This is a genomic window from Agrobacterium pusense (assembly GCF_900102105.1).
Lineage (GTDB): Bacteria > Pseudomonadota > Alphaproteobacteria > Rhizobiales > Rhizobiaceae > Agrobacterium > Agrobacterium pusense.
This window is the reverse complement of sequence record NZ_FNBB01000003.1, coordinates 115,344-173,014: the sequence shown is the minus strand read 5'-3', so window position 1 is coordinate 173,014 and position 57,671 is coordinate 115,344. Positions and strand designations below refer to the sequence as shown.

The window sequence follows — 57,671 nt, the reverse complement described above, 5'->3', positions numbered from 1 at the left end:
TGCCGACATAGTCGTTACCGTCACCCACCAGATCGAAGGTGATGCCTCGAGCGAGGAACGCACCGAAGGACTGGCCCGCCGTGCCGCGCAGCGTCACATGGATCGTGTCATCCTTCAGACCCTTATGGCCCCAGCGCTTGGCGAGCGCGCCGGAGAGCATCGCACCGGCGGAGCGGTCAACGTTTCTGATCGGCACTTCGAAGACCACGGGTTCGCGGTTTTCCAGCGACGGCAGCGACTTTTCGATCAGCTTGCGGTCGAGAATGTCATCGATCGGATGCTTCTGGCGTTCGGTCCAGAACGTCGCTTCCTTGGGTGCCTCGACCTTATGGAAGATGCGGCTGAAATCCAGACCCTTCGCCTTCCAATGCGCCAGCATCTCATCCTTCTCGAGCAGTTCGGAAGCGCCGATGATCTCGTCCAGCCTGGTCACGCCAAGCGAGGCAAGGATTTCGCGCACTTCTTCGGCCACGAAGAAGAAGTAGTTGATGACGTGTTCCGGCGTACCCTTGAAGCGCTTGCGCAGAACCGGGTCCTGCGTGGCAACGCCGACAGGGCAGGTGTTGAGATGGCACTTGCGCATCATGATGCATCCCGCCGCGATCAGCGGCGCGGTGGCGAAGCCGAATTCATCCGCACCGAGCAGCGCGCCGATGATGACGTCGCGGCCGGTCTTCAGACCACCATCCACCTGCAGGGCAACGCGCGAGCGGAGACCGTTCAGCACAAGCGTCTGCTGGGTTTCGGCAAGGCCGATTTCCCAGGGCGAACCCGCGTGCTTGAGCGACGTCAGTGGTGACGCGCCCGTGCCGCCATCAAAACCGGCGACGGTGATATGGTCTGCGCGGGCCTTGGCGACACCGGCCGCAACCGTGCCGACGCCGACTTCCGACACCAGCTTCACCGACACATCGGCTTCCGGATTGACGTTTTTCAGGTCGTAGATCAGCTGCGCCAGATCTTCGATGGAATAGATATCATGATGTGGCGGCGGCGAAATGAGGCCGACGCCCGGGGTGGAGTGACGGGTCTTTGCAACCGTCGCATCCACCTTGTGGCCGGGCAGCTGGCCACCCTCGCCGGGCTTTGCGCCCTGCGCCACCTTGATCTGCAGCATGTCGGCATTGACAAGGTATTCCGTCGTCACACCGAAGCGACCGGATGCGATCTGCTTGATGGCGGAGCGTTCCGGGTTTGGCTGGCCGTTCAACAGCGGCATGTAGCGGTCGGATTCTTCCCCGCCCTCACCCGTGTTGGACTTGCCGCCGATGCGGTTCATGGCAATCGCGAGCGTCGTATGCGCCTCGCGGCTGATCGAGCCGAAGGACATGGCCCCGGTCGAGAACCGCTTGACGATATCGGCTGCCGGCTCGACCTCATCGATGGAGACCGGTTTGCGACCGAGTGCTTCCGCCGACTTGACCTTGAACAGGCCGCGAATGGTGTTCATGCGCAGCGCCGTTTCGTTCACCATGCCGGCGAATTCGCGGTAGCGATCCTGGCTGTTGCCACGCACGGCGTGTTGCAGCGAGGCGACGGCGTCCGGCGTCCAGGCATGGCTTTCGCCGCGCATGCGATAGGCGTATTCGCCGCCGATATCGAGCGTGTTGGCAAGGATCGGGTCCTTGCCAAAGGCCGCTGTGTGGCGCGCCACGGTTTCTTCAGCGATTTCAGTCAGGCCGACACCTTCGATGGAGGTGGCGGTGCCGAAGAAATATTTCTCGACGAATTCCGAAGACAGGCCGATGGCGTCGAAAATCTGCGCGCCGCAATAGGACTGGTAGGTGGAGATGCCCATCTTGGACATGACCTTGAGGATGCCCTTACCCACCGCCTTGATGTAGCGATAAACGACTTCATCATCAGACACTTCCTTCGGGAAAGCGCCGTGCTTGTGCATGTCGAGCAGGGTATCGAAAGCGAGGTACGGGTTGATCGCCTCCGCACCATAACCGGCCAGAAGGCAGAAATGGTGGATTTCGCGCGGCTCACCGGTTTCGACGACGAGACCGACCGAGGTACGCAGACCCTTGCGGATCAGGTGGTGGTGCACGGCGGCTGTCGCCAGAAGTGCGGGGATCGCGATGCGATCCGGGCCAAGCTGGCGGTCGGACAGAACGATGATGTTGTAACCGCCGCGGACGGCGGATTCGGCCCGCTCGCAGAGGCGGTCCAGCATTTCGGGCATGCCTTCGGCACCGCGCTCCACATCATAGGTGAAGTCGAGCGTCTTGGTGTCGAAACGGTCTTCCGTGTGACCGATGGAACGAATCTTCTCCAGATCACCATTGGTCAGGATCGGCTGGCGCACTTCCAGACGCTTGGCGCGGGCGGCACCTTCGTGGTCGAGAATATTCGGACGCGGACCGATGAACGACACGAGGCTCATGACGAGCTCTTCGCGGATCGGATCGATCGGCGGGTTCGTGACCTGCGCGAAATTCTGCTTGAAATAGGTGTAGAGCAGCTTCGACTTGTCGGACATGGCCGAAATCGGCGTATCCGTGCCCATGGAGCCGATGGCTTCCTGGCCCGTCGTCGCCATCGGCGACATCAGGAGCTTGGTGTCTTCGCTGGTGTAACCGAAGGCCTGCTGGCGGTCGAGCAGCGACACGTCGCGGCGCAGCGCGCGTGGTTCGACAGGCTTCAGCTCTTCGAGGATGAGCTGCGTGCGATCAAGCCAGCTGCGATAGGGATGCTTGGCGGCAAGCTCGTGCTTCACTTCCTCGTCGGAAATGATCGCGCCCTTTTCCATGTCGATCAGCAGCATCTTGCCAGGCTGCAGACGCCACTTCTTGACGATGCGCTCTTCCGGCACCGGCAGCGTGCCGGCCTCGGAAGCCATGATGATGCGGTCGTCATCAGTGACGAGGTAACGGGCCGGGCGCAGGCCGTTGCGGTCGAGCGTCGCGCCAATTTGCTTGCCGTCGGTGAAGGCAACGGCGGCGGGACCGTCCCACGGCTCCATCAGGGCTGCGTGATATTCGTAGAATGCCTTGCGTTCGGCAGACATGGACTGGTTACCGGCCCAGGCTTCCGGGATCAGCATCATCACCGCGTGGGCCATGGAATAGCCGCCGCGGACGAGGAACTCGAGCGCGTTGTCGAAGCAGGCCGTGTCCGACTGGCCTTCATAGGAAATCGGCCAGAGCTTGGAGATGTCGTCACCGAACAGCGCGGACGAAACCGATGCCTGACGCGCCGCCATCCAGTTGACGTTACCGCGCAGCGTGTTGATTTCGCCGTTATGGGCGACCATGCGATAGGGGTGCGCCAGCTTCCACGACGGGAAGGTGTTGGTGGAAAAACGCTGATGCACGAGCGCGACAGCCGATTCGAAACGCGGGTCCGAAAGGTCCTTGTAATATGCGCCCACCTGATAGGCGAGGAACATGCCCTTATAGACGATGGTCGAGGAAGAAAGGGAAACGGGATAGAAATCCTGTGTTTCCTTGCCGCCGCCTTCGTCATAGATGCGGTTGGAGAGAACCTTGCGGATGAGGAACAGCTTGCGCTCGAAATCGGCATTGCTCGCGGCATCGCGGCCGGCGCCGATGAAGACCTGCACATGGTGCGGCTCGGTCGCTGCGATATCCGGCGCCTTGGAAAGCGAGGAGTTGTCGACAGGGACATCACGGAAGCCAAGGAACTGCTGGCCCTCTTCGCCGATAACGTCGACGATGACCTTCTTGTAGTGCTCGATGCGGGAGGGATCGCGCGGCATGAAGATATGACCGACGGCGTATTCGCCAGCCTTCGGCAATGTCACGCCCTGCGCGGCCATTTCCTCGCGGAAGAAGCGGTCGGGAATCTGCACGAGAATGCCCGCACCATCGCCCATCAGCGGATCTGCGCCGACGGCGCCACGATGGGTCAGGTTTTCAAGGATGAACAGGCCGTCCTTGACGATCTGGTGCGACTTGACGCCTTTCATATGGGCGACAAAGCCGACGCCGCAGGCATCATGTTCATTGGCGGGATCGTAAAGACCCTGCCTTTCCGGCAAGCCGCCCGCGAAACGCGCTTTCGCAGAAACGGGTGCAGCCGCAGCCGCGGTGGGACAGTCAGTGGTCAGGGTTGCGGCGGCGATATCCGCCTGCGGCTTGTTTGTCATTTTTGTCCCTCCTGCAAATTACTTGCACGGTTTCATGCGAAGGTCCGGCGCGACGCAAATTTCGCTCTTTGGCAAAATCCGCATTCTCGCCGGCTGGATCAAATTTAGGACAGTAAGACTGTCTCAATTCCCGAGGATTTTGGCAGAAACCGGCGGAATTGGCAAGGGCGCGAATCCAATTAGTGAGACCGTCGTTTTATAGCGAAGTTTCGATACTGACCTATTGTGCGAAACTTTCTGTCGCAAATCCCGCCTCCCCATTGCTTTCATTGCCGGATTTGCCAATCGCGGAGTTAGGTCCTAGAACTTTGCTAGTCGTCGTTCCATGCATTTCCCAATCAGAACACCAGCTATCGGAAAGCCTTCAGAGATGTTTTTTGCTTCAGACAATTGGGCTGGCGCCCACCCGGCCGTCAATGAACGGCTTTCGCGGGAATCCACCCGGTTTGCCTCCGCTTATGGCACCAGCGAACTCGATCTCTCCATCGAAAAGCGCTTCAACGAGATATTCGAGCGCGAGGTTGCGGTGTTTTTCGTCGCCACCGGCACGGCGGCCAATTCGCTTTCGCTTGCCAGCATCGCGCGCGCCGGCGGCCTGACCTTCTGCCATTCGGAAGCCCATGTGATCGAGGACGAATGCGGCGCGCCGGATTTCTTTTCCGGCATGCGCATGGTCGCAGTCGAAGGGCCGAACGGCAAGATGCTGCCCGAAAACCTGATCGAGCGCATTGCCCGCTATCCGCAGGATGCCGTTCACCACGGCCGTGCCGCCGCCATCACCATGACGCAGGCGACCGAAGCCGGCACCGTCTACACACTCGACGAAATTGAAGCCATCTCCAAAATCGCCAAGGAAAACGGCCTGCCGCTGCATATGGACGGCGCGCGTTTTGCCAATGCGCTGGCCGCCCTTGACACCACGCCGGCTGAAATGACCTGGAAACGCGGCGTTGACGTGCTGTCTTTCGGCGGCACGAAAAATGGCTGCTGGTGCGCGGAAGCGATCGTTTTCTTCGATCCTTCGCTCGCTCGGGATTTCTCGTTCCTGCGCAAACGCACAGCGCAACTGTTTTCGAAGTCACGTTTCATCGCAGCGCAGTTTGAAGCCTATCTGCAGGATGATCTTTGGCTCGGTCTCGCCAGCCATGCCAATGCCATGGCTAACCGGCTGCGCGCGGGCTTCGGCTCGCTGAACAGCGCGCGCCTCGCCTGGCCGACCCAGGCCAACGAAGTTTTCGCCATTTTGCCAAAGGCAGCCGCGCAAGCGGCGACGGAAAAAGGCGCGAGGTTCTATGACTGGCTGGAGCCGCGCGACATGCCGGAAAAAGTCGGCAAGGACGAAGTACTGATCCGCATGGTCACCAGCTTTGCGACAACCGAGGCCGATGTAGATGAATTCCTGTCCATCTGCGCTGCCGTCTGAGATATCGGAGGGCGTCGCATTGCGGCGCCCTCAAACCTCCTGCAACCGGTAACCCACCCCGGTTTCTGTCAGGATGTAACGGGGCTGATCGGGGATTTTTTCGATCTTCTGGCGCAATTGGCGCACATAGACCCGCAAATATTGCACGTCGGTCATTTCATCCCATACGTGCTCCAGCAGGAAGCGGTGCGTCAGCACCTTGCCTGCGTGCTGAACCAGCACCCGCAGAATATCGTATTCCTTCGGGGAGAGCTTCACCTCGCGGTCCTCCACCCTGACGATACGCCGGACAAGATCGACCGAAAGATCGCCGGTCTGAAAGACAGGCCTTTCACCCTGGCTCTGGAGCCGGTGGCGCAGCGCGACACGGATGCGAGCGACGAGTTCGTTCATGCCGAAGGGCTTTGTAATGTAGTCGTCGGCTCCCAGTTCGAGTGCCTTGACGATACCTGCTTCATCGGTTCGGCTGGACAGGATGATGACCGGCAACGCCACCCCCTCGCTGCGCCATTTCGCCAGAAGATCGTGTCCCGACATATCCGGCAGGCCGAGATCGAGAATGACGAGATCGGGCTTGTCCTGCTCGACCAGCTCCATCGCCACCTTCGCATTCATCGCCTCGCTTACCGTATAATCCTGCGTCGACAACCCCACCCGCAAAAGCTTGCGGATCGGCGGTTCATCGTCAACGATCAGAATGTTAACGGCGGAATTGGTCATTCCAGGGTCTCCTTTGGCGGCGTAGTGGGAGCGGGGTCGCCATTTCGGCTCAGGCGGCGCCCTGTTCATGATCTAGCACAGGCGCGTTGGCGGGAACGGGCAAAGTTACCGTGAATTGCGCACCTCCCCGACCCTGCCTGTTCTCCGCACGAATCGAGCCACCCATGGCCTCGATGAAACCCTTGCAGATGGATAGCCCCAGTCCGGTTCCCGCCTGCACCTGATCGGTCTTGCGCACCCGGTAGAAGCTGTCGAACACCCGCTCCGCATCTTCGGGAGGAAAGCCCGGCCCCTCATCGGCCACGGACAGGAAGACATGCCTTCCCTGCTGCCAGCCCCGGAGTTCGATGACCGTGTGTCCGGGAGCATATTTGGCCGCGTTGTCTATGAGGTTGAACAGGACCTGTTCGAATAGCACGGGATCGACCCTAAGCATCGGCAGATCAGGCGGAATATCCAGGACAACCTCATGCCGCACAATGATTTTCGCGGCACGCGAAAGCGCTGTCCCGACCATGTCGCCGAGGAAATGCAGCCCGTAATTCGGCTCCATTGCACCCGATCCGATCCGCGTCATATCGAGAAGATTGGAGATGAAGCGGTTCAGCCGTTCGGATTCCTCAACGATTGTCGAAAGCAGATCGGCGCGCGCATCGGGCGGAATGTCCTCGGCAAAGTCCTTCAGCGTTCCGGCCGAACCTAGAATAGCCGCGAGCGGGGTTTTGAGGTCGTGGGAAATGGAGGTGAGGAGTGCTGTGCGCAGTCGGTCGGTTTCCGCGGCCAGCCTTGCCTTGTCGACATCCGAGGCAAGCTGGATACGTTCGATCGCGAGTGCAGCCTGGTCGGCCAGCGCATCAAACAGGCGCTGTTGTTCAGGTGTCAAAAGCGGCCCGCTTCGGTCATCATCCAACCCGACGACGCCGACGGCACCGCTGCCGGTGCGGAGCGGCAGATAAAGCCGCCGAGCGCCCGGCAACGTGTCTGCGCCGCGACCAGCCGCCTTGTCGTGTTCCCATGCCCATTGCGCGGCCGCGATATCGGCATCCACCAGCGTGTCATCGGGCGGATAACCGGCCTTGACGGCGATGGCGTTGTTCTCCGGCAGAAGCAGCACCACCCTCACCTTCAACATCGAAGCCATCTGGTAAGCGGTAGCCCACAACACATCATCCAGCGTGGCCGTTCCGGCAAGCTTTTTGGAAAACAGGTAGAGATCTTCCGTCGTGCGCGCCCTTACCCGCGCCGAGGCAGCCTGCCGTTGCACCGCAACCGTGAGGTTGGAGGCAACAAGCGCCACTCCGAGATAAAAAAGCAACGCCAGAACGCTGTCCGGTGCGCTGACCGTCAGCGTGTATCGTGGTTCCAGAAAGAAAAAATTGAATGCGACGGCGCCAAGCAGCGAGGCATATAACGCAGGTCCAAGTCCTCCGCGAACAGCGGCCGCCAGCACGGCCATGAGAAAAACGAGCGCCAGATTCTGAACGTCGAGCGTCCGGTCAAGCACGATGCCGACAACGATGGCGAGCGCTACGAACAGCGTGCTGTTGAGATAGGAGCCTATCGACCAACGCGAGCGGGACGGTGCGGCCTTCACCGATTGCGCCGGCTTCTCTTCATTCTTGTCGCCGGAAATGACGTGCACACTGATATCGCCGGCATGGTCGATCAGATCATGCGTCAGCGAGCGCTGAAAAATTCGCTGCCACCAGGATTTTCGCGGGCGACCGATGATGATGTGGGTGAAATTGTTTGTATTGGCGTAGGAGATGATCTCCCGCGTCAGGTCAAGCGCCGGCAGGGTTACCGTCTCGCCGCCAAGCTGCTGGGCAAGCCGCATGGTGCCGGCCAGCCGGTCCTTCTCCGCCTCCGACAATTGCTGCGACCGCGGCGTGTCGAGATGCAGTGCGGTCCACGGTGCGCGCAGCCGGTCCGCCTGCCTTCGGGCATAACGCACAAGACCGGGGCCGTTGCCGCCATGATCAAGACAGACCAGAACCCTGTCTCCGGCCGCCCAGGGGCCAGAGATGGCATGGGATTGCATGTGATTGAGCAATTGCTCATCCACCCGCTGCGCGGTGCGCCGGAGCGCCAGCTCGCGCAATGCCGTCAGGTTACCGCGCGAAAAATAATTCTCGATGGCGCGCCGTGCCGTACGGGGCAGGTAAACCTTGCCATCCTGCAGCCGCTTGATGAGGTCGTCAGGCGTAATATCGATGATTTCGACATCATCGGCCCGGTCGATGATGCTGTCGGGCACGGTTTCACGGACACGGATGCGGGTGATCTGCGCCACCACATCATTCAGGCTTTCGACATGCTGGATGTTCAGCGTTGTGTAGACGTCGATGCCCTGCGCGAGGATTTCCTGAACATCCATATAACGCTTGGGGTGGCGGCTGCCTGCAGCATTGGTGTGAGCAAGTTCATCGACCAGAACCAGGGCGGGGCGACGCGCGAGGATCGCGTCGATATCCATCTCCTCCAGCATCTGGCCGCGATAATCGATACGTTTGCGAGGGACGACCTCCAGCCCCTCGACCAATGCCTCGGTCTCCCTGCGGCCATGCGTTTCCACGACGCCGATAATGGTGTCGACGCCATCCGCAAGCTTCGCCCGGCCTGACATCAACATTTCATAGGTCTTGCCGACACCGGGTGCGGCGCCCAAAAAAATCTTCAACCGGCCCCGCGCCTCGCGCCTGGCGTTTTCCAGAAGCGCATCGGGCGACGGCCGGCCGGGCATGTTGCTGATATCGTCAGGCATTTAACCACCAGTGGTCGAGGCTATGGCTTGCGAACAAGCCATAGCCATTTCAATTCATGAGCCGGCCGCGTCAAGAGCCATGTTGAGCGCAAGAACGTTTACAACGGGCTCGCCCATGAAGCCGAGTTCCGGAGCTTCGACGTGACGCTCAACGATGGCACGCAATGCCGCTTCATCCATGCCCCTCGCTTTGGCGACACGCGGAACCTGGAAATAGGCGGCTTCCGGCGAAACATGCGGATCGAGGCCGCTGCCCGAGGCCGTCACCAGATCGGCCGGCACCGACGAGGCCGGATTTTCAGCTTTCGCGGCCTCGTAATCCTGTTTCACCCGGTCGATAAGCTTGGCGCTCGTCGGCCCGAGATTGGAGCCGGAGGACGAGGCCGCATTATAGCCATCGCCGGCGGCGGAAGGACGACCATGAAAATAAGTCTCGCCAGTGAAGGCCTGCCCGATCAATTGCGATCCGACCACCGTGCCATTTTTTTCGATCAGGCTGCCATTGGCCTGCGCGGGAAAAAGCGCCTGCGCCAGGCCCGTCATGCCGAGCGGATAGGCAAGGCCGGTGATGGCCGTGGTGGCGAGGATCAGCACCAGTGCGGGACGAAGCTGTCTAAACATTGTCTTTACTCCTCAGGCGAGACCGAGCGCCGTGATGGCGACGTCGATGGCCTTGATGCCGATAAATGGAACGATGATGCCGCCGAAGCCATAGATGACCAGATTGCGCGATAGCAGCGCACCTGCACCGATCGGGCGATATTTGACGCCCTTCAGCGAGAGCGGGATCAGCGCGATGATGATAAGCGCGTTGAATATGATGGCCGAGAGGATGGCGCTCTGCGGCGTCGAAAGTCCCATGACATTCAGGACGCCAAGCTGCGGATAGAGCGCCAGGAACATTGCCGGAATGATGGCAAAATATTTGGCGATGTCGTTGGCAATCGAGAAGGTGGTCAGTGCACCGCGCGTCATCAGCAACTGCTTGCCGATTTCGACGATCTCGATGAGCTTGGTCGGATCGCTGTCGAGATCGACCATGTTGCCCGCCTCGCGGGCGGCCACGGTACCGGTGTTCATGGCAACGCCGACATCGGCCTGCGCCAGCGCGGGAGCATCATTGGTGCCGTCACCGCACATGGCGACGAGCTTGCCCTTCGCCTGCTCCTCGCGGATAAGCTCCAGCTTGTTTTCCGGTGTCGCCTGGGCGAGGAAATCATCGACACCCGCTTCCGCAGCAATTGCGGCGGCGGTCATCGGATTGTCGCCGGTGATCATGACAGTGCGGATGCCCATGCGGCGAAGCTCCGCAAAACGCTCGCGAATGCCGCCCTTGACGATATCCTTCAGCTGCACGACGCCGAGAAGCTTGCCATCCCGAACAACGGCGAGCGGCGTGCCCCCGGTCTTGGCAATTTCTTCGGCAATTGTCCTTATGCCGCGCATGGCATCCGTTTCGGTTTTGACGGCAAGCGCCACATTGCCCTGTTGCGAAGCGCCGCCGTCAACATAGGAAAGAACGGCGTCGACCGCCCCCTTGCGAATGGAGGAGCCTTCGAAATCGACACCGCTCATGCGGGTCTGGGCGGTGAAGGGGACGAAATTGGCATGCAGCTTCTGCATGTCACGGGCACGGATGCCATATTTCTCCTTCGCCAGAACCACAATGGAGCGACCTTCAGGTGTTTCGTCAGCAAGGGACGCAAGCTGGGCCGCATCGGCCAGTTCCTGCTCGGAAACGCCGGCGACGGGGCGGAACTCGGTCGCCTGCCGGTTCCCGAGCGTGATCGTGCCGGTCTTGTCGAGCAACAGCGTGTCCACGTCGCCAGCAGCCTCGACGGCGCGGCCGGACATGGCGAGCACGTTGAAACGCACCAGCCTGTCCATGCCAGCGATGCCGATGGCCGACAGAAGCGCGCCGATGGTGGTGGGGATGAGCGTGACGAACAGCGCCACCAGCACGATGATCGGGATCGAACCGCCGGCATAGGCCGCGAAACTCGGTATGGTCGCGGTGGCCAGAACGAAAATCAGTGTCATGCCTGCGAGCAGAATGTTGAGCGCGATCTCGTTCGGCGTTTTCTGGCGTTCAGCACCTTCGACCAGGGAAATCATCCGGTCGAGGAAGGTGGAGCCGGCAGCAGCGGTGATGCGTACCCTTATCCAGTCCGACAGCACCTGCGTGCCGCCGGTCACGGCAGAGCGGTCGCCACCGGATTCGCGGATGACCGGGGCGGATTCGCCTGTTATCGCCGCCTCGTTTACCGAAGCAACACCTTCGATGACCTCACCATCGGAAGGGATGATATCGCCTGCCTCTACAAGAACGACATCGTTCACCTTCAGGCTGGTGCCCGCCACCATACTGTATTGGCTACGGTCATCGCCGGTGAGCAGTTTCGCCGGGGTTTCTGTGCGGGTCCGGCGCAGCGAATCCGCCTGCGCCTTGCCGCGCCCTTCGGCGACGGCTTCGGCGAAATTGGCGAACAGCACGGTGAACCAAAGCCAGAGATTGATCTGGAAGGAGAAGCCCAGATTGGCACCGCCCGTGATGAGATCGCGGATGAACAGCACCGTGGTCAGCACTGACACCGTCGCAACAACGAACATGACCGGATTGCGCGCAAGCGTGCGCGGGTTGAGCTTTTTGAATGCGGCGGCGATGGCCGGCACGAGAATGCGAGAATCGAGGATGCTCACTTGTTTGGACTGGCTCATGAAGAGGCTCCAGCGTTTGAACAGGGCGACCGATGAGGGTCGATCAGCCCGTGATAACTTCGAGAGCGACAACGGCGGCGAACAGAGCCGCCATCATCGCGAGAATGAGATTGGAGGCGCACCAGCCGCCGGGCGTGGCGCTGCCTCTGACGGGAGCGCCGTTGCGGGCGGGAACGATGCGGCGACGTGCGGATTTGCCTTCGTTCATAACATCACCTCAAAAAAGCTGACCTGCCGCCATGACGAGATGTTCGGCAACCGGGCCGAGCGCCAGCGCAGGCAGGAAGGTAAGGCCGCCGACGATCAGGATCGTGCCGACCAGCAGGCCAACGAAAAGCGGGCCATCCGTCGGGAAGGTGCCTGCAGAGGCCGGAACGGTCTTCTTGGTGACCAGCGAACCCGCAATGGCGAGTGCGGGAATGATGACCAGAAAGCGGCCCATCAACATGCCGAGACCAAGCGTGATGTTGTACCAGGTCGTGTTCCCGGTCAGGCCGCCGAAGGCCGAACCGTTATTGGCGGCCGCCGAGGTGTAGGCATAGAGGATTTCGGAAAAGCCGTGCGGGCCCGCCGTCCCAATCGATGCCACAGCCGAGGGCAGGATGGTGGCCGTGGCGGTGAAGACCAGCATGGCGAGCGGCAGGCAAAGAATGGCCAGAACCGCCATCTTCATTTCCTTGGCCTCGATCTTCTTGCCGAGATATTCCGGCGTGCGCCCGACCATCAGCCCTGCCACGAAGATGGCGATGACGATGAAGAGCAGAATGCCGTAAAAGCCCGCACCGACCCCGCCGACGATCACCTCGCCCAGCTGCATGTTGATGAGCGGGATGAGACCACCCAAGGCCGTGAAGCTGCCGTGCATGGCATTGACCGCGCCGCAGGACGCAGCCGTGGTGATGACCGCGAAGAGCGACGAGAGCGCCAATCCGAAACGGACTTCCTTGCCTTCCAAATTACCGCCTGCAAGCCCGAAACTGTGCATCAGCGGGTTTCCGGCTGCTTCCGCCCAGTAGGTGACGGCAACGCCGGCGATGAACAGCACGCCCATGGCCGCAAGGATAGCCCAGCCCTGGCGCTGGTTGCCGACCATGCGACCGAAGACATTGGTGAAAGCTGCGCCGATGGCGAAGATCGATACCATCTGGATCATGTTGGAAATGGCATCGGGGTTTTCGAAGGGATGCGCCGAATTGGCGTTGAAGAAGCCGCCGCCATTGGTGCCCAGCATCTTGATCGCGAGCTGCGATGCGACGGGGCCGACGGCAATCGTCTGCTGCGCGCCTTCCAGCGTCTGCGCGTTCACATAGGCGCCGAGCGTCTGCGGCACGCCGAGCCAGACGTAGACGAGCGTCAGCACGATGCAGAGGGGTAATAGCACGTAGAGCGTGGAGCGGACCATATCCACCCAGAAGTTGCCGATCGCCTTGCCGGAAGCGCGCGAGAATGCGCGGATCAGGCCGATGGCGATTGCCATGCCGGTTGCGGCGGAAACGAAGTTCTGCACGGTAAGACCGGCCATCTGGGTCAGATAGGAAAGCGTGCTTTCGCCGCCATAATTCTGCCAGTTGGTGTTGGTGACGAAGCTGACGGCCGTATTGAAGGACAATTCTGGTCCGACGGCCGCCATTCCCTGCGGATTATAGGGTAGCACGGCCTGAAAGCGCATCAGGGCATAGAGCAGGGCGAAACCCAGAAGATTGAAGAGAAGCATGGAGACCGCATAGGTCGTCCAGTGCTGCTCCTCACGCTCACTTGTCCCGGCAAGGGCGTAAAGTCCGCGCTCGACCGGCACAAGAACCGGCGACAGCAGCGTGCGCTCGCCATTGAAGACACGCGCCATATAGAAGCCAAGCGGCTTCACCAGCGCAAAAATGATCCCGCAGAAAAGCAGGATCTGGAACCATCCATTGAGGGTCATGGTATCAAACTTTCAACAGCCGCCGCTTCCCGATCAGAAACGTTCGGGGCGAATGAGAGCATAGGTGAGATAGGCAGCGATAAAGACTGTGACGGCGCCGCTCAGGATATAATCAAACGTCATCGCAGCCTCCGTCTAAAGCCGGTCACAGGCGCGCGTGTAGGCAAAGCAGAGGGCGAAGAACACCGTGGCTGCGCCGATCAGAACAATATCCATCATTGATGGGACTCCTTTTTAATCGAGGAGCCGGACAGGAAGAAAAGCGCCGTCATGTGGGACGTCGCTTTTCATTCTTTCTGGCTGGGAAGAAACACCATCCCTTCCCGCACAGAAGAATGCACCCGAACCGCATAAAGGTTCGAGACGGCCACAGGGGCAATAAAATAGGAATCCTATAGGAATTTCGATGCCCGCTGACCGGACATCGCTTCCGCCAATCAAGTCAGCTGTTGTCACCGAAAGCGGAAACGATGGTTTCAGCCGGACTTTTTTCCGCCAGCAGCGCGGCCAGCAAAATGCGCGCCTGGCCCGGACGAAGTGTGGCTGAATGCACGGCGCCCGCTGCGACGAGATCATGTCCACCGCCGCCGCCGCCGTAACTCGCCACGAGCCGCCCTTCCGGCACGCGGCTGGAGACGACGACCGGAACGCCGCGTTCGGCGCAGCGCTTCACGGCTTCGGCGATACGCGGATTGGCATTCCCGGAACCAAGTCCGGCAAGAACAATGCCTTTCGCGCCCGCCTGAAGGCTTGCATCGATATGGGTGGCATCACAGCCAGGATGAATGGCAACGATATCGACGCGCTGATCAGCCACCTGGGCGGCAAGCAACAGTGTTCGGGCGGTAGCCAGTGGCCGGGTCGAGCGGAATGCGTCTGCCTCGTCCGCGCTCAGCTTGTAGAGCCCCCAGGCCGAGAGACAGCGACCGCCGAAGGAGAGAAGCACACCCTTCGCAGCATTCGCCTGATCGAGCGCTGTTTCTATGGCTCGAGCCAGATTTGCCGGTCCGTCTGCGTCCTTATGGTCTGCCGTAAACTGTGCGCCGGTGAAGACCACCGGCTTCGTGATGGCGTGCTGCAAATGGACGAGTAGCGAGGATTCCTCCATTGCATCGGTTCCGTGCAGAACCACGATACCCGCCACTTCGGGATCGTCGAGTTCGATACGAACGGCATCGCTGATGGTCTGCATGTCGGCAAGCGTCAGGCTGGACGAATCTTTCGCCATGAGGTCCACCGGCTTCAGCCGGGCGCCGATTTCCGGTACCAGCGCAAGCAGATCTTCACCGGAAAGGCTGGGCGTGCTGGCACCATCGGCACCGCGCCGACTGGCGATGGTGCCACCGGTGGCGATGACCGCCACCAGAGGTATCGCGCCCTGCCCGCTCAATGCGATGCTCCCGCGCGTTCAGCCGCAAGGCGATAGATGCGGTCACGCAGCAGATACCAGCCGATGACGAGCGCCGGGATGATAATCAGCAGCGAAGCGATGGTCCAGGAGCCGACGGGATAGTCGAAGGCCATCAGCACCAGCACGCCGAACAGAAAAACGAGCGTGAGGATGCCGGTATAGGGCGCGCCGAACATGCTGAAATCCGGACGCACCAGTTCACCGCGCTGCGAAAGCTGCCAGAGTTTGAGCTGGCAGAGCACGATGACGGCCCAGGCGCAGATGATGCCAAGCGCTGACAGGTTGAGCGCGATTTCGAACGCGGCTGCGGGGACAACGGCGTTGAGTGCGACGCCGAACACGGTAACGACGGCAGTAACCGCGATGCCACCATAAGGCACGCCATTCTTGTTCATCTTCGCCAGCGCTGCCGGGGCCGAGCCGGAGACAGCCATGGAGTGAAGGATGCGGCCGGTGGAATAGAGCCCGGCATTGAGCGAGGACAGGACGGCGGTCAGAACAACAAGGTTCATAATGACATCGGCACCCTGCACGCCGATGGAGCCGAAGAAGGTAACGAAAGGGCTCTCACCGGCCTTGTAGGCCGTGTAGGGCAGGAGCAGCGTGAACAACAGCACCGAGCCGACGTAAAACACGACGAGACGCAGGACGACGGCGCGGATGGCGCGCGGCATAACCTTGCGCGGGTCCTCGGTTTCGCCTGCTGCCGTACCGATCAACTCGATCGAGGCATAGGCGAATACCACGCCCTGGATGATGACGAAGGCTGGAAGAATGCCATTCGGGAAGAAGCCGCCATTGTCAGTAATGAGGCTGAAGCCGGTAACGTGGCCTTCGATGGGCGTACCGAAAATGACGAAATAAACGCCGACGACGAGGAAGATCGCGAGCGCCAGCACCTTGATCAGGCTGAACCAGAACTCCAGTTCCCCGAACACCTTCACCGACAGCATGTTCATCGCCAGTACGACCACCAGCGCCGTCATCGCGAATACCCACTGATCGATGCCCGCAAGCCACGGTACGTATTGCTTGAAGAAATTCATATAAAGCGCAACGGCGGTGACATCGGCCACCGAGGTCATGGCCCAGTTGAGCCAATACATCCAGCCGGCCGCAAAGGCCATCTTCTCACCGTAGAACTCACGGGCATAGGACACGAAGGAACCGGAGCTGGGGCGATGCATGATCAACTCGCCGAGCGCACGCAGCACGAGAAACGCGAAGAAGCCGCAGAGTGCATAAACGAAAACCAGAGCCGGACCGGCCTGTGCGAGACGCCCGCCGGCACCCAGAAAGAGACCCGTGCCGATGGCGCCGCCGATGGCAATCATCTGAATCTGGCGCGGCTTAAGGGCTTTATGGTAACCGAGATCCTCTTCGGCGAAGACCTCACGTTCGGCGGGTGCCGTTTTTCCAGAATGCATGGATTTATCCTCCCGATAAAACGCTTGTAGTCGGCAATTAGCCGGAAATCAAAGTGGAACTGGCGTCGTCCCCAAGGCTGGAAATATCGCCAGCGAATGCGCTCATGCTGTAAAGCTGCATGACAGATTTTTGCCGTCATAAGTCGAGACAATGGCTTTCGTCAAGAGCTGTTCGCCAATATTGACCTTCCTCCCCCGCAGGCATATGGTCATTAAATCTGTAAGACAGCTTTACAGATTTTGCAACGCTTGAAGCCAGTGGAGGAAGAAGTGAGCGTGACGCGCAGTGAGCATGATTTGCTCGGGTCGAAGGAAATTCCGGCGAATGTTTATTGGGGCGTGCACACCGCGCGCGCGGTGGAAAACTTCAAGATCACCGGGGTGACTATTGGCCATAATCCCTACCTGTTAAGGGGTTTGGCCTATGTGAAAGAGGCGGCCGCACGTGCAAATCACGAACTTGGCCTGCTCGACAGGGATCGGATGGAGGCGATTGCGGAAGCCTGCCGCGAAATCCGCGCCGGCGCTCTTCATGAGCAATTCGTTGTGGATGAAATCCAGGGCGGAGCCGGCACATCCACCAACATGAACGCCAATGAGGTCATCGCCAACCGCGCGCTGGAACTGCTTGGGCACGAAAAGGGCGATTATGCCCGGCTTCACCCGAACGATCACGTCAATCTCAGCCAGTCGACCAACGATGCTTATCCGACCGCGGTGAACGTTGGCCTGATCGAGGCGATTGACGACCTAGCAGCCTCGATGGGCGTTCTGAAGGACGCCTTCGACCGCAAGGCGCAGGAATTCGCCGGCTTCATCAAGATCGGGCGCACTCAGTTGCAGGATGCGGTACCGATGACGCTCGGCCAGGAGTTCCGCACGTTCGTGGTGATGCTGGGTGAAGACCAGGCGCGTCTGATCGAATCCGCCGCTCTGCTGCATGAGATCAATCTGGGCGCCACCGCCATCGGCACCGGGCTCAACGCACCGCGCGGTTATGCCGAGCTTGCCTGCCGACATCTGGCGGAACTGACCGGCCGGCCGCTGGTGACGGCCGCGGACCTTATCGAAGCCACACAGGACCCCGGCGCCTTCGTGCACCTCTCCGGCGTGCTAAAACGCGTCGCCGTAAAGCTGTCGAAGACTTGCAACGACCTTCGCCTGCTGTCGTCAGGCCCGCGCGCCGGGATTGGCGAAATCACCCTTCCCTCCGTTCAGGCGGGCTCCAGCATCATGCCGGGCAAGATCAATCCGGTCATTCCCGAAGTGGTCAACCAGGTGGCCTATGCGGTGATCGGCAACGACATCACCATCACCATGGCCGCCGAAGCCGGGCAGCTGCAGTTGAACGCCTTCGAGCCGATCATCGTGCGTGCGCTGTCCCAGAGCATCAGTCAGCTAAGCGCCGCCTGCCGCACACTGGCAGAGCGATGCGTGGACGGCATCGTCGCCAATCCGGCCATCATGGCGCAGCGCGTGGAAGAATCAATCGGCCTCGCCACGGCGCTTAACCCGCTGATCGGTTATTATGCGGCGACGGAAGTCGCCAAGGAAGCGCTTGCCAGCGGGCGTACCGTGCCGCAGGTGGTTCTTGAACGTGGTTACATGACAGAGGCCGAACTGCAGCAAGCGCTCAGTCCACGGCACCTTGCCAATCTGCCAGCGGTCACGGCTGGCGAAGCCGATCTTCGCCAATGATCGTCGTCACTACCTGCTTCACCTGCCCGAGGTGAAGCTCCATCGCCTCACGCGCCTCAGGCGCTGAACCGCGCCGGATCGCCTCGACGATCCGGCGATGCTCGAAATTGGAAGCGACGCGGCGACCGGCCATAAGGTTAACCATCTCTGATTGCTGGGCGACGGCCTCGCGGGCGTCCGCCACCACCTTGGCAAAGAGGCGGTTGGCGGAGGCCTCCGCGATGGCGCAATGAAACTGGCCATCCAGCAATACCCAGGGATGCGGCCTTTCCTCGGTTTCCATGCGGCTACAGAGATCGAGCAAAACCTGCAGTTGGGCGTCCGTGCGACGCAAGGCGGCCCACCCTGCAGCCGGCACTTCGATGAAGGGGCGGGCCTCGATCAGGTCGCGTGCGGAATAGGCACCGTAATTCAGTTCCGATGGCGGCGTCGGGGTCATCACATACGTGCCGCTGCCTGTGCGCGTCTGTGTCAGGCCGAGCGTCTGGAGAGACCGCAGGGCCTCGCGAATAATCGGCCGGCTGACGCCGTAACGCGTTGCGAGATGTGCTTCCGAAGGGAGCCGGGTACCGACCGCAAGCTGGCCTGTCGTGATGGCGGAACGGATATCATCGAACACCGCTTCCGCGGCATTCTTGCGATTGATCGGCTGTCCATCCGCAAGCCAATCCGACAAACCGCCCATCTTTAAATCCTCCGCACTCTCAATATGTCCGCGATATCGACGCAACCGCCCAAACACAAAAGGACGGCTGCCGCTCTCGCGGCTAAGCCGACCTTCCTAACATCATCCTGCACGCGGGAACAACGACGGTGGATATTTTTATTGGAGTGAGGAGGCAGTGCAACCACCACCTCGCCCGGCATCCGATATCACGCCTGGATTTCTGCGCCCTCCGGCTTCTCATCCTCGCGCGGAATACGAAACCAGGCAACGTAGAGCGCCGGCAGAAAAAGCAGGGTAAGCGCCGTGCCGACCACAATGCCACCCATCATCGCATAGGCCATCGGCCCCCAGAAGATTTCCCGGGATATGGGGATGAGGGCAAGCGTTGCCGCCGCCGCCGTCAGCATGATCGGCCGCATGCGGTGTTCGGTCGCCTCAATGACGGCACGCCAGGCCGAGACACCCTCGCTTCGCAGATGCTCGATCTGCACGACGAGGATGACCGAGTTCCGGATCAGGATGCCGATCAGCGCCAGCACGCCGAGAATGGCGACGAAGCCCATTGGCGCATTGGAGAAGAGCAGCGCCACCACCACGCCGATCAAGGCCGTGGGCGCCACGGCGAAGACCAGGAACAACCGGCTGAAGCTTTGCAGCTGAACCATCAGGATCGTCGCCATTGCAAACAACATCAGCGGCACCACGGCGACGATCGGCGCTTGCGAATCCGCGCTGGATTCCACCGAACCGCCCGTCTCCACCTTGTAACCCACAGGGAGCGTTTTCTCGAAAGCCTCTATTTTCGGCTTCAGCTGCGTCACGATCGTTGCGGGCTGCGTCGGGCCGATGATGGCAGCCTTGACGGTGACCGTCGGTATCCGGTCGCGACGCCAGATGGTCGGTTGCTCCAGCTCGTAGCGGAAATTGGCAATGGCCGAAAGCGGCACGGCCTTGCCGTTGGTCGCCGGCAATTGCAGATTCTGCAAGGTTTCGATGGACCCGCGCTCCGACAACTGCGCCCGCGCCACCACATTCACGAGGTAGATGTCGTCCCTGACCTGGGTGACCGTAGATCCCTCGACAATGCTGTTCATGGCGTTGGCGATATCTTCCGAGGAGACGCCGAGCTGGCGGGCCTTGTCCTGCAGCACATCCACCTTCACTACACGTGTCGGTTCGTTCCAGTCCATGACCATGTTGGACAACAGCTGGTGTTCGCCGACAATGCCCGACAATTGCTGCCCGAGCTCACGGACCTTCTGGATATCCGGGCCGCTGAGGCGATATTGCACCGGCTTACCGACCGGCGGGCCGATATCGAGCAGTTTCACGAAGGCGTCAGTGCCGACGAATGTCCGGTCCAAATATTCCTGCAATTCGGCGCGCACCTTGTCCCGCACGTCCAGTCCCTTGGTGACGATGACGGTCTGGCCGAAGGTGACATCAGGAGTCTGCACGTCGAAAGAGAGGATGAAGCGCGGCGCGCCTTCACCGACATAGGTCGTCCAGTGGTCGATATCCGGATTCTTGGCGAGCATTTCCTGCTCGAACTGCGCCATCTGCCGGTTGGTTTCGGCAATCGAGCTGTTCTGCGGCAGGTTCCAGTCAACGATGAGCTCCACACGGTCCGAGGACGGGAAGAACTGCTGCTGCACGAGGCTCATGCCACCCACGGACAGGCCGAACAGGGTTATGGTGAGGATGATCGTCACCCAGCGCCAGCGCAGCGCCCGGCCGAGAAGCCAGGAAAAGGCCGAGGCGAACCGGCCCTTCTTCTCGTGGTGAGATTTCATTGTCTTCGGCAGAATCGTCACGCCGAGCAGGGGCGTGAACAAAACCGCGACGATCCATGACACGATCAGCGAAACCGCAATCACCACGAAGAGTGTGAACGTAAACTCACCCGCTGCGCTGTTGTTGAGGCCGACAGGAATAAAGCCGGCAACGGTGACCAGCGTACCGGTCAGCATCGGGAAGGCGGTGGAGGTGTAGACATAGGTCGCCGCTTTTCTGAGATCGTCTCCGACCTCAAGCCGCGCGACCATCATTTCGACGGCGATCATCGCATCATCCACGAGAAGCCCGAGCGCGATGATGAGAGCACCGAGCGAAATGCGTTGCAGCGAAATGCCTGTGTATTCCATGTAGACGAAGGTTATCGCCAGCACGAGCGGAATGGAAACCGCCACCACCATGCCGGCCCTGAGGCCAAGGCTGATGAAGCTGATGACAAGGACGATGGCGATGGCTTCGAACAGCGCCGAGGTGAAGCCCGAGACCGCCTCATCGACGACGGCAGGCTGATCGGACACCCGGTGCACATCGACCCCAACTGGCAGATCCGCCACCACGCGTTTCATCTGCGCATCCAGCGCCTCGCCGAAATGCAGCAGGTTCGCGCCGGTTTTCATGCCGATTGCAAGGCCGATGGCCGGCTGGCCGTTGAAACGGAACAGCGAGGACGGCGGATCGACATAACCGCGCCGGATCGTCGCTACTTCCGTCAACGGGAAAAAGCGGTTGTTGACGCGCAGGTTGATCGCCCGCAGACTGTCTTCAGACGTGAACTGGCCGCTGACGCGAAGCGCCACGCGCTCAGGTCCTGCATTGACGAAGCCGGACTGGGTGACGGCATTCTGCGATTGTAATGTCTTGATGATGGACTGCTGATCAATGCCGAGCGCCGCGATCTGTCGCGTGGAAAATTCCAGATAGATCGTCTCGTCCTGTGCGCCGATGACATCGACCTTGCCGATATTGTCGACGGTCAAGACCTTGGCGCGGGCATCTTCCACCAGGTCACGCAATTGCCGCTGGCTGAGACCGTCGCTGGTGAAGGCGTAGATATTGCCATAAACGTCGCCGAAACGGTCATTGAAGAAGGGGCCGACCACGCCGGATGGAAACTCGCCCTTGATGTCGCCGATCATGTTGCGCACCCGCACCCAGGTCGGTTCGACATTGCGCGCCTTGGTTTCCGGCACCAGCTCCACAAAGATCGTCGTGCGGCCCGCCACCGTCTGGCTGCGCAGATGATCGAGATTATCGAGTTCCTCGAGCTTCTTCTCGATCCTGTCGGTCACCTGCCGCGCCACTTCCTCCGCCGAGGCGCCGGGCCACTGGGCACTGATCACCATGGTCTTGATGGTGAAGTTCGGGTCTTCCTCGCGACCGAGGTTGAGATAGGAAAAAACGCCGGCGAGAACGAAAACCAGCATGAAATACCAGACAAGCGAACGGTGTTCGAGCGCCCAGTCTGAAAGATTGAATTTCTTCACTGACGGACCTCCTGATCGATCCTGATGGCCTGTCCATCCTTAAGCTTGTGAACGCCGGCGCTGGCAACGCGCTCGCCGGGTTTGACGCCGCCGGTGATGCGCACGCTGCCGCCTTCGGCAGGTTCACCCTCTATCGTGACCGGGCGCGCCGTGACGGTCGCCGTGTCGGCATTAACGATCCAGACGGACCAGCCGCCCTCCGTTTTCAGCAGGGCCGATGCCGGCAGCATGATCCGCGGTTCGGAAGCAGCAAGCACGGAAGCCGTGACGACGGAACCGAGGCGGAATGCCGCCGGCGCATCCTGCAGACTGATCTTGGTCCGTCGTGTGCGCGTTGCCGTTTCGGCTGCCGGGGCGATTTCCCGCACCACGCCGGTGGTTCGGATTTTTGGATCGAGCTGCAGGGCGATCTCGAAGGTCGAGCCGATATCCAGACGCTGCGCCGCAAATTGCGGAACATCCACCACTACATCGCGCACTTCCGGGCGGGCGATGGTGACGACCGTCTGGCCGGCGGAAACAACCTGGCCGATTTCACCCGATGTGGCCGTGACAACACCGTCGAATTCCGCATGGAGCTGCGCGTAACCCAGCTGTTCTTCCGCCTTGTCCAGGTTTGCACGGGCCTTGGCGACGGAGGCGTTGGCGGTGCGCGTCGCCTGTTGGGCTTCCTCCAGCGCCGCCTCGGTGCCGCTACGCGCCTCCGCCAGCACACGCTGGCGCTGTTCGGTGGTCACGGCATTGGCGAGCTGCGCTTCGGCATTGGAAAGATCCGACTGCGCGCTCTTCACCGACAGTTCAAGTGCGAGCGGATCGATCGAGGCCACCACATCGCCCTTCTTGACCAGATCGGCGACATCGACGTTCCGCGCTATGATCCGCCCGAGGACGCGAAAACCGAGATCCGTCTGAATGCGCGATTCCACCGTTCCGGTGAGCTGCAGCGCATCCGCCGACTTTTCCTCGACCACCACCGAGAGCACCGGTCGCGGCGCCTCGGCGGCGGCCTCCTGCTTTTCCTGACAGGACGAGAGCGCCATCGCGGGCAGCAGCAAAAACAAGCTTCTGTTTATCCTGAACATTATTGTGCCTGCCCCTTTTCATAGGCGACCTTTTCACCGGTCCGGAGGAATTTGGTCCCGCCCGTGACCACGAGATCGCCGGGGTTCAGCCCCGCCGAGACGACGAATTGACTGGTCTCATAATCCGCAACCTCGATCGGCCGCATGGAGACTTCGGAGGATTGCGGATCCACCACCCAGACGGCGGGTCGGCCTTTTTGCGACGTCATTGCCGACCATGGAAGCTCGATGGCATCCACCTGCCTGAAGCGGAAATGGCCGGATACCGGCGCACCAAGCGGCATGGTCAGATCGCCGTTAAGACCGACCTTCACCCTTATCGTACCATTATCCGGATCGATCGTCGGAGAGATTTCCCGCACGGGGGCCGCCACGGCGCGGGCGGGATCCGAAAGGAGGCTGACATTGACGAGATTGTCGATGTCGCGCTCCAGGAAAAGAGATTCGTAGACATCAAACACGGCGTCACGCGGCCCGTCATGCGCCAGCGTGAACACGAGCTGGGCAGCCTGCGCCACCTGGCCTACTTCGACATTTCGCGCCGTGATCACGCCATCCGCATCGGCCCTGAGTTCCGTATACGACAGCGCGTCGCGCGCCGTATCGAGCTGCGCCTGGGCCGATCTGACCGCGCCCTGCGTGGTAAGCAGCGTCTCCTGGGCCTTGTCGACGGCCGAGCGCGAGGTGACCTGCGTCCGGAAAAGACTTTGCTGGCGATCGAATGCCAATTGTGCCTGCGTCTGTTGTGCTTCTGCCGATTGCAGATTGGCAAGGGCAACATCGATGTCGGCCTTCTGCTCCTCCGGATCGATGCGGGCGAGCAGTTGCCCTGTCGTCACCCGCGCGCCCACATCCACCAGCCTTTCGGTGATTTTGCCACTGACGCGAAACGACAGGTCCGTCTGAACCCTCGCCCTCACTTCGCCGGTGATGATGCTGCCACGGTCGATCGGCTGCTTCTCCGCCTTGACCACATCGACAGTTCGCAGCGGCTTTTCGGCCGGCGGCTCTTCATTGCTGCAGGATGACAGGGCAAAAACGCCGCCCACCGCCCATGCGATAAGAATGGTTCTCATGCTGACCTCTTGATCTTCGCCCTCATCCATAATATTTGACTGACTGTATAGTCAATGAAATTCTTATGCCGTCGCTCTGGGAGCTGTTCGGGGTATCCCTCCCCTAGAGAAGGATCATTGCAGACTGCCCGACGCATTCGCTGGCAAGCAACGGCATATGTTGACATACGGAGCATCAAACCACCTGCAGAAATCGGTTCCGGTTTTTGCACTGGTGCGATAGGCAGACCACCTGTTATTTCCGCCGATCACGACGGGTAGAAGGGCACGCGCCGACAATATGTAAGGATCCGGGGTAATGGCGAAAACGAAACTCTCACGTGCAGAACAGAAGATACAACGTCCGCTGCAAATTCTCGACGCCGCATTTGAGGAATTCACCAAAAGGGGATTTACGGCAACGCGGGTCGAAGACATTGCCGACCGGGTGGGAGTGACGAAAGGCACGGTCTATGTCTATTTCGAAACCAAGGAAGCCCTTTTTGCCGCGATGATCGAGCACGTCGGCAGACCGTTCCAAGAGGCATTCGAAGCCTACGAACGCACCTCCGACGATCCCGTCGAGGAGCTTCGCCTGCTTCTCGAATTCCTGTTCGAAACGCTGGTGGATGACCGGCGTATGCGGGAACTCTTTCGTTTCGTCGTGGCCGAGGGAGCCAAGTTTCCGGATCTGATAGACCACCACCATGATATTCTGATGGCGCCGGTGCTCGCCCGCATCAATGCTATCCTGGACAAAGGTGTCGCGAAAAAGAGATTCAGGGCCAACGCACCCGAACTTGCGCATGTCGTCATGTCACCAATGGTCGGAACATTGGTTTTCAGGCTGATTTTCGACGACCGGCGCAGTCTGGACAAGGAGGCCGTCATCAAGGTTCACCTCGACGTGCTCATGAACGGCCTGCTCCCCTGAGCAGCCAAAACATCCTGCCCGCCGCGGGCTGGATGGAACCCCACCTGGCTGACCTACGGTACCGGACCTGGATCGCTCTCCCCCGCCACGAGCACCATCGGCCATATGCAATGGCGGGCCTGGGCGGGATAAAATGGCGCATAGGCCGGCATTGTCGACAAAAGAGTCTGCGCCACCGTAACGCCGAGATCATGCAGCGACATGCGGAAGCTTGTCAGGCGCGGTTCGAGAAACTGGCCGCGCGGGCCGTCACGGAATCCGATGACGGCGAGATCCCGCCCCGGTTCGAGCCCCGCTTCCGCAAGACGACGATAGAGACCGACGGCCATCAACTCATAGATCAGTACAATCGCCGTCGGCCGAGGCCGCATCTGCAGCCATTCGCTGGCGGCGTGATATCCGCCCTGCTCGCTCGATTTCGCCCGGATGACCAGAGAGGAATCATAAGCGATGCCATTATCGTCCAGCGCACGCCTGTACCCATCAAGGAACACATGCCCGAGATTGATATCGCTGTCGGGCGCGGCTACCGCGATCGAACGATGCCCGGAGGCCACGAGGCGATCGATCGCGCTTTTCGCGACGCCCTCGAAATCGAGATCCACCCAGGCATGATCCGTGCTGGAGGCGGTCCGCCCGAGCGCTACGAAAGGAAGCCGATTCTGCTTGAGAAAATCGACACGCCTGTCGATTCGACGAGTGGCGGAAATGATCATCGCATCGACCATGCGGCGCGCCACCATACGCTTGAGATATTCGTCGGGGTCCTCTTCTCCCGGGCAAGGCAGAACGATGAGATCGAGGTTGTGACCGGAAAACACGCTTTGCAGGCCATCCGTCAAGCCGAGGAAGAAGTTATCGGCATTCTCCACCGTCTGCGCATCGCTGCCCGTCATCAGACCAATGACATTGGTCGTTCCCTGCCGCAGGCTGCGGCCTGACTGGTTGGCGACGTAACCCAGTTTTTCCGCAGCCTCGAGAACGCGGCGCCGTGTCTCTTCGTTCACGTCGGGCTTGCCGTTCAGCGCACGGGAAACAGTGCCGATCGATATCTCGAGGTAATCGGCAAGCTGGCGAATTCCTTTCATGCGCTCCCCTCCAAATCCCGGCCCGCAATCTGCGCGCCACTTGATGGTCTTGACATATCTAACATCATCGGCATAGTCTCGTAAACGTTTACGACGCTCTGCGCAAAGAGGAGTTTGCGAAAGAGTCTGGGGAGATGAGATGACTTTTAATGCCGTTTTATGCGGGTGCGGAGCTATGGCCAAAGGCTGGCTGCGCGCCATCCAGTCCTCGCCGGAAATCGCCGGCGAAATCAGGATCGCAGGTCTGGTGGACCTGAACGAGGGCACGGCCCGCGCGCTTGCCGAGGAATTCGCCCTCACCGGCGCGGTCATCGGCACCGATCTTCGCGCGGTTCTCACCGAAACGAAAGCCGACATTCTTTTTGACATCGTCATCCCGCAGGCGCGTTTTGCCGTAGTCGAAGCCGGTCTCGCAGCTGGATGCCATGTGCTGAGCGAAAAGCCGCTTGCAGCCTCGATGGAGGAAGCCGCGACGCTGGTGGAACTGGCGAAAAAAGCCGGCAGAATTCACGCCGTGGTGCAAAACCGTCGGTTCGTGTCCGGCATCAGACGTCTACGCCGTGCGTTGGAGGACGGCGTCATCGGTGATCTGACCGCCATCCACTGCGATTTCTTCCTGGGGCCGCATTTCGGGGGGTTTCGCGAGGAGATGAAAAACGTCCTGCTTCTCGATATGGCAATTCACACCTTCGACGCGGCCCGTTTCGTCGCCAATGAAAAGCCGCTCTCCGTCTTCTGTGTGGAGAAGAACCCGGCGGACTCATGGTATGCGCATGGGGCCAGCGCCAACGCGATTTTCGAGTTCTCCAACGATGTCGTCTTCACCTATCGCGGCTCGTGGTGCGCTGAAGGCGAGCGGACAAGTTGGGAAGGACGCTGGCGGCTGATCGGCTCCAAAGGCATGATTCTCTGGGATGGCGAAGAAAGTTTTTCCGCCTCGGTGGCTGGCAACGAACAGGGTCTTCTGCGTGGCTTCAAGACCGTAAACGTTTCCGATGTCGTTTCAGACAAGGACACGCGCGGCCACGCCAGCGTCATTTTATCATTTCTCGAATCCATGCGTACCGGCGAGATGCCGGAAACATCCTCCTTCGACAATATCAACAGCCTCGCAATGGTGATGGGCGCGATCGAAAGCGCGCGCCTTGGCCAGCGCGTTTCCATTGCAGCATAAGGACCGACAGACGTGAGCAATCCGGCAACATCCATCCGCATCGGCACCATGATCAGCGCCACCAAGGGTCAGGCGGCCGAACGTATCGGGCAGATAGCCGATCTCGGCTTTGAAAGCTTCGAGCCCTTCTTCTGGCAGACGACCAACGGTCAAGACCTTGCCGAACTCGGCAAGCGCTGCCGCGAGGCGATCGGTGAGCGCGACATTACCATCGGCACGCTCGGCATGTTTGGCAATCCGCTGGAGGAAACCGACATCGACCTTGAGACATTGCAGGGCTGGAAAGACTGCATCGACAATGCCCACCATTTCGGCGCGACCTGCGTTGCGGGGTTCACCGGCCGGCTGCGCGGCAGGCCGCTGCCGGAGAGCCTTCCCCGATACAGGCAAATCTGGAGCGAGCTTGCAAAACGTGCCGCCGACAAGGGCATAAAGATCGCTTTTGAAAACTGCGCCATGGACGGCAACTGGCAGACGGGCGACTGGAACATTGCCCATAATCCCGATGCCTGGGAACTGATCTTCAACGAAACGCCGGACGAGAATATCGGCATCGAGTGGGAACCCTGCCACCAGATGGTTTATCTGATCGATCCGCTACCGCAGATCCGCAAATGGGCGAAGAAGATTTTCCACGTGCATGGCAAGGACGCGACCATCCGCTGGGACGTCATCCGCGAGCACGGCATTTTCGGCAAGGAGAAGTTCGTCTTCATGCGCACGCCGGGTTTCGGCGACAGCAACTGGACCGACATAATTTCCGAACTGCGCCTCGCCGGCTGGTCCGGCTCGATCGATATCGAAGGCTGGCATGACCCGGTCTATCGCGATGCGCTGGAAATGACCGGACAGGTGCATGGCCTGAACTATCTGAAAAAATGCCGAGGCGGCGATTTCGTCGTCGATCCGACATAACGGAAACCTTTTGGGAGAAGGTTCCCGAGATTGCAGAGACGATAACCAAGAGGAGGAGATTATGGATATCGCAAAATGCATGATGGCCGGCGTGTTTCTGTTGGCGGGCGTGTCCGCCGGCGCGATTGCGGCACAGGCAGAGGACGTGACTTTGACCTTGTGGTCGCTGGACCGGGATATCCAGCCTGCTCCAAATCTCATCAAGGAGTTCAACGCGCTCAATAACGGCATCAAGATCGAATACCGGCAACTGCAGTTCGATGACGTGGTGAGCGAATCCATGCGCGCCTATTCGACCGGCAATGCGCCCGACATCATCGCCATCGACAACCCCAACCACGCCATGTTCGCCGCACGCGGAGCCTTCCTCGATGTGACCGACATGATAGCCAAGTCCGATGTCATCAAGACGGAGAATTATTTCCCCGGCCCGCTGAAATCGGTAATGTGGGATGGAAAATATTTCGGCGTCCCGAAGGCGACCAACACGATCGCTCTTTATTACAACAAGGATCTGTTCAAGGCCGCCGGGCTGGATGCGGCAAAGCCGCCGCAAACCTGGGATGAGCTGGTTGACGCGGCACGCAAACTGACCAACCCTTCCAAGAACGTCTATGGCATCAGCTTCAGCGCCAAGGCGAATGAGGAGGGCACATTCCAGTTCCTGCCCTGGGCGCAGATGGCTGGCGCCACCTACAAGAACATCAACACCGAGGGAGCCGTGAAAGCGCTCGAGACGTGGAAGCTGATGCTGGACGAAAAACTGGCTTCGCCCGATACGCTGACACGCAGCCAGTGGGATTCTACCGCGACCTTCAACGCCGGCAACGCCGCCATGGTCATTTCGGGCCCATGGGAAATCGACCGCATGCTGAAGGACGCGAAGTTCGACTGGGGCGTCACGCTGCTGCCGGTTCCGGCGCCCGATGCGCCGCGCTCATCGGCCATGGGGGACTATAACTGGGCGATCTTCTCGAAGACCAAACATCCTGAAGAGGCCTTCAAGGCGATCGAGTTCTTTGTCTCGCAGGACAAGGACATGTTCAAGAATTTTGGCCAATTGCCGGCGCGTTCGGACATTCCCGTACCGCCCACCGGCAATGCGCTGAAGGATGAAGCGCTCAAGACCTTCGTCGAGCAGCTCAAATATGCACAGCCGCGTGGCCCCTCGCCCGAATGGCCGAAAATCTCGAAGGCCATTCAGGATGCCATTCAGGCCGCGCTGACGGGACAGATGTCTCCGAAGGACGCACTCGACCAGGCTGCACAGAAAATCAAGCTCGTCGATGGCTGATCAGGGAGGCGGCCGGCATGTCCGGCCCCATCCGCAGGGTTCCTCCCGGTGGGGTCGCTTGCCGTGATAAGCGGCGGCGGCCCCGAGCGGAGCTTGCGAGGATTTCTTATGAAAAAGCTGCTTTCCAGCATCAGCGATGGTCGCGGTTTCGATATCGCCCTTGTCGCCTTTCCTTTGGCTTTCCTCTTCGTGATGGCGGGGTTACCCCTGCTTTACAACATCGTCATGAGCTTTCAGGAAGTCGACATGTTCAGCCTGGGCACCTTCGTGCGCCCGTTCGTCGGTTTCAAGAACTATGTCGATCTGTTCCGGCAGCCGGAAACCTGGCCCATCCTGATGAATACGGTAACCTTTGTCGTCGCTTCCATAGCGGGGCAATTTGTCATCGGCTTCGGTCTGGCTCTGTTTTTCTGGGTCAATTTCCCCGGCGCCACCTGGCTGCGGGGCCTGTTCCTCGTTTCATGGGTCATGCCCGGCCTCGTTGTCGGTGCTATCTGGAACTGGATTTTGTCCGGCGACTTCGGGGTTCTGAACTTCTTCCTGCGCGAAAGCGGACTGATATCAGGCAATATTTTCTGGCGTTCGGATGCGAATTTTTCGCTCTGGGCGGTTGTGATCGCCAATATCTGGCTCGGCACCTCCTTCAACATGATCCTCCTTTCCGTCGGCCTCGCCTCCATTCCCGGCGATCTTTACGAAGCCGCCGAGCTTGATGGCGCCAACGCCTGGCAGCGCTTCTACACCATCACGCTGCCCATGATGCGCTCCACCATCGGCGCGATCATCTCGCTCGGGCTGATCTTCACCTTGCAGCAATTCGATCTATTTGCCGCCATTACCGATGGCGGACCCAATAACAGTTCCAACGTGGCGCAATATTGGGCCTGGGATCTGTCCTTCCGGCAATATGACTTCGGCAAAGGCGCGACGATTTCAGTCATCATGATCGTTTTCGTCATGCTGGCCTCCATTGTTTATGTGCGCTCCACACGGCATGAGGTACGCGGATGAGCATCAACAACCGTAACCGCCTGATGCTGGCAATCGCCATCATTCTTGCCATCATCTACCTCTTCCCGCTCTACTGGATGTATCTGACCTCGCTCAAAAGCGGCTCGGAGATGTTCGCCAACCCGCCCTCCTTCTGGCCTGGTGAACCACAATGGCAGACCTATGCCTATGTCTGGAACAGCCGCAACATGGGCCGTTACCTGTGGAATTCGGTGCTGATCGCTTTGAGTGCGGTGTTTTTGATCACCATCCTCGGCGTCGGCTGCGCCTATGTGCTGGCCCGTTATCGCAATGTCTGGGTGGATATCGGTCTGTTCCTCATCCTGATGCTGCAAGTCCTTCCAGCTTCATTGATGATCACGCCGATCTTCGTCGGTTTCTCGCAATTCGGGCTTCTGGATTATCCACGCCTGTCGGTCATCCTCGCCATTGCGGCGAAAAGCATGCCCTTCTTCGTTGTGCTGGTGCGCGCCACCTTCATGGCCGTGCCGCAGGAACTGGAGGAGGCAGCGCTCGTAGACGGTAATTCGAGGGTCGGCGCGTTTTTCAATATCGTGCTGCCGCTTGCCAGAAACGGCATCCTCGTCAGCGCCATTCTCATCTTCATGCAGGCCTTCGGTGAGTTCGTTTACTCCAAATCGATGATCCAGGCGGCGGAACTGCAGCCCGCCAGCGTCGGTCTCAATTCCTTCATGGGGCCCAACACCAGCGAATGGAACAACATCATGGCCTATGCGACCATGTATGTGACGCCCATTCTCGCCCTCTTCATTCTCTTGCAGCGCCGCATCGTATCCGGCCTGACATCAGGAGCGCTAAAATGACCCTTCAGATCGAACTATCAGGCGTCAACAAATATTACGGCGCTTTCCATGCCCTGAAGAACATCAACCTTTCCATCAAGAAGGGCACCTTTGTTGCCCTTGTGGGACCATCCGGCTGCGGCAAGTCCACGCTTCTGCGCTCGCTTGCCGGGCTGGAGAGCATCTCGGCTGGTGACATGCGCATTGCCGGCACGCTGATGAACGGTGTGCCGCCGCGCAAGCGCGATGTGGCGATGGTATTCCAGTCCTATGCGCTCTACCCGCATATGACGGTCGAGGAAAACCTCACCTATTCGCTGCGCATGCGTGGTGTCGCCAAGGCGGAAGCCCGCAAGGCCGCGGAAGAGGTTGCCGCCACGACGGGGCTTTCCAAGCTCATGAAGCGTTATCCCCGAGAACTCTCTGGCGGGCAGCGCCAGCGTGTCGCCATGAGCCGGGCGATCATCCGTAATCCGCAGGCGTTCCTGTTCGATGAGCCGCTCTCCAACCTCGATGCGGCCCTGCGGGTTCACATGCGCAAGGAAATCCGCGCCCTCCACGACCGCCTGCATGCCACCTCGGTCTATGTCACCCATGACCAGATCGAGGCGATGACCATGGCCGATCATGTCGTCGTGATGCGTGACGGGGTAATCGAGCAGCAGGGGACACCGCTGGAGCTCTATGACCATCCCGTCAACCGCTTCGTCGCAGGCTTTATCGGCTCCCCAGCCATGAACTTCATCCCGGCGACCGTGAGTCCGGATGGCGCATCGCTCCAGCTGCGGTTCGGCGACGGTGAACCCCTGCAGTCGATCAGAAGCCCCGCCCCCCTGCAGCCGGGCAAACATCTCATCGTCGGCATCAGGCCCGAACATATCAGCCCCGCTACTGCAACGGGAGCGGCGTTGACACTGCCCGTCTCCGCTGTGGAGACAACGGGCTCGGCAACTTTCCTGACACTCGGCACATCCACGGAACTGGTGATTGCGATACAGGGCCGCAGCCCGGTCAAGGCCGGCGAGGTCATCGGCCTCGACGTTGACCCGTCCGATATGCATCTCTTCGATGAAGAGACAGGCGCTGGGCTTGTAAACCGGTGAACCGCAGCGAAGCGGGACGCCGATCATCTTCGGTTTAACGATCCCCTATCGTCCAGCCCCGGAACTCGAAGCTCTGCCGTGTAATATGGAAAGGCCATGGCCCATGTCGCCGCGACGGTTCAAAAAAAAGGGGCAGCCAAATGGCTGCCCCGCTGTATTTCAGCTACCCCGACCTCATGCAGGCCGCTCTTCACCTGCGTTGGGCCTCCACGTGATCAGCCTTTTCTCTGCGACATCGAGAATGAGGTCGATGATGAGGACGAAGACCGCAAGGATGATGATGCCTGCGAAAACGCCGACCGCATCGAAATTGCCTTCCGACCGGGCAATGAGGTAGCCGAGGCCTGCAGAAGCCCCAAGATACTCTCCGATGATCGCGCCAACCACCGCAAAGCCGACGGAGGTGCGCAGCGACGACAAAATCCAGCTCGCCGCAGCGGGAAAATAGACATGACGCAGCAGATCCGTGCGCCGCGCCCCGAGGATGCGGGTATTTGACAGCACGACCGGATTTACTTCGCGCACGCCCTGCATGGCGTTGAAAAAGGTGACGAAAAAGACGAGCGTAACCGCAAGGGCAACTTTCGACCACAGACCGAGGCCAAGCCAGAGAACGAATATCGGAGCCAGGACGACGCGGGGAATGGCGTTTACCGCCTTGATGAACGGATCGAGCACGCGGGCGACAAAGGGGCTGAGGCCCAGCCAGACGCCAGCGCCTACCCCGAGACCGGTGCCGATGAGATAACCGAGCACGGTTTCGCTGAGGGTAATGCCGACATGCTTGTAGAAGCCGGCATCCGCTACCCAGTCGATCACCTGCCTGACGATATCGTAGGGTGCGGGAAAGAAGAAGCGATCAATGGCGCCGGAGGACACACCGAGTTGCCATCCGCCAAGAAGCACGACCAGGAGAACGACCTGGATGATACGAACATTAACGGCTTGCATAGCTTTTCTCCACTTCGCCGCGCAGGGACGCCCAGATATCGCGATAGAGCGTCATGAATTTCGGATCGAGTTTGATTTCAGCGACGTTGCGGGGTCGTTCGAGATCGACGGGAAAGCTCTCGATGACACGGCTCTTCGGACCCGCAGCCAGAACGACGACCCGATCTCCGAGCGCAATAGCCTCCTCCAGATCATGGGTAATCATGACCACCGCCCGGCGATCCTCCTGCCACAGGCGCAGCAATTCGTTCTGCATGAGATGGCGGGTGTGGATATCGAGTGCCGAGAAGGGCTCGTCCATCAGGATGACCTTCGGCTCGGTAATCAGCGCCTGCGCCATCTGTACGCGTTTACGCTGCCCGCCGGAAAGCTGATGCGGAAAACGGTCGCCAAAACCCTTGAGGCCGACTTTTTCAAGCCATGCCATGACCTTGGCACGCCGCTCGTCCTCGGCAACGCCCCGGAACATCAGACCAAGCTCGACATTTTGAAATGCGGTCTTCCAGGGAAGGAGGGCGTCCTGCTGAAACAGATATCCGATATTGTTCTGCACACCCTGGACCGCTGAACCGTCGATGGAAACCGTGCCCTGCGCGGGCTTCAGCAAGCCAGCAATGGCGTTGAGGATGGTCGACTTTCCGCACCCGGTGGGCCCGACAATGGAAAGAAACTCGCCATCGCCGACCTTGAGGTTAACGTCCTGGACTGCAACAAACGCACCGAATGCCATGGTGACGTTCTCAATCGCGACCATGGGCTGTGGTTTGAAGTCCGCCACTGGCTCTAGCTTTCTGACTGGGGATGACATGGCGGCCTCTCAGTTTGCAGCCTTCGAAGCCGCGGCTTCGACGAACTTGTTGGTATAGGTGGTGTTGAGGTCGATCGACGCCTTTGCCACTGCCTCGTTGAAGGTCTTGAGAACGGCAAGCGGCGTTTCGAGATCGCCGGGCTCGAATTTGCCGTCTTCGGAGAAGATAGCCTTCGCGGCTTCGACGGCCTTGATGTAGGTTTTCTTGTCCCCGGACACGAAGTCGTCAGGAAGCTTCTCGACGATTTCTTCCGCCGAATGCTGCTTCATCCAGTGCAGCGCCCGTACCGTGGCATTGGTGACCTTCTGGATCACTTCGGGATTCGCGTCGATATACTCCTGGGTCGCATAAAGCACGGAGGTCGGATAGATGCCGCCATAAACATCCTTTGCGCCCTGATCGCTGCGTGCATCAATGAGGATTTTGCCCAGCCCGCGTTCGACGACAATCGTTGCCGCCGGGTCATAATTGACGAGCAGATCGATCTTGCCCTGCTGCAGGGCCGCAACGGCGGCAGCACCCGAGCCGACGCCGATGATGGAGATATCGTTGTCGCTTAAATTGTGCTGCTTCATATAGTAGCGAATGAAGAAGTCCGAGGAAGAGCCCGGCGAGGTGATACCGACCTTCTTGCCCTTGATCGTCTCAGGCTTTGCGGGATCGAAGTCAGTATCGTTCTTTCCTGCAAGAACCAGACCGGAGTTGCGGGCGAGCTGAACGAAGCCCACGACGTGCTTGTTCTGGGACTGCATCTGAATGGTGTGGTCATAAAAACCGACGGCGACGTCCGTGGAACCGGCGACGAGCGCCTGTAGCACCTTCGAGCCTCCCTGGGCAAAGTTCTCGGTCGTTACATCAAGCCCCTCTTCCTTATAAAAGCCGAGGCTGGCCGCAACGGGGAAAGGCAGGTTGTTGAGGTTGTATGAGCCGACGCTCATTCTGACAGATTCGGCATTGGCGGTTGCCGCCAGCGCACAGAGCGCAGCCGTTGCAAGCAGGTATTTACGCATGAGGGTCTCCTCCCGTTTCGCGATATTTTAGCCACTATGGCCTTGTCTATGCTGCGTCTTCAATCGCAGCCATCGGCTTGGCGAAGGCAAAGCCTTCGAACAGCCTGCGCGCCGTCCTTACAAGTCCGGCTGTTATGGCTCCGTTTCGCATTTCCAGCTGTACATCCAGACGGCCTGCGGGATGTTCGATGCGGATCTGGGTCGGCACGGAAAGCCCTCCTGCCGCACTATAGGCGACGGTGCCTTCCGTTACGGCCGCCGTCGCGATGCCGACAGCGCCGGTTGTCGCGAGGGCAGGATGGCACTCGTTCGGCATGAAATACCTGACCGAAAACGTTCCACCCCGCCGCGCCGGCGCAATGAGCACCGGCTTTGGAATGACCATATCCCGAACGTCTCCCATCCCCATCATCTTTCCAGCCTCGATGCGTACGCGGGTCATCCGTTCAATCAGGTCTCGATTGGCGGAGAGCGATTGCGGATCTTCGTAGCCGGCGACGCCGAGATCGGCTGCCCGCATGAGAACCATCGGAATGGCGCAATCTATCGCCGTTACATCCACCCCGTCGATCACATCGACGGGTTTTCCGGTCGGCAGCAGCCTGCCGGTTTTCGCGCCGGCTGCATCCATGAATGTCAATGCGATGGGTGCTGCAAGACCCGGAACACCGTCGATCGATGCGTCACCAAGATAAATTACCTCGCGGCCCCGCGTCGGCACCTTCGCCTCGATCAGTTTGCCGGTATTCACGTTGTGAATCCTGACAAGCGTATCGTTACCCTGCGCCGGCACGAGCCCCGCCTCAATCGCGAAGGGACCGACGGCGGCCAGCATATTCCCGCAATTGGGGGAATAATCGACATGCTGCCTGTCGGTGCGCACCTGTGCGAACAGATAATCAATATCGGCGCCGGCGACCGTGGAAGGTCCGATGATCGCCACCTTCGACGTAACCGGATTGCCCCCGCCGATACCGTCGATCTGCAGCGGATGGCCTGAGCCCATGATGGACAGCAGAGCCGCATCCCTTGCCGCCGGATCTCGGGGCAAATCGGAAGCCAGAAAGAACGGTCCGCGAGACGTTCCGCCGCGCATCAGCACACAGGGTATCTTCATCAGATCGTTCATGATTAGCCTCAATCTTGCATTTTGCGGATCAATGCGCCGCGTTGTTGCAATATGGGCAAAAGAGTCTAATCTGTTAAATGCAATGTTTTGGAGGTTTATTGCGAAATGAGCATCAATTGCGAAATACTGGATTTGCGCGCATTTCAATCCGTAGTTGAGCTTGAGAGCTTTCACAGGGCAGCGGAGGCGCTGCATATCTCCCAGCCGGCGCTCACCCGCCGCATCCAGAAGCTAGAGCAGGCCATCGGCGCGCCGCTTCTGGAGAGAACGACTCGACATGTCGCTCCCACCGCCATGGGCCAGGAGGTGATGCCGCTTGTCCGGCGTATGCTGGAAGAATTCGATGGGTCGCTGTTCGCCATGAAAGATGGCGCGCAACGGCGCGGCCTCATCACGATGGCCTGCGTTCCCACCGCCGCTTTCTACTTTCTTCCCACGGTTATCAAGACCTTCAGTCAGCAATATCCAAACATCAGGCTGCGCATCAGGGATCTGACGGCAAATGAGGGGCTGCAGGCGGTTGCGAGAGGCGAGGTGGAATTCGGCATCAACCTGATGGGCAATTCCGATCCCGAACTGTCATTCGAACCGCTCATCGATGACCCGTTCGTGCTGGCGATGAGGAAAGATCACCCGTTGGCAAATTTCGAAACGATTGAATGGAATCAGCTGGAAGCTTATCCGCTCGTCGTCGTGGACCGTTCGAGCGGCAACAGGACCCTTCTAGACGGCGCGCTTGCGAGACACAACCTAAAGCTGAACTGGTTTTATGAGGTGACTCATCTCAATACGTCGCTCGGGCTCGTCGAAGCCGGACTGGGCATTTCCGTTCTGCCGCGGCTGGCCACGCCGCAGGACGAACATCCATTTCTCATCACCAGGCCGATCGTCAATCCCGTCGTCTCCCGTACGATTGGCATTGTACAAAGGCGAAGCAGTGCCCTTTCGCCCGCCGCGGAAAAATTCGTCCGGCTGCTGCTGGAGACCTGGAAGACACAGTAGTCACCTGATGGGTCGGGGATGTCCGGGAGGGCCCCTGACCCCGCAATCCTGATCTCCTGAAGTCTTGGAAAGGTTTTTCGCCGTCAGGTTTCTTCGAAGCCGATCGTGCCTCGCACAATCCCGTCGACAGCCTTTGCCGGCACGTCCTGCTGTGGCCACCGCTGCAGGGCTTCGTGTCCGGCCTCAGTCAGACCGTAGACTCCCCGGTCGAGTCGTACGAACCAGCCATAAACATTCGAAAGCAGTATCTTCCCGGCATCGGGTATATTGGACCTGACCTCACGCACGCGCATCGGACCCGACGCCAGCGCCACGGCGCAGCCAAGCGCCTGCTGGCGATACGCTGTCATTATTGGCATGCGCGTGCTCCCACCCGCCGTGGGATCGCCCCGCCGCCTCTGGTGTTCCCGCATGAGCCGCGACCGCCGTTTCGGATTGGTTCGCGGCATCGGCGAAACGGCGCCGACGATGATGCTGACGTCACCGGCATCGGAGATTCCCAGCATACCGATCCCGAGCCTGCGGCAAAGATCGCGGTAACGCCTGTCAGCCTCGCGGCCCTTACCCCTTGCAGAGACCCGGGCGGCGATCCACACCTCATCTGCGATAGCCGCGCGATCGACAGCCTGCAAAATGAGCTCCAGATTGAAGCTCAGCTTTAGCTCGCAGATGACGACGACGGGGGGATCGTTATCGCTCAAGCCAACAAGATCACAGCCACCCACTTCGCCCTTGACGGTATAACCCGCCTCTTCGAGGAAATCTTTGACGGGCAGATAAAGCGAAGTTTCCATATGCCTGAAGGTTCACGTGACTATACTACCCCCAGATATATCGATCCGCCTGCACAGGACAACCTCTTGGTTGGCACGTGAAGCGTCAGACCTGATCCAGTGAAAGGGTCAGGTCGGCGATAAGGTCGTCGGGGTGTTCGATGCCGATTGACAGCCGGATCGTGGAATCAAGCACACCGATACGCTGACGGACATCGGCAGGAACGCCTGAATGCGTCATCGTTGCGGGATGAGAAGCAAGGGACTCCGTGCCGCCAAGGCTTACCGCAAGTTTGAATATGTTGAGCGCATTGAGAAATTTGAAAGATGCGGCCTGCCCGCCGACAATGTCGAACGAGAAAGTGGATCCTGCCCCCGAACATTGGGCGGCAAACACCTTGCCAACCGCGGATGCCGGATCGCTGAATGGCAGGTAGTGGATTTTTTCGACCTTGGGATGGGCATTCAGGAATTCAGCCACAAGCCTGGCGTTGCTGTCCGCCCGTTCCATCCTGATTTGCAGCGTCTCCAGGGAACGTCCGAGCATCCAGCACGAGTGCGGATCGAGCTGCGTGCCGATCGCCCCACGTAGGGCCTTCACCTGCTTCATCACATCCTTGCGCCCCAGCGCCGCCCCGGCGATAAGATCGGAATGCCCGCCAACATATTTTGTCAGCGAATAGAGCGAAATATCGGCGCCATGTTCTATGGGCCGCTGGAACACAGGACCAAGAAGCGTGTTATCGCAGGCGATGATCGGCCTGTGCCCCTGCCTTTTGCCAATCACCTCCGCGACCCGGCCTATCATGGCGATGTCGACAATGCTGTTCGTTGGATTGGCGGGAGTCTCGATCAGGATAACGGACACCCTGCCTTTCGCCATCGCCTCCTCTGCCGCCGCCATGACCGAGGTTTCGCTGACACCATCGGCGAAACCCACTGCGGACACGCCGAAATTATGAAAGGTCTTCGCGAGAAGCGTTTCCGTGCCGCCGTAAAGGGGCTGGGAATGGAGCACCGTATCGCCGGGCCGCACGAAGGCGAAAAGCGTCGTCGAAATCGCGGACATGCCCGAGGAGAAGAGCGCACAGCTCTCCGTCCGTTCATAAACTGCAAGACGATCCTCGACGATCTCGCTGTTTGGATGGTTGAAACGCGAATAAACGAGACCGGCGCCTCTGCCCTCCGGCGGCTCCTTGCGCCCGGAGACATAATCGAAGAAGTCGCGACCATCTTCTGCCGACTTGAAAACGAAGGTGGATGTCAAGAACACCGGAGGCTTCACGGCTCCCTCCGACAACTCCGGATCATACCCGTAATTGAGCATCTGGGTTTCGGGATGAAGAGCATGGTTGCCGATATGGGTTTTGGACGGATGCGGCGCGGTCATTTCCGATGATCCCTCAGCTGGCGTTGAACTTCCTGCAGGTTACACGCAATGAAGTCGAAATGCCTTGCATTTTGGAGCGTTTATATGCCCCATAAAGCAATATATTGCGGAGAATTGTAATTTATGTCGCAGAAAATTGCAGACCCGATCGACCGGCGGATACTTCGGGAATTGTCCGCCGATGCACGGATCACAAATAACGAACTCGCCGAGCGCGTGGGGCTGTCGGCATCCGCATGTCTACGCCGGCTTCGACGCCTGGAAGAAGTGGGTGCCATCAAGGGATATTCCGCCATCATCGATCCGGCGATCGAGGGATGGACCATGACCGCTCTCGCATCCATTCGCCTCAGCCGCCAGCACGATGATGAAATCCGGATGTTCGAAGCGGCGGTTCTTGAGTGGGACGAGGTTCTCGAATGTCATCTTGTCACGGGCACGAAGGACTACATGCTGAAGGTCATGTGCGGCGGACTGGAGGATTACGAGCGTTTCATCAAGGACAAGATCGCGAAGCTGAAATGCGTGGACACCATCGAGACCAGCTTCGTCATGAACACGATCAAGACGCGGCGCATCTGGTCGTCGTAACGCGCGGACAATGTCGCGCTGGCTGCATGCTGTCCGCACTTTCCGGCGGAAATTTTGATCCGAATTAGCGTCGTGGCGGGTTGAGATGATGTACGGCAAAGGGTATCAGGTGCCCCATTCTCGGCGGCTCTTCCGCAAGCAACAAGGCACATCCTGACATGAACCCGGACTTCCTCGTCACCCATTCCGGCGGCTTCCATGCCGATGAACTTCTGTCGAGCGTTGTGCTGACACGGCTGTTCCCGCAGGCCCGCCTCATTCGCAGCAGGGCACCGGAATGGCTCGCTGCCGGTGCGGACCGCATCATCTACGACGTGGGCGGCGCCTACGACGCAGCAAGAGGAATGTTCGACCACCACCAGCGCGGCGCGCCGTTACGCGATGACGGACAGCCCTACAGTTCGTTCGGGCTGATCTGGAAGCATTTCGGCCGCGATTATCTTGCTGCCTTCGGTGTTCCAGAACACCACATCGAAACCATTCACGCTTCTTTCGATGCCGGTTTTGTGTTGCCTGTTGACCTGGTTGACAATGGGGCGCTCAGCCCCTCGACAGCCGGACCGCTCGCCGGGCTGACCCTGCCCGTCCTGCTCGAAACTCTGAAACCCGTTTTTGATGACACCGATCCCGAAGCGGACAATCGCAATTTCCACGCGGCGCTGGGCATTGCCCGCAGCTTCGTTGAGGCAAAAATAACCAACAGTGCCGCAAAGTTGCGCGCCGAAGCGCTAGTAAAGCAGGCTATCGTGGATGCTGGCGAAGGGCATATTCTCGAGTTGCCGATGGGAATGCCGTTCCGGCCCGCCATCGTGAAGGCAGGCGCCGATCGTCTGCTCTTCGTCGTTCATCCGCGTAACAACGACTGGTGCCTGACCGGTATCCGGCGCGCCGACGAGGGCTTCGCGTTGCGGGCGGATCTGCCGGCGGCCTGGGCAGGCCTGACTGACAAGGATCTGGAAGCGGTTTGTGGCGTGGAAGGCGCGAGCTTCTGCCATAACGGCCGGTTTGTCGCAGCTGCAAAGACCCGCGACGCCGCGTTGGCCATGGCAGAACTGGCGGTGAAAGAGGCTCTCTCCTTCAGCAACAAAGCACCGGCGACAGAGCCGTCAAATGGCGGGATCTGAACGCCTGGCTGCTGGTGCGGTTCGGGCGGGGCAAATCCGCGATCCTGTCTGCATTTTTTAAAACGCGGTTCTCCGCATAGCGTCTGGACGCAAATTTCTGCGGAACAATCTGTAGATGTTGAAGTTACCCTTCGTGAGGAGGAGGACCATCTATGACCAGCAGAGCCATTTTTGCGGGGGCAGCAACTGCCCTGTCGATGCTTTTTTCCACCGCCGCACTGGCCCAGACCGACCTGACGATGTGGTATCACGGCGCAGGCAATGTTGAAGAACGCAAGATTCTGGCCGGTATCATCGAGGACTTCAACTCGTCCCAGTCGGACTGGCGGGTCTCGCTTCAGGAATTCCCCCAGAATGCATATAATGAATCCGTCACCGCTGCTGCGCTTTCCAACAAGCTGCCGGACATTTTGGATGTCGACGGTCCGAACATGCCCAACTGGGCGTGGTCCGGATATTTGCAACCACTGAAGATCGACGAGGCAAAGCTTGCGAATTTCCTGCCCGGCGCCGTGGGCCGGTGGGGAGACAAGCTCTATTCGGTCGGTCTGTGGGACGCTGCCGTGGCGGTTTTCGCCCGCAAATCGGTGCTCGATGAAAACGGTATCCGCATTCCAACTCTTGAACAGCCGTGGACCGGCGAGGAATTCAACGCAGCCCTTGAGAAGCTCGCTGCCAGCGGCAAGTTCGAATATGCCATCGATCTCGGCATGGCCGATAAAACCGAATGGTACAGCTATGCCTTCAGTCCCTTTCTGGAAAGTTTCGGCGGCAGCCTGATCGACAAGGAGAATTATCGAACCGCCGAGGACTTCCTCAATGGAGACAATGCCGTCAAGTTCGGGGAGTGGTGGCAATCCCTGTTCGCCAGGAAGCTTGCCCCCGGGACATCGCAATCACCCGCCGACCACGAAACCGGATTTCTGGAAGGTCGCCACGCCTTGCAATGGATGGGCAACTGGGTTGCGGTGAAGGCTCTGGAAAAATACGGAGACGATCTGCTTTTCCTGCCTGCGCCTGATTTCGGGCAGGGTCCGAAAATCGGCGCGGGGTCATGGCAGTTTGGTGTTTCGGCCACCAGCAAGCATCCCGAAGGCGCTTCCGCCTTCATCGAATTCGCCATCCAGGACAAATATCTCGCGCAGTTCTCGGATGCGATCGGTCTTATCCCGGCCACGCCCTCGGCAGCCCAGATGACGAAGAATTACAAGAAGGGCGGCCCGCTCGAAGTTTTCTTCGAAATATCCAGACGCCAGGGTACGTTGCGTCCTGTCACTCCGGCCTACGCCTTCATCTCGCCGGTCTTCTCCAAGGCTCTTTCCGACATTGCCAACGGTGCGGATGTGGCCGACACCCTCGATAATGCAACGGACGAGATAAACAACAATCTGGAACGCAATTCCGGTTACCAACCCAAATAGGGGCGTGATCGATGGCGCTCTTTTCTTCACAGGGAAAACCGGCCCGGGACAGCTTCACGGGCTGGTTCATGGCCGCACCGGCGGTGGTGCTGATCGGGCTCTTCCTGATCACACCATTTCTGCTGGGGCTGGGTTTTTCCTTCACCAACCAGCGGCTCACATCTCCCAACCCGACGGAGTTCGTCGGCTTTGAAAACTACAGCCGGCTGCTGGGCGTCGGCGTGCTGACGCTCAAGCCGGAAAGGCAGGCCGATGGAAGCATCAGCCGGGATGCGGATGGCTCCATCTCCTATCCGAGAATTCGTAATTTCACCCGCAACAACTCCGACTATCCTCATCTGGACGGAATGCGGGAATATAAGAACTTCAGCTGGGGCGAGAACCGGATCGTCATTCTAGCACGCGACGTCGTATTTCTGACCGCCGTCGTAAACACCCTTTCCTTCGTGGTCGTGGTCGCGCCGGTTCAGGCGGCGCTAGCGCTGTTTCTTGCCCTGTTGGTGAACCAGAAAATCCCCGGCGTCACGATTTTCCGTGCGATCTATTTCATGCCGGTGGTCTTGTCGGTGGTCGTGGTGGCGCTTCTCTGGCGGTTTATTTATGCCGCCGATAATGGGCTATTGAACAGCCTTCTGAGCTATATGAGTTTTGGGCTCTTCCAGCCTGTCGACTGGCTGGGCAGAACCGATACCGCCTTATGGGCCATTCTGGTGATGTCAGTCTGGCAGGGCGTCGGTTTCCATATGGTCATCTGGCTTTCCGGCCTGCAGACTATCTCGCCCGATCTCTACGAGGCAGCGGACATTGAAGGCGCGAGCCGCTGGCAGAAGTTCTGCATGATAACCTGGCCGCTGCTGCGCAACACGGCGGTGCTCGTTATCATCGTCATCACCATGCAGGCTTTTGCGCTTTTTGCGCAGATCGATGTGATGACCAAAGGCGGGCCTCGCGACTCTACGCAGAGCATCGTCTATCAGGCGGTTGAGCGAGGATACCGCCAGCAGGACATAGCCGCGGGCTCCGCAATTTCTGTCGTCCTTTTCCTGCTTGTCCTGTGCATTTCGCTGACCCAGCGCTACCTGACAAGGGAGAAGCAATGATGCAGGCCGGACGCCGCAAAAGTCCCGTTTTTCTCATCGGCAATTACGCGCTCATGCTCGCCTTCGCGGGGATCTTCATCCTGCCCCTGTTGTTCATGGGGTTCTCATCGCTAAAACCGAACGACCAGCTGTTGAGCGATGCGACTTCGATACGAGCCTTCCTGCCGGTCGGAGATCTTTCGCTCGAAAACTATACTGCGGCTTTCGCCCGGGCGCCGATTGCAACCTTCATATTCAATTCCGTTATGGTGACTGGCGTCACCGTATTTCTCGCCCTGCTGCTCGGCTCGCTTGCCGCCTTCGCTTTTACGTTTTTGAACTGGCGCGGCAAGGACGTTCTCTTCTCGATCATTCTCGCCACGCTCATTATTCCGTTTGAGACGATTGCAGTGCCGCTGCTGCTGGAGGTTAACAATCTGCCATGGATCGGCAGCGGCGGGTTTACCTGGGGTTGGCTCAATTCCTGGCATGTGCAGATCATTCCATGGATCGCGGACGGATTGACGATTTTTCTCTTCGTCCAATATTTCAAGGATCTGCCGAAGGAATTACTGGAGGCGGCACGTATCGACGGAGCCAGCTGGCTGCGTATCTACGCACAGGTAGTAATGCCGCTCAGCGGGCCGGTGATCGCAACAGCTGCGATCTTGAAGTTTCTCGTCATGTACAGCCAGCAGTATCTATGGCCGCTTCTCGTCACGCAGTCCGAGGCTTACCGGCCGGTTATGGTGGGGCTGCAGTATTTCTTCCAGCTCAACACGCCCTGGGGTGAAGTCATGGCCTATCTCACCATTATTACCCTGCCCGTGCTAATATTTTACCTGTGTCTGCAGAGACTTTTCATCTCCAGCATCGCAGCAAGCGGGATAAAGGGATAGCATTTTGAAGGCTGCCCGGCATCTTAAACCGCAAGGCCCGCCGCCATCCGGTCTTCTCGCGATCCCACGACAACAACATCCTCCTTACCCCCTGCCGGGACGGGCATAATTCCGACAGGGACGCGTGCAACTGCTTTCTCTCAAAAACGGGTTCCAGTCTTTCGCCGCCAGGATTGCCCAGGCAGTAGCGCCGACATGCGGCAGTCTGAAATATTTGAAATCGGCAGAGGTCGAGGCAGGCCCGATCATCAGCCCCGTCGTCAACTCCGGCCCGACAGTGGCATAGACCAGGCCATCGGGCGATACCTCAGCATCAATGGTGGCAAGCAGGGCTTCGGCCCGCCCGGCGTGGCCTGCATGCTGAAACGCAAGCGCTGCCTGCGCCGTGCCTTCCAGCCAGATGCCGTCCCGGTCATCGTTGAAATCAAAGCCTTCCCCGACCGCATAGTGCCGGTCGACCCATTCCAGCACGCGCTCGGCGCGGCCGCGGAATTCCGGAACGGCGAGGATGGGCCAGAATTCGGAATCTATTCCCGACTGGGTTAAATTGGGCCGATCGCTGCCGGGCAGGCTACCAACATAAAAACGACCCTGCTGCTCATTCCACATGGCGTCGAGGAACTTGCCTGCCCTGTCCTGCATCGTCCGCCAGGTTTTATCGTCCCCACTCTCGGTGAGCCAACTGGCAACGGCGTAAACGTCAAGATTGTGCTCCGTCGATTTCCAGTCGAGTTTCACCGGAGACGGTTCGTGGCCGAATGTGCCGCCCGTGTAACCGATGTCGCTGTCACTCTTGGTATATGCATCGATCCAGCGCATGATTTTTGCCGCGGCCTGCAAATAGGCTGGATTGTCGGAGCGCTCAGAGGCGGTAAGCAGGGCAAGGGCCGCCCAGGCGAGATTGCCTGTCGCACTGCCGACCTGATAGCCGTCTTCGACCCAGGCATTGCTGGCGGCATTCCAGAAACCGGGCAGGAGCATAACCTCCGTTTTGCTGACGACCGGGCCGGAGCGATAGGCGTTGCGCAGGCGGCCATCACTGTAACGGCGGTCACGGTTCACGGCCAGCAGCAGCGCATCGGCAACCCTTGTTGCTTCTGCGTCTTTCCCACATGCAAAAAGAGCGATGGATGCCAGCGCATTGTCATAGGTGAAACCCGTATTCGAAAGCGCCGGATCGAGCGCCTTGCCACCGGGCGCAGGCTCGAAGCTGCGGAACACGAAGGGCGCGGGAGAACCATCCATCTTCCCGGCAAGACCCGCGCATAAGCGCGAAGCGAGCATATCGCGGACGGATCCGGATGCAGCGCGCCCGTCACCTCCAGCCAACACTGTCATGACACAGGACATCAGGATCGCAGGGATGATCGATCTGAGAGGCATGAGCGGAATTCCCGTTTGATCGAAACCTTTCAAGGCGGCAGCCGGCCATCGGGACCGTGTTGTGTCCGGCAAAGTCCTGTTCAATTGCCCCCTGATTAGCTGAAGGCCCTTGCGAGCAACATCTGCATGGATTTTATCAGGTCGCCCTGTTCCGCCACATTTTCCGGTGCAGTGCGGAAAAGCAGCCGCAGGATAGCCCGATGCTGCTCGGCGGTTGCAGCAAGGCAGAATTTTCCGGGTATTAACTGGTCTTTTGTTGCATCGATCTGCAACCAGCCCACCTCCGGCACGAATATGGCCTGCGCTTCTGTAGAAGAAGTGAAACCCGCAAGCGTCACGGTTTCAGTCGACAGTGCCACGATTTTCACCCCTGTCACCGCATTGCCCTGCCGTAATTGTCCGCCAAGGTTTACGCTGATCGGCTCCTCCCTGTCGAAACGCGGCAACTCGATGCAGCAGATAAGGCTGATGAAGGCAATCACCATGGCGACGGCCGACCAGATAAGGTTGAGACAATCGCGCGCCGAAAATTCCACGGGTGCGTCCCATCCATAAACGGCAATCAGCACGGAGATGGCCGAAGTGAGGGTTACAAGGGCAAAGAATAGCGCCGTCGGGCCGTGAACGCGCACCTGTGACCTGTCTCCGCCCTTTTCCGTGACCTTGAAAGGGCGTCCGAAAGGTTTTCGCATGGCCTGAAAAAGCGTGATCGTGATCGGAACGGCGGTCAGTGCGTGTGTCACCTCGGTGAAAAGCGGCAGTGTGCGCTTTCCCGATATCCAGGTGGAATAGGCCCAGAACAGCGCAAGCGATGACAGACCGAGTTGCATGAACATCAACTCATCGGCCTGGAGCGCGGAAACGCCGGTCAGCCAATAGATGGAAGGCGCGAGCAGCAGGCAAAGGATGAAGGGTTTCGAAAGCCAGCAGAACAGGCCGTGCAGATAGTGCAGCCGCTGCGTCAGAGTGAAATTGCCGCGCCACAGCGGCCCGGTGCGCAAAAGTCCAATCTGGATGGTGCCGAGACACCAGCGCGTGCGCTGCGTGATATACTCCGGCAGGCCTTCAGCCGATAATCCGACGCTGAGCTTTTCATTGAGCCAGCGTGTCACATACCCCCGTTCCATCAACCGGTAGGTCAGCAGCATGTCTTCCGAAAGTGCATCATGCGGGAAACCTCCGAGTTCGTTCACCGCTGCCCGCCGCAGAACGAAACTCGTTCCGACGCAGAACGCACAACCGACTGCGTCCTTTGCAGGCTGGAATACGTCGAAGAATACCCGTTGATCATCCACGAAGGAATTGCGGATACCGAGATTATGCTGGATGGGGTCGCTGTTGAAATAAAATTGCGGTGTCTGCACCACGGCCACTTTGGGATCGGCAAAAAGTCCGGTCACGCGTGACAGGAAATTGGCCTGCGGCGCAAAATCAGCATCGAGAACCATGATGAAATCTGAAATTTCCGACAGCGCATTGGTGTGGACAAGCGCATTGTTCAGGTTCCCCGCCTTTGCGTGCTTATTGTCCGGCCGCGTCACGTAATTGACGCCGACTGTTTCGCAATAGTCCCGAACCTCGGACCTGCGCGTATCGTCGCAGACGAAAACGCGCAACCGCGGATATTGCATTGCCTGAGCCGCGACAATCGATTTTTCAAGCACGTTCAAAGGTTCATTGTAGGTGCAGATGAACACATCGACCAGCGGCGCATTGGGATCGCCCGTAATCCCGGCTTCGGCTTCGTCTGCAATGGAAGACCAGTCCGTTCGTCTTGTCAGGATCAGGATCGATCCCATCGCATAAAGCACGGAGATCAGTTCAAAAGTGAAATAGATGTAATTCCAGGCGGTTTCCAGCGAAAGCTCTAAGGGAGGCAGCGTATCGGTGGCGCGCCACAAAATATAGACGCTGAGCGAAAGCAGCATGATGGTGCTGAACGCCAGCCGGTCCAGCGTTCGCCGCGGGTCGGCAAGCATGGTGAACAGGATCGCGCAGAGGGCGATGATGAGATTGACATAAAGGACGGACTGAACATCGCCCTCCGAAGTGAAATACATCGCTTGTCCTCATGGTTGACCGGATACGTCCCAAAAGCCGCGCCCGATAGCGTGCGCGAATGAGGCTGCTTCGACTGTGTGAAACAGGTGGGTCGCCCTGCGGGCGTCGTGGACGCGCCCGCAGGGGCTTGCCCAATCCATGCGGGTGTCAGGATTGGGTGCGCGGTGCTTTCGCGGTGGCATCTGCACCGCTGATCGCATGCTGCGTGATGATATCCGGCTTTGTAGTGGGCGCCGCTATTCCCGGCGGCTGTTGCGGCTGCCCGCCCATGCCCATCTGCTCGAATATTTTCTCTCGTGATGTCTCGATGAGCGTCCAGGCGGCCTGCCTCACGTCGGGCATTTCGCTGGCGGATGCCTGCGCAAACTGGAAGAGGCTTGCCGATGCCTCATGAACATATTCCCGGGTCTTGCCGAGCCATTCGCGCGGCAGACTTACACTCACCCAGGTACCGACCGAACAGACGCCGTTTTTCATAAACTGGCTCTCGGATGTCCCGGCCATGCGGATATAAGCGTAAAGCTCCCGCCGCTCCGTGGGGGGAAACGGTACGGCATAATCGAGGTCGACGCGTTCGGTGGTTCGGGGCACCAGCCGCTCTACCACCCCGTCCGCTTCCTGCGCCCACGCATCGGCATTTACCTTTACCCTTGAACCCACGGAAAGGGCCTGCGCCTGACGTTCGGAAAAAATTGCCACGACGAAAGCGTTGCGACAGTCGAGCGCCTCCGCCAAGGTGTCGCCGGCCACCACTTCACGTCCCGTCACGGCAACCGGCTTATAAAGCGTCGTGCCTGGCGGAATGGCGAGATCGGCGCGGGTCAGTCTGTCGATACGCGCGGCCTCCGCGGAGGCAAGCGCTTCGAGTTCGCTTTTCCGCGTCTGCATGGTCGTCATCTGCATCTGGATTTGCAGCAGATCGGCGGACCTTGTGCGGATTTCCTGCTGAAGATTTTGCAGGGATTGCAGGTCGGAACCGATATAGATGCCCTGGCGCGCGAAGCTCATTTCCTTGTTAAGCTTGTCGACGGCAACTTTCGCGGCCTGCAGTTTTGTATCTTCAAGTTGTATCGTATCGGCGATGTCGTCGCCAATTCCGAAATAAACACCCTTGGCAACCAGCTTCTGTTTGCGCACCGCTTCTGCTTTCGCGATGCGGGTCGAATAGGTCACCATCTGCAAAGCAGCCTTTGCCGCTTCAAGGTCGGATTCTGTTCTCTGCAGTAAAGCCGCTTGCTGGCTGAGAAGATCATTGTTCAGATTGTCGACCCGGCTAGCATAATCGCCGATAATCGCGTTTTTCTGGCGAAGTTCATTGTCGAGTGCCGCCAGTTGCACTTTCAGGCCGATCAGAGTGGTGTTGTCGACCTTGTCGTTTTCAACAGCCGCCCTGCCGTTACCGGATATTTTCACCACGCCACTGATGGGGGTCGTCAGCGGAATGACGGGAGCATTGATCAAGGCGCGGTTTGTCTGCGAAGTGAAGACAGGTGGAAACACGGAGGAGGAAAACACTGTGGCGACAACACCGAGAACAGTATACGAGGCCAGCCTGACCGAGGCGCCTTGAGGTTTTTCTTTATCTCTATTGCGGAACAGCATGGCACGAACTCCTGTTTTGTTGAACAGCATTTCCTCCCGCAGTATTAAAATAGTCCATCAAGTTTTTTTGCAGCGCAACATCGTTAAGATTGCATTAAGACATTTTCCGAGATTGCCGAAATACTATGCATCTGCCGGCTTTATGGACGCAAAATTTCACCCATGAAAACTTCTTGGGTCAAATTTCAGTCGTTCCATATTAGCTGTGCCTTTATAGCGGCAGCCGGCACCCGCCTTGTGCACTTTGCTCGACCGGGGCGCACAACCTGAGAATGTACCGCGTTTCCACTATGGCAGAGAGAAAAATTTTAAAGAATCGCTTTGGCGGCAGGTCGCTCTGCTCTGAGCGCCGAAAGCGGCTTCACTCTTCCGTGCTTCGGGCAAAATATTTTGACCATTCGTTCGCGCTGAAGGCTATGGGGACGGCCAGGAGGTCCAATCGCTCTCCGCTAGACAGCCGTTATATCGAGATATAATCGCGAGGCACGGCGGCCATGCCGTCACCGTTCATTCCATATCATCGAGAAACGGGTGCCTTTTTTGAGTTCCGGGTGCGTGTGCGTCTGCTCGACCCGGGCGCCAATATTCTGCGCCATCGCCATGATCAGCTTGGTGCCGAGACCGGTGCCGCGAGGGGCTGAATCCGGTTTCACACCGACGCCGTCATCCTCCACAACAAGAATGAACCGGCCGTCCTGGGCGGACAGGTTAATGCGCACTGTGCCTTCTTGATCCGGATAGGCATATTTGAGCGCGTTTGTCAGAAGTTCAGTGACGATGACACCGAGCGCAACGGCATGGTCGGCGTTCAGATCAACCTCACAGAGCGACGTTTCGACCGTGATGGAGGAAGAGCCCGGGACAGCTTGGAACAGGTCGCTTATGATCGAGGTGAGATAGGAATTCAGGGATACGAGCCCCACATTCGCGGTATTGTAGAGACTGCGATGAACGCCGGCGATCGCAGAAATCCGGCTCTGCGTCTCCAGCAACGCCGTTTCTGCTTCCTGGGACTTCAGCGTATTGATCTGCAGCCGGATCATGGCGGAAACCAGTGAGAGACTATTCGCGATGCGATGGTTCATCTCTTTCACCATCATTTCCGCATGCTCTTTGGCCTTTATCAGCAGACGGTCAGCTTCCTCTTTTGTCTGCCGCAGGCGATGGTTTTCAAGCGCCTGGTTGATGGCTGCCAGCAACAGCGGAAAAAAGTCGTCTCCAACATTCTTGATGACGTAATCGGCGGCACCAGCCTTGAGCGCGTCTATGGCGATCTGGGCCTCGTTGGACCCCGTTACGTAAAGAACGGGAACCCGGGCCGGCACCGTCTCGATCGCCGCCAGAAACTCCATTCCCGTCGCCGTCTGAAAATAGTGATCGAGAACGACGACATCGAACTGCCCGTTTTGGAAAAGCTCAAGCCCGGAAGCAACGGACGCGGCATGGACCACCTCCATTCCGTGGCGACCAAGCACGCGGCTCGCAAGCCGCGCCAGAGCCGGGTCGTCATCGACATACAAAACGCGCAGAGCCATCATGCCTTCAGGGTATCTGTATTACGGAAAAGAAAAGGCCGAGATTTTTGATGGCATTCGCGAAGCCCTCATAGTCGACCGGCTTTGTTATATAAACATTCGCACCGAGATCATAGCATTTCTGAATTTCGGTTTCGTCATCAGTGGTCGTCAAAACCACGACAGGCAGACGGCGGGTGTATTCATTGCTTTTGATCTGCTCGAGAATGCTGATGCCGGACATGTCGGGGAGATTGAGGTCGAGCAAAACGAGCAGATAGCGATCCTTGCTGACGAGCCCGTCCCGGCTTTGGCCCAGGATATAATCCAGTGCCTTTGCACCGAGTGTGAACGGCACGATCTCGTTGTTGACACCTGCTCTGCGCACATTTTTCTCGATCAGACGGGCATGTCCCTCGTCGTCTTCGATCATCACGATCGTTACTTCCTGACCGGTCGCTTTCATTTGTCGCCTTCCTTCGTTACTCTTCTGAGGTCACTCGGAAGCAGCAAGATAAATGTGCTGCCTTCCCCGAGTCGCGACTCCACCCTAATGTCACCTCCTAAATTTCTGATTAGCGAACGGACATGTGCGAGACCTATTCCTTCACCGGGCTGGTCCTGTTCGCCCGCCCGACGAAACAGTTCGAAGACACGCTCAAGATCCTGCTCACCGATACCGCGCCCGTTGTCGCCAATTTCAATGGCGATCGCGCCGCGCCCGGCCGGATAGGCGCGTGCCGTTAACCTCAGAGGGCGCCCAGGCATCTGATATTTCACCGCGTTATCGAGAAGATTACCTAGAATCTGGTCGAGAGATATGCGGTCCGTCACGACTGTCAGCTTGGGCGTGTCGACATGAATCTCTCCTCCATTGGCCGTGATCTGATGGCGCACGGTCTCTGAAAGCGAGGAGAGCAAAGTTTCGATATCGACTTTCTCAGGCTGAAGCTTGCGCTGGCCGTCACGGGATATCTTCAGAATGGCGTTGATCAGCTGGTCCATCTTGCGGGTCGATGAACGGATAAACCCGATGGCTTCGGGTATGTCTTCCTCAACCGCCAGCCGCGCCTCTCGGATCACGTCCTGCGTCAGCGTTTTTCCATCTGCCAGGACATAGTTGGTGACCGGCTTCAGCGACGTATCGAATTCAGAAAGGAAGCCCATGATGTTGACAAGCGGCGCCCTCAGATCATGAGTAACGATATAAGCGAAGCGCTGAATTTCCTGGTTGGCCCGGCGAAGATCGCGTGTTCTTTCCTCGACACGCTCCTCAAGATGGCGATTGAGTTCGTCCACATCCTCCCGCGACCTGTTTAGCGCGCGAATATAAGTAAAGACGAGCAGTATCGACCCGCCGACCACGATGAGAATCGCAACGGCACCGCCAATCGTTACCCAACGAAGTGTATTGGCGGCGCCCAGTTGATCCGCAACGATGACGCGCAGGCGATCGTCGGTATCCGACTGAAGGTCCGACAGAACACTCCTGATCTCATTCATGAAGCGTTTGCCGTCGTTATTTCGAACGACCTCGGCTGCCTCGGTAATGCGACCCGCGCGCTGCAAATCGATGGTTTCGCGTGTCTCGGAGAGCTTTGCGTCGATCGCCTGCTTCAAGCCAGCGAGAGGTTGCTTATATCGCTCTTCCCCTTTCAGAAGATCGAGAAGTCGCGCCTGGCGTTCGGGCAAGCCCTGAAGGGCCTCTTCGTAAGGCCCCAGATATTCGCGATTGTTGGTAAGCAGATATCCCCGCTGGCCGGTTTCGACGTCCTGCATCGTCGTCAGCACATCCAGAATTGCGGCACGGACACGGCGCAGTTCCGCCGTTTCCTGGGAATAGCGATTATTCACCTGCACCAGCCACAAAGATGTGGAGACCATGCCAATCAAAATTGCAACGCCAACAGCAAGCATCAAAAGGCTTCGCTGGGCAAACGGTGAAAAACCAGTCACAGCAGTAACATTCCCGGTAGGCAGTTAGTTCGCGGCACAAACTAGAGTACGCAAGCGACGGATGCGAATGATTTCTTTTTACACAAGGGTGGAACCACCTCGATCTTCAGGCGTTCAGCGCTGTTGGTAAAATGTCCGGGCGCGCCTGCGACCATGTGAATGCGGTAAGCTATGCAATATGATTTTCAGGGAAAGCATATCCTCGTTCTGGAAGACGACGCCCTTCTGGCGATGGATATGGAGGACTTTCTGTCCGACCTCGGTGTCGACGTCATCGGGCCGGTTTCCGATATAGCCGCAGCGCTGGAGAAAATAAGCGCAACCGATCTGGATGGAGCGGTCATCGACCTCAATCTCAAGGGCGAGTTATCCTTTCCCGTGATCGAACGACTGAGGGCCGAGAGCATACCTTTCGTCATCTGCAGCGGATATGCCGAGATACCCGGTATTCGCACGCAATTGACAGGGCTGACGATCATTTCCAAGCCGTGCGATTTTGATAATCTCCCGAATGTTCTGGCGACCGAATTCGCGCATACCGGCTAGCGGGAAAATACCCGCAACGTCCGGTAACGCTGATAGGCGACACTTCAGTCCAGAGGGAAAATCACCCGATATTTCAGGCCGTCGCGATCATAGCGGATTTCACTGTCGCCCTGCAGCTCGTACTGGGCTCCCCTTGTAACAAGGGTCGTTCCGAAACCGGTCTCCAGCGGAGCGGAAATGGGCGGGCCACCGCTTTCATGCCAGCGCAGCTCGATAAGGTCCCGGCCTTCATCGTTACGAAGCCTTTTCCAGAAGACCTGCACCTTCCCGGTTGCTTCTGAAAGCGAACCGTATTTCTGCGCATTCGTCACCAGTTCATGCAAAATCATGCCAAGCGCCAATGCGGATTTAGGCGATACGCTAACCCCGTCGGGACCTTCGAGCTCGACGCGGCTGGCAAAAGTGTTATGGGGTTCAATTGCCCGCTTCACGACATCCTTGAGATCGGTTTGTCCCCAGTTGCTCTGGAAAAGCAGGGCATGACTCTCGGCGAGCGCACTCACGCGGGCCACGAGCCTCTCTTGATAATCCTCTACGGATGAACTGCCTTTTGCAGTGCGGCGAATGATGGAAATGACCATCGCCATCGTGTTCTTGACACGATGGCTGAGTTCGCGGACGAGCAGCTCCTTGTGCATTTCCGCCCGTCTCCGCTCCTCCTTTTCCCGTGCTTCCGCGAGAGCGCGACCGACTGCGGAGGGCAGCCTCGCCAGTCGCTGCTTCAGGACATAATCAGTTGCGCCGCGCCTGAAGGCATCGATCGCCGCGTCTTCGCCGAGAACACCGGAAACGAAAATGAAGGGCGTGTCGGGTCTCGTTTGCATGACGACATCAAGCGCAGCCATGCCGTCAAAGTCCGGCAGGGAAAAATCTGCGAGAATGATATCGAACTGCTGATTTTCCAGCGCCTCGATGAAGGAAGTTTTACCCACCGCCCTGGTTACGACAGGGGGCGGAGAGATCCGTGAAAGCTGATCCTCGATCAGTTCGGCATCGACCGAGCTGTCTTCGAGAAGAAGAAGCTTGCTTTGCTCCATCTGCGGCATCGCCTCACGCACCATTGCGGCGCGCGCCCGGCGGCGGTTCGTTCAGCAGGGCCCAGAACACGCCAAGATCCTGTATCGCCTTAAAAAACTGATTGAACTCCACCGGCTTCACCACAAAGGCGTTCACGCCGAGTTCGTAGCTCTTTACGAGATCCTGTTCTTCACGGGAGGAGGTCAGCATGACGACCGGAATATGCTTGAGGTGATCGCTGCCCTTCACGGTCTGGAGGACCTCGAGCCCATCAACCTTCGGCAGCTTGAGATCAAGAAGAACCACGGTCGGGTCACCGGCAGGCCGGTTGTGGAAGTTACCCGAGGCGTTGAGATAATCAAGCGCTTCTGCACCATCACGCGCAATGACGACCTCGTTCGCCAGTTGACATTTTTCCAGCGCAGTTAGCGTCAATTCCAGATCGCGTGGATTATCCTCCACGAGAAGAATAGGTCTGAGTTCAGGCAATTTTTTCCTCTTCAACTTTCGTAACCGGCAATGTGAAGGAGAACGTGGCTCCCTCTCCGACAGTTCCCTTAGCGCTGACCGAACCGTGGTGGCGTTCAACAATTCGTCTTACCAGCGCAAGTCCAATTCCCGTTCCCTCAAAATCCTCTACCCGCTGCAATCTCTGGAATACACCAAAAAGCTTGCTGTAATAGGCCATGTCAAAGCCAACACCGTTATCCTCGACCGAGTAGGTGACGCCACCTTCGGTTTCTGCCGCGGAAATGGTGATAATCGAAACGGGTTTCTGGCGGGAATATTTGATCGCGTTGTCAACGAGATTGTACCACACCTGCCGAAGCAGGGTCGGATCTCCGAGCGACACGGGCAGATTGCCGATCTGCCATTCGATCTGCCGATCAGCGATGGAATGAGCGAGGGAGCGGCGAACCTCGTTCACGACTTTCTCCATGTCAACCGGCACCATTGTGATTTGGGTGCGGCCGAGCTGCGAGAAATTCAGGAGATCATCCACGAGCCTGCCTGCACCGAGTGCCGCTTCGGAGATCATCTGCAGATAGTGGAGCGATTTTTCATCCAGGGTGTTGCTGCGTTCGCGCAAGAGCTGGGCGAAACCGACAATATGACGGAAGGGCGCACGGAGATCATGCGAAACCGAGTAGGAAAATGCCTCCAGCTCCTTGTTGGTCCTCTGCAATTCTTTCGTCAGATCCGCCATTTCCTCCGCCTTGCGCAGTACTATGCCGATGATGGCGCCACGCAACTCCCGCGCCGCTGCAAGCTCGGGCGCTGACCACGGTGAGGCTGTGTTTCGCACCTGCTCTTTCCAGGTTTCGAACGATTTGCGCGGATGAATGCGCCCGCTCTCATGCACTGTCTTGTGCGGATCCCCGCCCCAGCGCACCGTCTTTACGACTTCCGGCCGAAACCAGATCAGCCAGCTTCCGTGCAATTCCGAAACCCGCATCGCGATGATCCCGCTCGCCACGGACGCAAATGCCGCAGCAGCGGGATAATCGCCGGCAAGATTGTCTGTGGCAAATAGGTCTGCGACCTCGCGTTCGCCGAGCCAGCGGATCAATCCTTCGACCTGCTCCTGCGAGGGGGTCTTGCCCACGAGATGATATTCATCGCCAAAAAGCAGTGCAGCTCCCTCAGCCCCCACCTGCTCCAGCAGATCCGCCTTTTCGCTCTCCCCGCCCAGGAGGCCATCAACCCATCTTTGTGCCGCCGCCATCCGCTTGAGCAGGCGAGCCTGGACATGACCAAGTTCCAGCCGGCGCGAAGCATCCTGAGAACTTTGCTCCATTGCGATCCGCATCGAAAGGAGCTGGGCGGCGAAATCGCAGGCTTCCCGTACGGCGATCGAGACGGAGTGGGGGGCGGCGTGATGGCATGCGATCAGCCCCCACAACTTGCCATTGACGATGATTGACACCGACATCGAGGCCGCCGTTGCCATGTTGCGCATGTATTCCAGATGAACGGGCGAAACGCTGCGAAGCTGTGAAAGGCTCATATCGAGCACTGCGCCCGTTTCCGAGTTGACCTGCGGCATGACAGGCACGGGCCTATAATCGACGTCCGGGATCATACGCAGACGGTTGACCGTATAAAGCTTGCGCGCCTGCGGCGGGATGTCGCCCGCCGGGAAGCGAAGCCCGATATATGAAGGCAACGCCCCGCCTCCAGCTTCCGCCACGACATGACCGCTCCAGTCGGGACCGAAGTCATAAATGAGGGTCCGGTCGTAACCGCTGATCGAGGAAACAAGCTGTGCAACTCGAGACAGCGCGTCACTCAGCGACGGCGTGCTGTTGAGATATTGGGCGAGGCCTGTCAACTCGCTCATCAGCGCTTCGGCGGAGTCGCCCGGGCCTGTTCTCTCAAGCTCGACGATGATCACGCTTCCCGACCGATGCGCCGAGACATCGAGTTTTTTTTCGGCCCAGACATATCTGAAGCTGCTGTCGTCACCGGAATACCAGGCCGGTAATGCCTCGATAAACGGCAATGTTTCCCGGTCTGGAATCACGCCTATCGGTAGAGGCGCATCAAGAAAATCCTGCAGGTTATCGCTCGCCTGCACGACCGCCAACTGACGCGCGGACAGCACGAAAAGTGCGCCATGTTGCTGGATAGCGCCGGGAATGTGGATGGGCTCGGCGCCGCAACTATCCAGCTTCGGCGTGACTGAACTCATGACTTTCTCCAGCCGCTCTGTGATCGACGGCGTGCTCAAAACGCGGCCAGCCTAGCCATTATTCTACGGATGTAAACGTTTGCTTACGCGAAATTGTTTCGCCGTCGGCCACGCCCCTCTCA

At 58.9% G+C, this 57,671-nt stretch carries 47 protein-coding genes (2 of these 47 cut by a window edge); 16 read left to right on the top strand and 31 right to left on the bottom strand.

Annotation, left to right across the window (positions count from 1 at the left end; translation table 11 throughout):
- Positions 1–4,114: the 5' portion of a glutamate synthase large subunit gene (gene gltB, locus BLU28_RS09795; RefSeq protein ID WP_006697197.1), read on the bottom strand. It extends 632 nt beyond the left edge of the window; the window shows 4,114 of its 4,746 coding nt (coding positions 1–4,114); its start codon is at positions 4,112–4,114; its stop codon lies beyond the left edge, outside the window.
- A gap of 370 nt (positions 4,115–4,484) precedes the next feature.
- Here gltB and BLU28_RS09790 point away from each other — a divergent pair, with 370 nt between their 5' ends.
- Entirely contained in the window at positions 4,485–5,537 is a 1,053-nt protein-coding gene (locus BLU28_RS09790; RefSeq protein WP_004445845.1) for a threonine aldolase family protein, read from the top strand.
- 30 nt (positions 5,538–5,567) lie between these two features.
- On the opposite strand, the gene BLU28_RS09785 is transcribed toward BLU28_RS09790, so the two are convergent.
- The 9 genes from BLU28_RS09785 to BLU28_RS09750 form a co-directional block, all read right to left on the bottom strand.
- Positions 5,568–6,257: a response regulator transcription factor gene (locus BLU28_RS09785; RefSeq protein WP_022563075.1), complete on the bottom strand. Its 690-nt coding sequence runs from the start codon at positions 6,255–6,257 to the stop codon at positions 5,568–5,570.
- Between the two features lie 49 nt (positions 6,258–6,306).
- On the bottom strand, positions 6,307–9,021 hold the full coding sequence (locus BLU28_RS09780; protein ID WP_077985801.1) for a sensor histidine kinase: 2,715 nt from the start codon (positions 9,019–9,021) through the stop codon (positions 6,307–6,309).
- 54 nt (positions 9,022–9,075) lie between these two features.
- Complete coding sequence (gene kdpC / locus BLU28_RS09775; RefSeq protein WP_072493319.1) at positions 9,076–9,642, bottom strand: potassium-transporting ATPase subunit KdpC; 567 nt, start codon at positions 9,640–9,642, stop codon at positions 9,076–9,078.
- Positions 9,643–9,654: 12 nt separating this feature from the next.
- On the bottom strand, positions 9,655–11,739 hold the full coding sequence (kdpB, locus tag BLU28_RS09770; protein WP_077985802.1) for a potassium-transporting ATPase subunit KdpB: 2,085 nt from the start codon (positions 11,737–11,739) through the stop codon (positions 9,655–9,657).
- Positions 11,740–11,782: 43 nt separating this feature from the next.
- A complete protein-coding gene (locus BLU28_RS26300) occupies positions 11,783–11,947 on the bottom strand; it encodes a hypothetical protein (RefSeq protein ID WP_004445852.1) in 165 nt (54 codons plus the stop codon).
- A 9-nt stretch (positions 11,948–11,956) separates the two neighbouring features.
- On the bottom strand, positions 11,957–13,660 hold the full coding sequence (gene kdpA / locus BLU28_RS09765; RefSeq protein WP_077985803.1) for a potassium-transporting ATPase subunit KdpA: 1,704 nt from the start codon (positions 13,658–13,660) through the stop codon (positions 11,957–11,959).
- A 33-nt stretch (positions 13,661–13,693) separates the two neighbouring features.
- A complete protein-coding gene (gene kdpF / locus BLU28_RS09760; RefSeq protein WP_003506089.1) occupies positions 13,694–13,783 on the bottom strand; it encodes a K(+)-transporting ATPase subunit F in 90 nt (29 codons plus the stop codon).
- Between the two features lie 319 nt (positions 13,784–14,102).
- Positions 14,103–15,050, bottom strand: a complete 948-nt coding sequence (locus BLU28_RS09755) for an asparaginase (RefSeq protein ID WP_077985804.1) — start codon at positions 15,048–15,050, stop codon at positions 14,103–14,105.
- Positions 15,047–16,498, bottom strand: coding sequence for an amino acid permease (locus BLU28_RS09750; RefSeq protein WP_077985805.1), 1,452 nt, complete (start codon positions 16,496–16,498; stop codon positions 15,047–15,049). Before BLU28_RS09750 ends, BLU28_RS09755 begins: the two co-directional genes overlap by 4 nt.
- A 270-nt stretch (positions 16,499–16,768) precedes the next feature.
- Here BLU28_RS09750 and BLU28_RS09745 point away from each other — a divergent pair, with 270 nt between their 5' ends.
- Positions 16,769–18,196, top strand: a complete 1,428-nt coding sequence (locus tag BLU28_RS09745; RefSeq protein ID WP_234794400.1) for an aspartate ammonia-lyase — start codon at positions 16,769–16,771, stop codon at positions 18,194–18,196.
- Here the strand turns inward: BLU28_RS09745 and BLU28_RS09740 are convergent.
- The 4 genes from BLU28_RS09740 to BLU28_RS09725 all read right to left on the bottom strand — a co-directional run bounded on the left by BLU28_RS09740 (position 18,165) and on the right by BLU28_RS09725 (position 24,299).
- Entirely contained in the window at positions 18,165–18,881 is a 717-nt protein-coding gene (locus tag BLU28_RS09740; RefSeq protein WP_004445862.1) for a FadR/GntR family transcriptional regulator, read from the bottom strand. The two genes, BLU28_RS09745 and BLU28_RS09740, sit on opposite strands and share 32 nt — an antisense overlap.
- Before the next feature lie 188 nt (positions 18,882–19,069).
- Positions 19,070–22,141, bottom strand: coding sequence for an efflux RND transporter permease subunit (locus BLU28_RS09735; RefSeq protein WP_022563085.1), 3,072 nt, complete (start codon positions 22,139–22,141; stop codon positions 19,070–19,072).
- Positions 22,138–23,223: an efflux RND transporter periplasmic adaptor subunit gene (locus BLU28_RS09730; protein WP_077985806.1), complete on the bottom strand. Its 1,086-nt coding sequence runs from the start codon at positions 23,221–23,223 to the stop codon at positions 22,138–22,140. The genes BLU28_RS09735 and BLU28_RS09730 overlap by 4 nt, the downstream gene beginning before the upstream one ends.
- Positions 23,223–24,299: an efflux RND transporter periplasmic adaptor subunit gene (locus BLU28_RS09725; RefSeq protein ID WP_006697210.1), complete on the bottom strand. Its 1,077-nt coding sequence runs from the start codon at positions 24,297–24,299 to the stop codon at positions 23,223–23,225. Before BLU28_RS09725 ends, BLU28_RS09730 begins: the two co-directional genes overlap by 1 nt.
- 298 nt (positions 24,300–24,597) lie before the next feature.
- On the opposite strand from BLU28_RS09725, the gene BLU28_RS09720 reads away from it, so the two are divergent.
- The gene (locus BLU28_RS09720; protein WP_006697211.1) at positions 24,598–25,212 is read left to right on the top strand and encodes a TetR/AcrR family transcriptional regulator; all 615 of its coding nucleotides are present in this window, start codon (positions 24,598–24,600) and stop codon (positions 25,210–25,212) included.
- A 53-nt stretch (positions 25,213–25,265) separates the two neighbouring features.
- Here BLU28_RS09720 and BLU28_RS09715 read toward each other — a convergent pair whose 3' ends face one another.
- Positions 25,266–26,300 (bottom strand): LacI family DNA-binding transcriptional regulator, encoded by a 1,035-nt coding sequence (locus tag BLU28_RS09715; protein ID WP_077985807.1) that lies wholly within the window; start codon positions 26,298–26,300, stop codon positions 25,266–25,268.
- Between the two features lie 139 nt (positions 26,301–26,439).
- On the opposite strand from BLU28_RS09715, the gene BLU28_RS09710 reads away from it, so the two are divergent.
- From BLU28_RS09710 to BLU28_RS09685, 6 genes are all read left to right on the top strand, one after another.
- Complete coding sequence (locus tag BLU28_RS09710; protein ID WP_077985808.1) at positions 26,440–27,474, top strand: Gfo/Idh/MocA family protein; 1,035 nt, start codon at positions 26,440–26,442, stop codon at positions 27,472–27,474.
- A gap of 12 nt (positions 27,475–27,486) precedes the next feature.
- Positions 27,487–28,389: a sugar phosphate isomerase/epimerase family protein gene (locus BLU28_RS09705; protein ID WP_077985809.1), complete on the top strand. Its 903-nt coding sequence runs from the start codon at positions 27,487–27,489 to the stop codon at positions 28,387–28,389.
- Between the two features lie 61 nt (positions 28,390–28,450).
- Positions 28,451–29,683, top strand: a complete 1,233-nt coding sequence (locus tag BLU28_RS09700) for an ABC transporter substrate-binding protein (protein WP_034497354.1) — start codon at positions 28,451–28,453, stop codon at positions 29,681–29,683.
- A 108-nt stretch (positions 29,684–29,791) separates the two neighbouring features.
- Entirely contained in the window at positions 29,792–30,694 is a 903-nt protein-coding gene (locus BLU28_RS09695) for a carbohydrate ABC transporter permease (protein ID WP_006697215.1), read from the top strand.
- Positions 30,691–31,518, top strand: a complete 828-nt coding sequence (locus BLU28_RS09690) for a carbohydrate ABC transporter permease (RefSeq protein ID WP_077985810.1) — start codon at positions 30,691–30,693, stop codon at positions 31,516–31,518. The genes BLU28_RS09695 and BLU28_RS09690 overlap by 4 nt, the downstream gene beginning before the upstream one ends.
- On the top strand, positions 31,515–32,600 hold the full coding sequence (locus BLU28_RS09685) for an ABC transporter ATP-binding protein (RefSeq protein WP_004445881.1): 1,086 nt from the start codon (positions 31,515–31,517) through the stop codon (positions 32,598–32,600). Before BLU28_RS09690 ends, BLU28_RS09685 begins: the two co-directional genes overlap by 4 nt.
- A gap of 174 nt (positions 32,601–32,774) precedes the next feature.
- Here the strand turns inward: BLU28_RS09685 and BLU28_RS09680 are convergent, their stop codons facing one another.
- Genes BLU28_RS09680 through BLU28_RS09665 form a run of 4 tightly spaced genes read right to left on the bottom strand, consistent with a single transcriptional unit; the run spans position 32,775 to position 36,499 of the window.
- The gene (locus BLU28_RS09680) at positions 32,775–33,551 is read right to left on the bottom strand and encodes an ABC transporter permease (protein WP_004445883.1); all 777 of its coding nucleotides are present in this window, start codon (positions 33,549–33,551) and stop codon (positions 32,775–32,777) included.
- The gene (locus BLU28_RS09675) at positions 33,538–34,359 is read right to left on the bottom strand and encodes an ABC transporter ATP-binding protein (protein WP_077985811.1); all 822 of its coding nucleotides are present in this window, start codon (positions 34,357–34,359) and stop codon (positions 33,538–33,540) included. Before BLU28_RS09675 ends, BLU28_RS09680 begins: the two co-directional genes overlap by 14 nt.
- A gap of 9 nt (positions 34,360–34,368) precedes the next feature.
- On the bottom strand, positions 34,369–35,370 hold the full coding sequence (locus BLU28_RS09670) for an ABC transporter substrate-binding protein (RefSeq protein ID WP_022563095.1): 1,002 nt from the start codon (positions 35,368–35,370) through the stop codon (positions 34,369–34,371).
- Between the two features lie 46 nt (positions 35,371–35,416).
- Complete coding sequence (locus tag BLU28_RS09665) at positions 35,417–36,499, bottom strand: 4-oxalomesaconate tautomerase (RefSeq protein WP_175477678.1); 1,083 nt, start codon at positions 36,497–36,499, stop codon at positions 35,417–35,419.
- 105 nt (positions 36,500–36,604) lie between these two features.
- Between BLU28_RS09665 and BLU28_RS09660 the strand changes: the two genes are divergently transcribed.
- The gene (locus BLU28_RS09660; RefSeq protein ID WP_004445891.1) at positions 36,605–37,501 is read left to right on the top strand and encodes a LysR family transcriptional regulator; all 897 of its coding nucleotides are present in this window, start codon (positions 36,605–36,607) and stop codon (positions 37,499–37,501) included.
- Between the two features lie 83 nt (positions 37,502–37,584).
- Here BLU28_RS09660 and BLU28_RS09655 read toward each other — a convergent pair whose 3' ends face one another.
- Positions 37,585–38,295 carry a DUF2161 domain-containing phosphodiesterase gene (locus BLU28_RS09655; protein WP_077985813.1) on the bottom strand — a complete coding sequence of 237 codons (711 nt, stop codon included), beginning with the start codon at positions 38,293–38,295 and terminating at the stop codon, positions 37,585–37,587.
- A gap of 85 nt (positions 38,296–38,380) precedes the next feature.
- Positions 38,381–39,664, bottom strand: a complete 1,284-nt coding sequence (locus BLU28_RS09650; RefSeq protein ID WP_004445895.1) for a cystathionine gamma-synthase family protein — start codon at positions 39,662–39,664, stop codon at positions 38,381–38,383.
- A gap of 123 nt (positions 39,665–39,787) precedes the next feature.
- Here BLU28_RS09650 and BLU28_RS09645 point away from each other — a divergent pair, with 123 nt between their 5' ends.
- The 5 genes from BLU28_RS09645 (at position 39,788) to BLU28_RS09625 (ending at position 44,778) form a co-directional block, all read left to right on the top strand.
- On the top strand, positions 39,788–40,255 hold the full coding sequence (locus BLU28_RS09645) for an Lrp/AsnC family transcriptional regulator (protein ID WP_004445897.1): 468 nt from the start codon (positions 39,788–39,790) through the stop codon (positions 40,253–40,255).
- A 158-nt stretch (positions 40,256–40,413) separates the two neighbouring features.
- Positions 40,414–41,379 carry an MYG1 family protein gene (locus tag BLU28_RS09640; protein WP_077985814.1) on the top strand — a complete coding sequence of 322 codons (966 nt, stop codon included), beginning with the start codon at positions 40,414–40,416 and terminating at the stop codon, positions 41,377–41,379.
- A gap of 152 nt (positions 41,380–41,531) precedes the next feature.
- The gene (locus BLU28_RS09635) at positions 41,532–42,800 is read left to right on the top strand and encodes a sugar ABC transporter substrate-binding protein (RefSeq protein ID WP_022563100.1); all 1,269 of its coding nucleotides are present in this window, start codon (positions 41,532–41,534) and stop codon (positions 42,798–42,800) included.
- Positions 42,801–42,811: 11 nt separating this feature from the next.
- Positions 42,812–43,900, top strand: coding sequence for a carbohydrate ABC transporter permease (locus tag BLU28_RS09630; protein ID WP_004445905.1), 1,089 nt, complete (start codon positions 42,812–42,814; stop codon positions 43,898–43,900).
- The gene (locus BLU28_RS09625) at positions 43,897–44,778 is read left to right on the top strand and encodes a carbohydrate ABC transporter permease (protein WP_077985815.1); all 882 of its coding nucleotides are present in this window, start codon (positions 43,897–43,899) and stop codon (positions 44,776–44,778) included. The genes BLU28_RS09630 and BLU28_RS09625 overlap by 4 nt, the downstream gene beginning before the upstream one ends.
- Before the next feature lie 84 nt (positions 44,779–44,862).
- Here the strand turns inward: BLU28_RS09625 and BLU28_RS09620 are convergent, their stop codons facing one another.
- The 6 genes from BLU28_RS09620 to BLU28_RS09595 all read right to left on the bottom strand — a co-directional run bounded on the left by BLU28_RS09620 (position 44,863) and on the right by BLU28_RS09595 (position 53,255).
- Complete coding sequence (locus tag BLU28_RS09620) at positions 44,863–46,161, bottom strand: hypothetical protein (protein ID WP_022563102.1); 1,299 nt, start codon at positions 46,159–46,161, stop codon at positions 44,863–44,865.
- A 95-nt stretch (positions 46,162–46,256) separates the two neighbouring features.
- Positions 46,257–48,221 (bottom strand): glycosyltransferase family 2 protein, encoded by a 1,965-nt coding sequence (locus tag BLU28_RS09615; RefSeq protein ID WP_077985816.1) that lies wholly within the window; start codon positions 48,219–48,221, stop codon positions 46,257–46,259.
- Between the two features lie 148 nt (positions 48,222–48,369).
- The gene (locus BLU28_RS09610) at positions 48,370–49,824 is read right to left on the bottom strand and encodes an HlyD family secretion protein (RefSeq protein ID WP_022563104.1); all 1,455 of its coding nucleotides are present in this window, start codon (positions 49,822–49,824) and stop codon (positions 48,370–48,372) included.
- 500 nt (positions 49,825–50,324) lie between these two features.
- Positions 50,325–51,362: a sensor histidine kinase gene (locus BLU28_RS09605; protein ID WP_042935498.1), complete on the bottom strand. Its 1,038-nt coding sequence runs from the start codon at positions 51,360–51,362 to the stop codon at positions 50,325–50,327.
- 4 nt (positions 51,363–51,366) lie between these two features.
- Entirely contained in the window at positions 51,367–51,804 is a 438-nt protein-coding gene (locus tag BLU28_RS09600) for a response regulator (RefSeq protein WP_004445914.1), read from the bottom strand.
- The gene (locus tag BLU28_RS09595) at positions 51,801–53,255 is read right to left on the bottom strand and encodes a sensor histidine kinase (protein ID WP_072493335.1); all 1,455 of its coding nucleotides are present in this window, start codon (positions 53,253–53,255) and stop codon (positions 51,801–51,803) included. Before BLU28_RS09595 ends, BLU28_RS09600 begins: the two co-directional genes overlap by 4 nt.
- Positions 53,256–53,465: 210 nt before the next feature.
- On the opposite strand from BLU28_RS09595, the gene BLU28_RS09590 reads away from it, so the two are divergent.
- On the top strand, positions 53,466–53,840 hold the full coding sequence (locus tag BLU28_RS09590; RefSeq protein ID WP_006699868.1) for a response regulator: 375 nt from the start codon (positions 53,466–53,468) through the stop codon (positions 53,838–53,840).
- A gap of 44 nt (positions 53,841–53,884) precedes the next feature.
- Here the strand turns inward: BLU28_RS09590 and BLU28_RS09585 are convergent, their stop codons facing one another.
- The 4 genes from BLU28_RS09585 to BLU28_RS09570 form a co-directional block, all read right to left on the bottom strand.
- A complete protein-coding gene (locus BLU28_RS09585) occupies positions 53,885–54,877 on the bottom strand; it encodes a sensor histidine kinase (RefSeq protein WP_048902966.1) in 993 nt (330 codons plus the stop codon).
- A 13-nt stretch (positions 54,878–54,890) separates the two neighbouring features.
- On the bottom strand, positions 54,891–55,346 hold the full coding sequence (locus BLU28_RS09580; protein WP_022563108.1) for a response regulator: 456 nt from the start codon (positions 55,344–55,346) through the stop codon (positions 54,891–54,893).
- On the bottom strand, positions 55,339–57,549 hold the full coding sequence (locus BLU28_RS09575; protein WP_077985817.1) for an ATP-binding protein: 2,211 nt from the start codon (positions 57,547–57,549) through the stop codon (positions 55,339–55,341). The genes BLU28_RS09580 and BLU28_RS09575 overlap by 8 nt, the downstream gene beginning before the upstream one ends.
- A 119-nt stretch (positions 57,550–57,668) precedes the next feature.
- On the bottom strand, positions 57,669–57,671 hold the end of the coding sequence (locus tag BLU28_RS09570) for an SAM-dependent methyltransferase (RefSeq protein ID WP_077985818.1). Its footprint extends 1,038 nt past the window's final position; the window shows 3 of its 1,041 coding nt (coding positions 1,039–1,041); its start codon lies off the right edge, out of view; the stop codon is at positions 57,669–57,671.

Excerpts from the sequence above, each read along its gene's own strand:
- BLU28_RS09790 (WP_004445845.1), top strand. The coding sequence starts at position 4,485 with ATGTTTTTTGCTTCAGACAATTGGGCTGGCGCCCACCCGGCCGTCAAT.
- BLU28_RS09615 (WP_077985816.1), bottom strand. The coding sequence starts at position 48,221 with ATGTATTTCACTTCGGAGGGCGATGTTCAGTCCGTCCTTTATGTCAAT.
- BLU28_RS09740 (WP_004445862.1), bottom strand. The coding sequence starts at position 18,881 with ATGGGCGGTTTGTCGGATTGGCTTGCGGATGGACAGCCGATCAATCGC.
- BLU28_RS09715 (WP_077985807.1), bottom strand. The coding sequence starts at position 26,300 with ATGAAAGGAATTCGCCAGCTTGCCGATTACCTCGAGATATCGATCGGC.
- BLU28_RS09720 (WP_006697211.1), top strand. The coding sequence starts at position 24,598 with ATGGCGAAAACGAAACTCTCACGTGCAGAACAGAAGATACAACGTCCG.
- BLU28_RS09710 (WP_077985808.1), top strand. The coding sequence starts at position 26,440 with ATGACTTTTAATGCCGTTTTATGCGGGTGCGGAGCTATGGCCAAAGGC.
- BLU28_RS09625 (WP_077985815.1), top strand. The coding sequence starts at position 43,897 with ATGATGCAGGCCGGACGCCGCAAAAGTCCCGTTTTTCTCATCGGCAAT.
- BLU28_RS09750 (WP_077985805.1), bottom strand. The coding sequence starts at position 16,498 with ATGCATTCTGGAAAAACGGCACCCGCCGAACGTGAGGTCTTCGCCGAA.
- kdpA (WP_077985803.1), bottom strand. The coding sequence starts at position 13,660 with ATGACCCTCAATGGATGGTTCCAGATCCTGCTTTTCTGCGGGATCATT.
- BLU28_RS09730 (WP_077985806.1), bottom strand. The coding sequence starts at position 23,223 with ATGTTCAGGATAAACAGAAGCTTGTTTTTGCTGCTGCCCGCGATGGCG.
- kdpC (WP_072493319.1), bottom strand. The coding sequence starts at position 9,642 with ATGTTTAGACAGCTTCGTCCCGCACTGGTGCTGATCCTCGCCACCACG.
- BLU28_RS09700 (WP_034497354.1), top strand. The coding sequence starts at position 28,451 with ATGGATATCGCAAAATGCATGATGGCCGGCGTGTTTCTGTTGGCGGGC.
- BLU28_RS09640 (WP_077985814.1), top strand. The coding sequence starts at position 40,414 with ATGAACCCGGACTTCCTCGTCACCCATTCCGGCGGCTTCCATGCCGAT.
- BLU28_RS09670 (WP_022563095.1), bottom strand. The coding sequence starts at position 35,370 with ATGCGTAAATACCTGCTTGCAACGGCTGCGCTCTGTGCGCTGGCGGCA.
- BLU28_RS09585 (WP_048902966.1), bottom strand. The coding sequence starts at position 54,877 with ATGGAGCAAAGCAAGCTTCTTCTTCTCGAAGACAGCTCGGTCGATGCC.
- BLU28_RS09630 (WP_004445905.1), top strand. The coding sequence starts at position 42,812 with ATGGCGCTCTTTTCTTCACAGGGAAAACCGGCCCGGGACAGCTTCACG.
- BLU28_RS26300 (WP_004445852.1), bottom strand. The coding sequence starts at position 11,947 with ATGAACGAAGGCAAATCCGCACGTCGCCGCATCGTTCCCGCCCGCAAC.
- BLU28_RS09590 (WP_006699868.1), top strand. The coding sequence starts at position 53,466 with ATGCAATATGATTTTCAGGGAAAGCATATCCTCGTTCTGGAAGACGAC.
- BLU28_RS09610 (WP_022563104.1), bottom strand. The coding sequence starts at position 49,824 with ATGCTGTTCCGCAATAGAGATAAAGAAAAACCTCAAGGCGCCTCGGTC.
- BLU28_RS09690 (WP_077985810.1), top strand. The coding sequence starts at position 30,691 with ATGAGCATCAACAACCGTAACCGCCTGATGCTGGCAATCGCCATCATT.
- BLU28_RS09675 (WP_077985811.1), bottom strand. The coding sequence starts at position 34,359 with ATGTCATCCCCAGTCAGAAAGCTAGAGCCAGTGGCGGACTTCAAACCA.
- BLU28_RS09680 (WP_004445883.1), bottom strand. The coding sequence starts at position 33,551 with ATGCAAGCCGTTAATGTTCGTATCATCCAGGTCGTTCTCCTGGTCGTG.
- BLU28_RS09725 (WP_006697210.1), bottom strand. The coding sequence starts at position 24,299 with ATGAGAACCATTCTTATCGCATGGGCGGTGGGCGGCGTTTTTGCCCTG.
- BLU28_RS09650 (WP_004445895.1), bottom strand. The coding sequence starts at position 39,664 with ATGACCGCGCCGCATCCGTCCAAAACCCATATCGGCAACCATGCTCTT.
- BLU28_RS09635 (WP_022563100.1), top strand. The coding sequence starts at position 41,532 with ATGACCAGCAGAGCCATTTTTGCGGGGGCAGCAACTGCCCTGTCGATG.
- BLU28_RS09655 (WP_077985813.1), bottom strand. The coding sequence starts at position 38,295 with ATGGAAACTTCGCTTTATCTGCCCGTCAAAGATTTCCTCGAAGAGGCG.
- BLU28_RS09660 (WP_004445891.1), top strand. The coding sequence starts at position 36,605 with ATGAGCATCAATTGCGAAATACTGGATTTGCGCGCATTTCAATCCGTA.
- BLU28_RS09785 (WP_022563075.1), bottom strand. The coding sequence starts at position 6,257 with ATGACCAATTCCGCCGTTAACATTCTGATCGTTGACGATGAACCGCCG.
- kdpB (WP_077985802.1), bottom strand. The coding sequence starts at position 11,739 with ATGAGCCAGTCCAAACAAGTGAGCATCCTCGATTCTCGCATTCTCGTG.
- BLU28_RS09595 (WP_072493335.1), bottom strand. The coding sequence starts at position 53,255 with ATGCTTGCTGTTGGCGTTGCAATTTTGATTGGCATGGTCTCCACATCT.
- BLU28_RS09665 (WP_175477678.1), bottom strand. The coding sequence starts at position 36,499 with ATGAACGATCTGATGAAGATACCCTGTGTGCTGATGCGCGGCGGAACG.
- BLU28_RS09685 (WP_004445881.1), top strand. The coding sequence starts at position 31,515 with ATGACCCTTCAGATCGAACTATCAGGCGTCAACAAATATTACGGCGCT.
- BLU28_RS09645 (WP_004445897.1), top strand. The coding sequence starts at position 39,788 with ATGTCGCAGAAAATTGCAGACCCGATCGACCGGCGGATACTTCGGGAA.
- BLU28_RS09695 (WP_006697215.1), top strand. The coding sequence starts at position 29,792 with ATGAAAAAGCTGCTTTCCAGCATCAGCGATGGTCGCGGTTTCGATATC.
- BLU28_RS09575 (WP_077985817.1), bottom strand. The coding sequence starts at position 57,549 with ATGAGTTCAGTCACGCCGAAGCTGGATAGTTGCGGCGCCGAGCCCATC.
- kdpF (WP_003506089.1), bottom strand. The coding sequence starts at position 13,783 with ATGACGTTTGATTATATCCTGAGCGGCGCCGTCACAGTCTTTATCGCT.
- BLU28_RS09620 (WP_022563102.1), bottom strand. The coding sequence starts at position 46,161 with ATGCCTCTCAGATCGATCATCCCTGCGATCCTGATGTCCTGTGTCATG.
- BLU28_RS09600 (WP_004445914.1), bottom strand. The coding sequence starts at position 51,804 with ATGAAAGCGACCGGTCAGGAAGTAACGATCGTGATGATCGAAGACGAC.
- BLU28_RS09605 (WP_042935498.1), bottom strand. The coding sequence starts at position 51,362 with ATGATGGCTCTGCGCGTTTTGTATGTCGATGACGACCCGGCTCTGGCG.
- BLU28_RS09780 (WP_077985801.1), bottom strand. The coding sequence starts at position 9,021 with ATGCCTGACGATATCAGCAACATGCCCGGCCGGCCGTCGCCCGATGCG.